Origin of the sequence: Streptomyces phaeofaciens (assembly GCF_014648915.1) — a bacterium.
In the GTDB taxonomy this organism is placed as follows: Bacteria; Actinomycetota; Actinomycetes; order Streptomycetales; family Streptomycetaceae; genus Streptomyces; species Streptomyces phaeofaciens.
Genome location: NZ_BMSA01000005.1, coordinates 171797 through 227750 on the forward strand (window position 1 = coordinate 171797; position 55954 = coordinate 227750).

Sequence of the window (55954 nt, forward strand, 5' to 3'; positions counted from 1 at the left end):
GCCGCTGGCTGGTGAACCCGGGCGTGCCGGTGCCCGCCGAGGCGACGGCGGTGCACGGGCTGACGGAGGAGCATCTTCAGCGCAACGGCCGCTGGCCGTCGCCGGTGATGTTCGAGATAGCCGAGCTGCTGGCCGAACAGGCGGCGGCGGGACGGCCGTTGGTGGTGATGAACGCGCCGTTCGACCTGACGCTGCTCGACCGGGAGCTGCGTCGGCACCGGGCCTCGTCGCTGGACCACTGGCTGGAGCCGGCCCCGCTGCGGGTGCTGGATCCGCGGGTCCTGGACAAGCACCTGGACCGCTACCGCAAGGGCCGCCGTACGCTCACCGACCTGTGTGCGCACTACGAGGTGTCCCTGTCCGACGCGCACGACGCGGCGGCGGACGCGCTGGCGGCGCTGGAGGTCGTGCGCGCGGTGGGCCGGCGCTTCGCGGCCCGTCTGGAGCGCCTGTCCCCCGCCGATCTGCACGCCCTCCAGACGGCGTGGCACGCGGCGCAGGCCCGGGGTCTCCAGGCGTGGTTCGCGCGCAGCGGCAATCCGGAGACGGTGGACATCTCGTGGCCGCTGCGCCCGGAGCTGCCGGCCGCGGCCTGACCGGAGCGGCGCTAGGACGTGCGGAGACGTGCCGAGGCGTACGGAGACGCACGGAGGACGCACGGAGGACGCACGGACATGTGCCGGTGGAACGCAGAAGAACCGGCCCGCGTGACGCGGACCGGTTCTCTCCCGGTGGGCGATACTGGGTTCGAACCAGTGACCTCTTCGGTGTGAACGAAGCGCTCTCCCACTGAGCTAATCGCCCGGGAACGCACTGAACAATACAGGTCCCCGGACGCTTCCTTCAAACCGCTTGCAGGTAGCCGGCCAGTCCGCGCCGTCCGGCGCGCATCATCAGCCGGTGGTTCGCGCGGAACACCGGCCGCCCGGCCACGGCGAACCGCCTGAGCAGCGGCTTGTTCACGTCGACGACCTGCTCGTAGCGGGCGAGCGTGCCGGGGCCGCCGGCGGTGAGCGTCCAGCGGGCCCAGCCGTCGATGTCGCCGGACATCCGGATCTCCAGCACGCCGGCCACCGGATCGCGCCGCACCTCGTGCGCGGTGAACGTCATGTCGTAGGGCAGGAGGGAGCGGATGCGGATGACGCCGGTCGTGTCGTCGATCCGTTTCACCTCCCGCACCTGGCGCCACCAGCGCGGATAGTCCTCGGCCCGCTCCAGGGCCGTGTACACGGCGGCGGGCGGCGCGGGCAGGGCCCACAGGCTGAGGAAGCGGTAATGGGTCCAGTCCATGGGCCGAGTGTGCCCGTACGGAGGCCCGCCGAGCGGCATTTGAGTACGCCCCTGAGTACCCGTACCCATGGCATTCGGCGTGACGCGGACCACACTCCAGGCATGACGCACTTTCCGCCCCCGGCCGAGGAGCTCCGGCTCCTCGACGCCGAGCTGCGCCGACTGGACGCCCGCCGGGGCCAGTTGCTGGCCCGCCGCGCCTGGCTGGTCACCACGCTCCACCCGGTACGGCCGTCGGCCGCGACCGCTCCGCCGCCGCCCGTACCGCCCCGGCCCGAGGCGACCGCCCCCGGCGTGCAGAACGTCCTGCTGCTCCTCGGCGGCATCCTGCTCACGGTCGCGGCGATGGTGTTCACCCTGGTCAGCTGGGGTCAGCTGGGTATCGCGGGCCGTTCCCTGGTGCTGGGCGCGGTCACCCTGGCCGTGCTCGGCGCCCCCGCGGTGCTGCTGCGGCGGACGCTGCGCTCGACCGCCGAGACCGTCGCGGGCCTCGGCCTCGCACTGACCGTGCTGGACACGTTCGCGCTGCACGAGGTGGCGTTCCGCACGGCGGACGGCACGACGTACGCGGCGGTCTGCGCGACCCTGCTGGCGGCACTCTGGACGGGCTACGGCACGGCGCTCGGCGCCCTGCGGCTGCCGCTCCCGGCCGCCCTGCTGGTCGCCCAACTCCCTTTGCCTCTCTGGGTGGTGGCGGCCGGTGGAGAGCTGTACGCGGCCGCTGTCGCCGTGCTGCTGACGGCCGCGTTCGACGTGGCGGTCGCGCTGCGGGTGTCCGGGCGGGCCGTCCGGCTCGTCGCCGTGGTGTGCGCGTTCGGCGCGGGCGGCTGGGGTGTCCTGGCGGCCGGTGTGCTCGCCCTGGACGCCTCCGGCCCGGGTGCCGCCGCCCGTGCGGCGGGGCTCTTCGCCCTCGCGGCGGCGATCGCCGTGGCCGCCGCCCGGTATGCCCCGCGCCCCGGGCTCGCCCTGGGCACGGCGGCGGCGGGCGGCCTCCTCCTGGTCGCCGGCGCCGCGGGCGTCCTGCGGGTGACGGTGCCCGGTGACTGGCTCGTGCCGGCGTGTCTGGCGTGCGGGATCGCGCTGCTCGCCGTGGCGCGCGGCCCGGAGCCGGTGCGCCGGGGCCTGACCGCGGCCTCCGCCGCCGTACAGGCGGGCGCGGTGCTGTGGACGCTGCCCGTCGTGGGCGTCACCCTGCTCGGGCCCGCGGCCTGGCTGGGCCGGGTGTGGACGGGAGCCCCGGCCGACGCCCGCGCCGCCGCGACGCCCGACGCCTTCTGGCCGCCGTACGCGGTCACCGCTCCCCTGGTGCTCGTGGCGGTCGCCGCCGTCCTGGCGGTCCGGGCCGGCGCGTGGCGGCGGCACGCGCTCCCCCTGGTGTGGGCCGCGGCGGTCGTGCTGCCGGCCGCGCTGGAACTGCCGTACGCGGTCGGCCTGCCGGTGCACGGGCTGGCCGTGCTGGGGCTGCTGGCGACCCTGACGCGGCCGGCCCTCGGACCGTCCGTGACCCGGACGGCCCTCGGGTCGGCCCTGGCGACCTCCCTGAGTGTCGCCCTCGCCTCCCTGGCCGCCGAGCCCGCGACCCTCACCGTCCTCGCCTCGCTCACCGCGCTGTTCGCGGCGGCGGCACTGCGCGGGTGCCACGCCCCGGTGACGGCGGCCGCCTCCGTCGGGTACGCCACGGCCCTGGCCTGTGCCGTGGGCGCCTCGGCCGGCTGGCGGCCGGAGCACATCGCGCTGCTGGTCCTGGTGGTCCCGGCGGCCGCGGCCCTGGTGGCGCCCCGGATCACCGGCCCCCGCGCCACGCTCGCGGTGGAGACGGCGGGAGCCGTCGCCGGCCTCGTCGCCGTCGCTCTGGCGGTCTTCGACCCGCCGCTGCTGGCGCTGGTGCTGTCCCTGTGCGGGGTGATCGCGGCGGCCACGGCCGTACGACCGGACCGCCGCGCCGTCGGGTACGCGGCCGCCGCCCTCTTCGTCCTGGCCGCCTGGGTACGGCTCGCGGCCTGGCGGGTGGGCCTCCCGGAGGCGTACACGCTGCCGGTCACCGTCCCGGCGCTGCTCGTCGGGGCCCTGCGCCGGCACCGCGACCCGCGGACGTCGTCCTGGACGGCGTACGGCCCCGGGCTCGCCGCCACGCTGCTGCCGAGCCTGGCGGCCGCCCAGTACGACCCGGAGTTCACCCGGCCCCTGCTGCTGGGCGCGGGGGCGCTGCTGGTCACCCTGCTGGGCGCCCGGCACCGGCTCCGGGCGCCGCTGGTGCTGGGCGGCTCGGTGCTGGTCCTGGACGCGCTGCACGCCCTCGCCCCGTATCTCGCCCAGGTGGCCGAGCTGCTGCCCCGCTGGGTACCGCCCGCCCTCGCCGGACTGCTGCTGCTCGCACTCGGGGCGACGTACGAGCAGCGGCTGCGGGACGTCCGGAAGGTGCGGGAGGTCCTGGGGCGGATGAACTGACCTTCGGTTACGGCATCTTGTCGCCGAGCAGCGCCAGGTTCTCGATGGCGGCGAGGCCGTACAGCGCGGTGTCGTTGGTGGACACCCAGGCGGCCTCGCTGCCCGGCACCAGGGTGGCGGGGCCGCTCAGTTGCTCCGTCTTCCAGGGCGAGGACTCGGTGTAGCCGTCGGAGCCGTAGAACTTCGTCCACGCCCGCTTGGCGAGCGCCTGGTCGCCGGTCTGTACGGCGGCGTAGGCGTCGAGGCGGGAGTGGCCCTGGAAGAGCAGCAGGGTGCCGAAGTTGCTGCCGTAGCGGGCCGCCTGCTCGGCCTTGGTGGCGTTGAAGTAGCGGCAGTAGTCGTAGTACGCCTCGTTGAACGCCGGTATGTCGACCAGGTGGATGAGTTCGGCGCACAGTTCGTTGAGGCCGAACACGGCGGACAGGTGCGAGACGCCGACGACCGGGGTGGCGGCGACGGCGAACTTCCCGGTGTCGAGGTCGTACAGGCCACTGCCCTGGACGAAGCCGTTGGGCTGGGCGGCGATGGTCTCCATGGTGGACAGGACGCGCGCCCTGGCCTTCTCCCACTTGGGGCCCTTGCGCTCCCACTCGGTGAGCCAGGCCGAGACCAGACCGCTCCAGTCGGTGCCGAAGCCGATCGACAGGGCGTGCCGGTCGGGGGTGTACGGCTCGGTGCGGATCTTCCGCAGCGGGTCCAGGGCGAGGAACGTCTCGTCGGAGTCGACGTTGGCGTGCATGAGGTCGCCGACGCGTTCGTCGGCGGTGAGGAAGTAGTAGTAGCGGCGGTAGGTCGTGTTGGCGATGCGCTGCTGCTTGGCACTGTCCGCGTAGTGCTGGACGCCGTGCCGGGTGCCCAGGCCCGCCCACTGGCCGAGGTGGTAGACATCCACCTCCCCGGTGTGCCGGGTCATCGCCTCGGCGAAGCGGAAGATGTCGGCGCGGCCGCTGCGCAGGTACGCGAACCAGAGCCAGAGGTCCGGGGACAGCTCGGAGTTGTCCCAGGCGTAGCCGCCGATGTCGTACCGCCACTGGTGCCGGACGGTGTCGTAGGTGTGCATGATGTCGCCGTAGTCCCAGAAGCCGTACCAGCGGCGCTGCTCCACCTGGTCCTTGTAGTAGGTGAAGAGGAAGTCGAGGTGGTCCTCGATCTTCGCCTTGGCGGGGGTGGAGCGGTCCGGCTCGGAGTACAGGCCGGGGCCGAAGACCTTCGCCTTGATGAGCTGCTTCGGCGGGGCGGCGAGCTGCGGCAGCACCCGGACGGCCTCGACCTGCTCGGCGAGCTTCTCGGGGGCGGGCGTCGACTCGTTGGCCCAGAAGAGGAGTTCGGAGGTCCGGGCGATGCCGTAGGGGGTGCCGAAGCCGGGCTCGTAGTCCTCGTAGGTGATGTTGAGGCCTTCGAGCTGCTCGGGGAAGGTGTCCTGGCCCATGCCGTCGTGGTAGAAGCGCAGGTCCATGGGCTGCGCCTCGGGCGACCAGAGCCAGAGGGTGACCTCGGCGGCATCGGTGTGGGCGTCCCGGATGTCGAGCTGGGCGGGGTGCTTCTCCCAGAAGTCGCGCAGGCCGAAGGAGAAGCCGCCGCTCGCCCCGCCGACGTACCCGAAGCCGGACGCGCGCTTGCCGCCGCCGGCGCCGACCCAGCCGTAGCCCTTCTTGGTGCGCTTGCGCAGGGTGAAGCCGTCGGCGGAGAGCTGGGAGAGGGTGTAGTCGCCCCACTCGGGGATGTACTGGAGGCGGGTGGTGACCCGCTGGTCCCAGGTGGACGGGTCGGGCAGCTTCTGGCCCGCGTACTGGGCGGCCTGGACGGCCGCGCCCGGGTCGCGGCGCAGTCCGGTGATGCCCTTGACGGCCTCGCGCAGCAGACCGGTTCCCTCGCCGCCGATGCGGATGTGCCGGTCGTAGGACTCGTCGCGCATCGGGACGGTGAAGCGCACGCCGAGGCCGCGAATGAAGTCGCCGCTCGCCCTGCCGGGCTCCTGGGTTCCGTCGTAGGTGATCGTGTGGACCATGCGGAAGGAGTCGGCGCCCGCGTAGAAGTAGAGGCGCAGGGAGAAGGGGAGCCAGCTGCGGCTGCCCTTGCGGTGCTTGCCGTCGATCCGGACGACCGCGCGGACGGGGCCTTCCTGTTCCACGGTCACCTCGCCGATGGCGCCCTCGAAGCGCTCGGTCTTGACGGTTCCCTGGTCCTCGTCCTCGATCTCGGGCTGGCGGATCAGGACCAGCCGGCCGTTCTTGGCGATCTCCGTCGAGCCGCGCCTGACCGACTTGATGAGCGAGGCGCCGTCCTTGCCGATCTTCACCGTGATCACGCCGGTGGAGACGTCGACCGTGCCGCCGCTCCTGTCGACGGTGACCTTCTCGGCGGGGGCCGCGGGGGTTCCGGCGGAGAGGGTGAGCTTCCCGGATCCCTGGCCGACCGCGTGGGCCGTCCACTTCAGCGATCCGTCCGGCCAGTAGCCGATCGGCCAGGACTGCACCGGGACGTCCTTGCCGTCGGCGTCCGTCAGCGCGAAGGTCTGGTCCTCCTGGAAGGTGCCCATCGGCCAGGGCACCCCGAGGGTGGAGCCGGGGGCGGCGCCGAGACCGCCGTCCTCCAGCCAGTCGAGGGTCACCGGATCGGCGTCCGCCGCCGCGGCTCTCGGCGCGGCTTCGGCGCCCTTCGCCCCCAGCGCCCAGCTGAACTGGGCGGCGGCGCCGGCGACGGCCGCCGCCTTGAGAAGGGACCTACGGGGGATGGGAGACATGAGAGGCAGCCTTCCTTTCCGTGCGGATGCAGGGATGGTCAGGAGCGGGGGTGGTCAGGGGCCTGGGTGGTCAAGGGCCTGGATGGCCAGGAGCCTGGAAGGTCAGGGGCCGTGGGTGGTCAGGGGCCGTGGGTGGCCAGGGGCGGGTGGTCAGGGGCGGATGGTCAGGGGCATGACAGATGGAGGCGCGGCGCCCGGGGGCGCCGGCCCGATACGAAGGCCGGCCGTCAGCGGTGCCGGTACCGCCGCTCGACGGCGACGGCCGCCCCCGCGACGGCCCCGAGAACGGGGACCGCCAACGGCGCGACGAACCAAGCGGACAGGGAGACGACGGCCAGCCCGCACACGACCAGGAAGGACCCGGCGGGATCGAGCACGGTCCGCCGCCCGGCGTCCGCGAGCAGCGCCCGCCAGGCGCGGCCAGGACTCCAGTCGGCCGCCGCCCGCAGCAGGGCCACGGCGAGCCCGATCAGCGCGAGGACACCGACGGCCCCGACGAACGGCCCACCGGGAAGCCCCGCCCGCGCGGCCAGGACGTCCACCCGGACAGCGGCGGCCACCGCCCACCCGGCGAGCCCGACGACCCACCCGCCGCGCACGGCCGCCCTGAAGTCCTCGACGAACTCCCGCAGGCCACCGTCCTCATGGGTGGTACGACGGCGCAGATGCCGTGCGCCGGCGGCGAAGGCCGCGGGGTAGGTGACGACCCCGAGACAGGCCACGGCGATCCACACCCCGGTGAGCAGACATTCGGCGAAGAGCGCGAACCGCTCACCGAACACGGACTCCCTGCGCGCGGAGCGGGCCTTCACGCGTGCTTGCGCCATGGTGACCTCCTCAGCCCTTCAGACCGGAGGTCGCCATGCCGTCGATGAGATAGCGCTGGAAGGCCATGAAGAAGGCGATGACCGGCACCAGCGCCACCAGCGACATCGCGATCATGCTGCCGTAGTTGGAGATGCCCTCCTGGTCGCGGAACATCATCAGGCCGAGCGACACGGTGTACTTGGACGGGGTGTTGAGGTAGATCAACGGCCCCATGAAGTCGTTCCACGCGTTGATGAACGTGAAGATGGCGCTGGTGATGATGGCGGGGCGGCTCAGCGGCAGCACGATGGACCAGTAGGTCCGCAGGTGCCCGCAGCCGTCGAGCTTGGCTGCCTCGTCCAGCTCGCGCGGCAGCCCGCGCATGAACTGCACCATCAGGAAGACGAAGAACGCCTCCGTGGCCAGGAACTTGCCCGCGACGAGCGGCACGAGCGTATCGATGTAACCGAGGTTGCGGAACAGCACGTACTGCGGGATGAGCAGCACGTGGTACGGCAGCAGCAGGGTGCCGATCATCAGCGTGAACAGCAGGTTCCGCCCGGCGAACCGGATCTTGGCGAAGGCGTACGCCGTCAGCGAGCTGGAGAGCACCACCCCGACCACGGCCAGGCCGGCGTACATCAGCGAGTTGCTGAAGAAGCTGGTGATGGAGATGCCGGAGATACCGTCGGCGAGCCCGGAGAAGTTCGCCCAGACCGGCTCGGTGGGCAGCAGGTCGAGACTGGCGATGATGTCTTTGCTCGGCTTGAACGAGGCGCCGAGCACCCAGATCACCGGGTAGAGGACGACCGCGAGCACAAGGATCGCGCCCACGTGCCAGACGAGGGATCCGATGCGCCGCCGCTCGTTCGCGGGGCGCACGGCGGGGCTGGTGGCACTGGTCACTTGGCGGCCTCCTCGTAGTGCACCCACTTCTTCTGCGACCAGAACAGGACCGCCGTGACGAGCGCGACCGCTACGACCAGCGTCCAGGCCATCGCGGAGGCGAAGCCCATCTGGGCCTCCTTGAAGCCCTTCTGGTACAGGTAACAGGTGTAGACGAGGGTGGCGTCGGCCGGTCCGCACCGGGTGTCGGAGACCACGTACGCGGAGCCGAACACCTGGAACGCGTGGATGGACTCCAGCAGCACGTTGAAGAAGAGCACCGGGGAGATCATCGGCAGTGTGACGTTCCAGAACCGGCGGAAGGGGCCGGCCCCGTCCATCTCGGCGGCCTCGTACAGCTCCTGCGGCACCTGCTTGAGCCCCGCCAGGAAGATGACCATCGGCGCACCGAACTGCCAGATGCTCAGCGCCACCAGGGCGTACAGGACATAGTCCGGGTTGCCGATCCAGCCGCCGACGTCCAGCCCGAAGATCTTCTGCGTACGGTCCACGACGGCGTCGTCGGAGAACAGCGCCCGCCACACGAAGCCCACGGAGACGCTGGCGCCGATGAGCGACGGCATGTAGAACGCGGCCCGGTACAGGGCCTGTCCGCGCCGCTTCTGCGCGAGCAGCAGCGCCACGCCGAGCGCGAGGAGCAGCTTCAGCGGGGTCGCCACGACGACGTACTTCAGCGTGACCTGCACCGACTTCTGCCAGCGCGGGTCCTGGAACATCGTCGTGAAGTTGTCGAGCCCCACCCACTGGGGCGGCGTGAACAGGTTGTAGCTGGTGAACGCGTAGTAGAGCGACGCGATCATCGGCCCCGCCGTGAGCAGCAGGAAACCCGCGATCCACGGCGACATGAAGAGATAGCCGGCGAGGTTCTCGCGGCGCCGCCCGCGCCGCCCGGCGGCAGGAGCGGCGGACCGCTTCTTCGCCGGGCGCACGGGCGCTTCCTTGACGAGCGTCATGGTGGTACGTCCCCTCAGCCCGCGAACGCGGCCTTGGCCTCGCTGAACAGCGCCTTCGCGGCGTCGGCCGGCTTGGTCGTGCCCTGGGCGACCTCACCGCCGATCCGCAGGAAGGCCGCCTCGATGACGTCCGCGCCGGACGGGTGCGGGGTGATCTTCCCGAGAGCGCCGGCCTCGGCGACCTCGTCCTCGTACGCCGCGACGCCCTTGTTGTTGTCGTCGGCCGGCTTGAAGGCGTCGTACTGCTCGGTGGTGGAGAGGATGCCGCGGTCGTAGCCCATGATCTTGCCGACCTCGGGGTCGTGGACCATGAAGTCGATGAACTGGGCGACTTCCTTGGGGTGCTTGGTCCCGGAGAAGGCGCTCAGCATCAGCGAACCGAGGTACTGGCCGGTGTCCTTGCCGTCCGTGGTGGGGATCGGCGCGAGCCCGTAGTCCGACTCGCCCTCGCCCTCGTAGCGGATGGAGAAGTTGTCCCAGGTGAACTCGGACGCGGCCAGGCCCGCCGAGAGGCCGGACTTCGGCTTGACCTGCTCGATCTTCTTCGGGTCGGCGACCAGCCCGGACTTCACGCGCTTGTAGCCGTCCTCCCACCACTGCGTCACATCGTCCTCGGTGAAGCCGAGATCGCTGTCGGTGAAGAACGCCTTGCCGTTCTGGCGCAGATACAGGTCGTAGAGGTACATGATGCTGAAGTAGCCGGTGTCGCCGGCGATCTTCAGCTTGTCCTGGATCGTCTGGAGCGCGGCGAAGTACTCGTCCCAGGTCCAGCCGAACTTCGCCTCCACGCCTGCCTTCTGAAAGGCCTTGAGGTCGATGACGAGCGCCATGGTGTTGGCGCCGACGGGTATGCCGATCTGCTTGCCGTCGACCTGACCGTTCGCCAGCACGCCGTTGCGGAAGTTCTCCAGGCTCAGGTTCCCGGCGTCCGCCTGCGACTTGAGATCCATCAGAACTCCGCGCTTGTCGTACTTGCGCAGAAAGCCGACCGCATTCTGGAAAACGTCCGGCGGATTCCCGCCGGAGGCCTGGGTCTGGAACTTCTCCCAGAACGCCTCGTAGTCGGTGAATTCGGGCTTGATCTTGATCTTCGGGTACTTCTTCTCGAAGAGCGCGATCGTCTTCTTGATGGCGATGGTGCGCGGCTCGCCACCCCACCATGCGTAACGGATCGTGACCGTCCCGTCCGCCGACGTTCCGCTGTCTCCCCCGCACCCCGTGGTCGCGGCCAGGCCCAGCGTGGCCGCCGTCGCCCCCGCGGCCTTCAGGATCGTTCGCCTCTCAACATTCCTGCTCGTTCCCACAGTCGGGCCCTCCCCGCAGCGTCATTGCTGGTTGCATGAATCGTTTCAAGAAAGCGCTTGCTGGCACAAGGTACGAGGGGGTTGGGGGAGCGTCAATGATTCGGACAGGAATTTCTTGCGGGGCGGGTCGGGGGGACGGTGGGCGGGGGGAGGTGATCTGACGGGACGAAAGGTGTGAAGTCGCTGGTGGGGGCGGTGCGTTCGGGGGGGGCGGACGGGGGGAGGGGTGGATGGAGGGGTGGGGAGGGGGGTGGGAATCTGGCTGGGTGGAGGGGGAATTCGGCTGGGGGGAAGGTGCGGAGGGAGGTGGTGGGGGCGGGGGTTGGGGGGTGGGGGTGGCGGGAGTTGCGGGGTTGGGGCTTGGTTTGCGCGTCGAGAGGTGGGCAGGGGTGGGGGCTTCGCGCGGCCGTCATGGGGTGGGCGGGTGGATCGCAAGCGGGTGGGGAGGGCTTGGCTGCGAGGGCGCGGGTGGAGGGGTGGGGTGGGGTGGGGTGGAGGGGCGTGGGATGGAGCGGGGTGCGCTGGGCGGAACGCTTGGCGGCTCGGGGCGCCCCGGGGGCGGGGCTGGGCAGGACGGGCCGGGCTGCGACACCGAGAGCGACCAGCTCGGGGCGAGGGCAGCACCGAGGGCGACCAGCTCGGGGCGAGGGCAGCACCGAGGGCGACCGGCTCGGGGCGACGGCAGCACCGCGGGCGACCGGCTCGGGGCGACGGCAGCACCGCGGGCGACCGGCTCGGGGCGACGGCAGCACCGCGGGCGACCGGCTCGGGGCGAGGTGCGAGGTGCGAGGTGCGACACCGAGAGCGACCGAGGTGAGGGCAGCACCGACCGCGGGCGATCGGCTCGGTGCGCGGAGCGACACCGAGAGCGACCGAGGCGGGGCCGGGCCAGCCCGGGCATGGCTGCGGCGCCGAGGCGACCGGGGGCGAGGCCGAGGTGCCGAGGGCGACCGGCACGGGGGCGAGGCGGCAGCGCCGAGGACGACCAGGAGCGACGGTGTCAGTGCCGGCGTCCGGTCGGCGCCAAGCTGGACAGGACCACAGGACCGGCACAGGAACAGCCGCCGGCACCGGCACCGGCACAAGCACCGCAATCTGCGCCGCCACCGACACGAACGCCAACGCAAGCGTCACCAGCGATACGAGCGGCGGCAGCAGCGGCAGCGGCAGCGTCGGCCGCGCAAAACGACGATGGCCCGTCTGCACTGTCGCAGACGGGCCATCATCCCGGGGTGGGCGATACTGGGTTCGAACCAGTGACCTCTTCGGTGTGAACGAAGCGCTCTCCCACTGAGCTAATCGCCCGGGCGCACGGAGAACATTACCCCATGTCAGGGGGTGCCTGTGACCACCGCCGGACGGCCCCCGCGCCCCCGCCGTGGATCACTGGTCCTTGATCTTCCAGGGCATCTCCAGGCCGAACTTCCACAGGTAGACACCCAGCAGCGCGCCGATGATCACGAGACCGATCGCGGTCAGGATGATGTTGCGCCAGCGGACCTTGGGGTCGAGGGCCCGCTGGGCCGCCTCGGTGACCTTGCGCTTGGTCCAGCGCAGCACGAGCTGGGCCCAGACGAACTCGGTCGCCCAGATCGCCATGCCACCGAAGATCACGACCCAGCCGGGTCCCGGCAGCGGCAGCATGATGATCCCGGCGCCGACGACGGCGAGACCGATCACGAAGACGCCGACCTGCCAGCTCAGGTGCAGCATGCGGCGCGCCTTGATGAACTCCGGCGCCTTGGAGCCGAGACCTTGCTCGGACTGATCCTCCGCCGATCCGCCCATGTTCGTCCTGTCCGCCGCCATGGCAACCTCGCCAGGCTCGTCACTCCCCGTATTCATACACCCAGACCCTACCCGAGAGATTCCGGTCACCGGAATGGTGGTACTTCGCGAACGCACCCTCGGCCGGAAGAGTTACGTAAAGGCACGCAAAACACTCAGAGGGGTTTACAACGGCACCGTAGGTGGCATGTCGATTTCGCCGACGTGCGAATCCCCGAGCGCACACTGAGCGAAAGGCCCTGGCGCTTATGAACACCACGGTCAGCTGCGAGCTGCACCTGCGCCTCGTTGTGTCGAGCGAGTCCTCCCTGCCTGTCCCCGCAGGCCTGCGGTACGACACGGCCGACCCCTACGCCGTGCACGCCACCTTCCACACCGGAGCCGAGGAAACCGTCGAGTGGGTGTTCGCCCGTGACCTCCTCGCGGAGGGCCTGCACCGGCCCACGGGAACCGGCGACGTCCGCGTCTGGCCGTCGCGCAGCCACGGTCAGGGGGTCGTCTGCATCGCCCTGAGTTCTCCCGAGGGCGAGGCACTGCTCGAGGCCCCGGCGCGGGCCCTGGAGTCCTTCCTGAAGCGGACGGACGCTGCCGTGCCTCCCGGCACGGAACACCGACACTTCGATCTCGATCAAGAGCTCTCGCACATCCTGGCGGAAAGCTAGAGCGAGGCTCACCACGAGTCGCCCGGCGCCGTCCACTCGGGGAGACGGCTCGGGTCTGGACAACTGCATACGGTATGCGCCGACGCCGCACCACGGACTCCCGTGGGGCGGCGTCGGCGTGCGTGGGCCCGACCCGTGGCCCGCGACTCGTGGACCACGACCCGTGCAGCGCAGGCCGTGGAGCGCGGCCCGTGCAGCGCAGGCCAGGAGCCCAAAAACAGGGGGTTCGTCCCGCCCTGGGAGTCCGTCGGTGTGCGGTGATGTTGGTTGAAGGGCGATCGCGGGCGGGTCGGTTGGCTCGGTGCGCAGGTCGGGGTCGGCTTGGCATGCTGGAGTTACGGGGTCTCCCCCGGCGGCCGGCCACGAGGGCGGCGGCGCCGTGCGGGCCCCGGACACGACTGCCCCGTGGCTTATGCCTTCGGGGCGGCTACCATCGGCCAGCATCGGCGGGCGCCCGCCCGACCCCCAGGCCAGGGAGCGAAACGTGCTGATCACCCACGACACCCGGTGTGCGCTCGATGCCGTGGTGGATCTGGTGAACACCGCCCCGGAGGGCGAGGCGACCCCGGACACGCTGCCGGACGTCCCCGCCCTCGCGGAGTTCGTCCACAGGCACGACATCAGTGACGTCGGCGTGCTCTCCGAGTTCGACCTGTCCGCGGTGCGCAAGATCCGGGGGCGGTTCGCCGGGATCTTCGCGGCGTCGGACCCCCGGATCGCCGCCGGGCTGATCAACGAGCTGGTCGCCGCCGCGGGCACCACCCCCCGGCTCACCGATCACGACGGCTACGACTGGCATGTGCACTACTTCGCGCCCGGCGCCTCCGTCGCGGACCACCTGGCGGCCGACTGCGGGATGGCGCTGGCCTTCTTCGTGGTGGCCGGCGAGCAGGAGCGACTGCGGCGCTGCGAGGCCCCGGACTGCCGGCGGGCCTTCGTCGACCTCTCCCGCAACCGGTCGCGCCGGTACTGCGACAGCCGCACCTGCGGCAACCGCCTCCACGTGGCCGCCTATCGGGCGCGCCGCAAGGAGGCCGCGGGCTGAGGCTCACCTCTCGCCTTCGTCGCCGTCCCCCGCCACCCCCCTCCCCCTCCCTCCCCTCCCCCGTCCTTCGCTTTTCTCGTTCGTCCTTCGTTTCTCGATGCCGACGCGGCCCCGGCGGGTGACGCCGGGGACCGCGGGTACGGCTCAGAGCAGCAGCAGATCGTGCAGCGCAGCCATGAGCAGCAGACACCCGATCACCGCAAGGAAGATCATCAGCGGTGGCTGGGAAAGGGCGAAGAGGCATCCACGCGGCTCGTCCTGCGGCGGCGCGGTATCGCTCTGTGTCGTGTCCAGCATCTCGCGGGCGATGATGACGCAGGCCAGGCACTCCGCGCGATCAACACGCCCGGAATGAGCGGGAGTTCGCTGAATTCCGTGATGTCGGTTTCAGGCTGTGATCACTTCCGCGCGCCCAGGGGCCGACTGTGTCGTTTCAACCGGCGGGCCGCCGAGATCCCTCACCCACAGTCACGTCCCGGCGTCGCCGGGCTTCATATGCCGTGCTTCTTGAGGATGGCCTCGATGTCGCTGAAGTCGTCGGCGCCGCCCTGGGCGCGGGGCGCGGCGGCGGGACGGGCCGCCGGGCGGGAGCCCTGGCTCAGGGAGGGTGCCGAGGCGGTCGGGGCCACGGCGCCGGTTCGCTCGGCGCGGGCCGCCGCCTTGCGGTCCTTGCGGGTGTCGCCGCGGCGGCGCTCCACGGCGCGTGTGGTCGCGAAGAGGGCCCAGGCAGCGCCGAGCACGCCGAAGCCGGCCCACGCGGTGGGGCTGAAGGCCGTGTCGGCGAGCCATTCGACGACCCCGGTCATCACCAGGCCGAGGGGTACCAGGGAGTACGCCGTGAGCCGGGCGGCTGCGAGGTAACGCTTGCGGTAGGCCGTGACCGCCGCGATGCCCAGGCCGGCCACGGCGGCGGCGGAACAGACGGTCTCGGCAATCATCCGGTCCTCCTGGCGGGCACGTGCGGGCGGTGACAAGGTGGCTCGGCGCTCCGGCGGACGGGCGCTGTGTCTCTTCCATCCTGCACCTCCACCCCGCTCTCGGGCCATGCTCCGGCCGGACATCAGGGACATCTCCGGGTCGGCTCCTCCGCAGGTGCCGGTCTCCGTGGGCCGGCGCGGCCGGGGTCGGGGTCGCCTCGGGGTCCGGGCCGGCGCCCGGTGGACGCGGGTGCGGGCCGGGCCGGGGCCGGTGCGGTCCGGATTGGGACGGGTGCGGGCGGGCTGGGAGACTGGGGGCATGAGTGAGTCCTCCCCGGTGTCCGCCGCCGCGTCCGATCCGGCATCCGCCCAGTCCGCCGTCGTCCTGGACGTCTGGTGCGAGCTGCAGTGCCCGGACTGCCGCCATGCCCTCGACGATCTGCGCGCCCTGCGCGAGCGCTACGGCGACCGGCTCGAGCTGCGGCTGCGGCACTTCCCGCTGGAGAAGCACAAGCACTCCTTCGCGGCCGCCCAGGCCGCCGAGGAGGCTCTGGAGCAGGGTGGGGGATGGCCGTACGTCGAGGCCGTGCTGGGCCGGGTCGAGGAGCTGGACCGTAGGGGCGAACCCTTCCTGGTCGAGGTCGCAGGGGAACTCGGGCTCGACGCGGAGGAGTTCGACACCGCGCTGATCGACGGCCGGCACATCCTGATCGTGGACGCCGACCAGGCCGAGGGCAAGGCGATCGGGGTCACCGGCACACCGACGTACGTCATCGGCGGCGAGCGCCTCGACGGCGGCAAGAGCCAGGAGGGGCTGCGCGAGCGCGTCGAGGAGATCGCCGACCGGCTGCTGGCCGAGCAGGGCTGAGCCGAGCCGAACCGGCCAAAGTCAGGCTGAGCCGAGCCGGGCAGAGCCAGGCGGAGCCCAGCCGAACCGGGCAGAGCCTGACCGAGCCGGGTTCAGAGCAGGTTCTTGTACATCGTGTAGCCCACCGGCACGTACCCCAGGGCGTCGTAGAGCCGCTCGGCCGGGGTGTTGTCCGCGAAGACGTTCAGGCCGATCGCCCGCGCGCCGGCGGCCACGGCCTGGGCCTCGGCCAGCAGCATGAGGGAGCGGCCGTGGCCCCGGCCCCGGTGGGTGGCGTCGGTCTCCACGTCGTAGACGTAGGCCCGGTCCCCGTCGATGCCCAGCCAGAGCGTGCCGACCTGGGTTCCCTCGTGTTCCAGGGTGCTGATCAGCATGTTCTCGGTGGCGAGGCCGTGCGGCAGGATCCCTTCGGTGTCCTGTTCGGCCTTGACGCGGGCCTCGGCCTCGGCGACACCGCGGGCGATCCAGCTCTGGGCGTACTCTTTGATGCCGTGCTGCCGCCACGGCCCGTACTCGGCCTCGGTCATGGGTCTGGCCCGGCTGCCCGGGGGCAGTGCGGGCGCCACCGGGCCCAGGGGCTTCTCCATGCCGCGGTTGCGGTGGAGGTAGCCGAGAGCCGTGGCGAGGCGCAGGGCGTGGGCCGCGTCGGCGGGCACCCGGATCTCGATCCTGCGGCAGCCCCAGCCCCGCGCCACCTCCTCGGCGGCGAGCGCGGCGACCGCGCCCCGGCCCCGGCCCCGGTCCGGTTCCTCGATGCGCAGGTCGCCGATCCGGGCGACGGAGGGCCCGAAGTCGGGGTGGGTGGAGAGGTGTATCGCCCCGACGGGACGGCTGTTCACGCACACCTGGTAGTGGCGCGACAGCGCCCCGCCGGCGGCACGCTGAAGCGGCTCGGTGGGCCGCAGGGTCGTGGTCATCAGGGGGTTTCTACCCGCCGTGGGCACCGAAGTCAGCCCGATTTTCCACGTCCCTGCTCCCCAGGGCCCGGCGGCCTACGGGTCGAGGTCGTCGCCGGCGCGTTCGTCGAAGATCCGCATCGCCTTGGCGGTGACCGGGCCCGGGGTGCCGGGCAGTTCGCGGGCGTCGACGCGGTGGACGGCCTGGACGTCCCGCAGGGTGGAGGTGAGGAAGACCTCGTCGGCCCGCTCCAGCACGTCCAGCGGCAGGTCGGTCTCCTTGGCGCCGGTCCACTCGACGGTCAGCTCGCGGGTGATGCCCGCGAGGCAGCCGGAGGCGATCGGCGGGGTGTGGATCTCGCCGTCCAGGACGACGAAGACGTTCGACCCGGTGCCCTCGCAGAGCCGCCCGGTCGTGTTGGCGAACAGCGCCTCCGTGGCGCCGTGTTGGTGGGCGCGGGCCAGGGCGACGACGTTCTCGGCGTACGAGGTGGTCTTCAGGCCGGTGAGGGCGCCGCGTTCGTTGCGGGTCCAGGGGACCGTGACGACGGCGGTGGAGTCGGGGCGGCGGGTGGTCTCGCCGAGGGCGACGACGAGGGTCGGTCCCTGGTCGCCGCGGTCGGAGCCGAGGGGGCCGTGGCCGCCGGTGTAGGTGATGCGCAGCCGGCCGAGCGGGACCGGATGGGCCTCGACGACGGCGGCGCAGGCGCGGCGGACCTCGTCGAGATCGGGCTCGGGCAGGCCGAGGCCGCGCGCGGAGCGGGCCAGCCGGGCGAGGTGGCGGGTGAGCGCGAACGTCCTGCCGTCCACGGCCTTCACCGTCTCGAAGACGCCGTCGCCCACGGTCAGTCCGTGGTCGAAGACGGAGACGCGGGCGGACTCGATGTCCTGAAGTCCTCCGTCGAGCCAAAGCTTCACTGGTCTCTCCCTCACCTGTCCGTACCGGGGGCCGCAGGTCGGCCGGGGGTGCGGCCCGTACCGGAGGCGTTCCCGGACACGGCGTCCCCCGGGCCGGCACCGCACCCGAGGGGCTGTTCACTCACCTCGTACGTCCCCGACGCTATCGCGAGCAGCCGGGAGGCCTTCAGCTCGGTCTCCGCCCACTCCGCCTCGGGGTCGGAGCCCCAGGTGATGCCGGCGCCGGTGCCGAAGCGGAGGAGGGCCGTGCCCCCGGGGGCGCGGTCGATCCAGAAGGTGCGGATGCCGACGGCCAGCTCGCCCGTGCCCCGGTCGGCGTCGACCCAGCCGATGCCGCCGCAGTACGGGCCGCGGGGCGCGGTCTCCAGGGCGTCGATGATCCTGAGGGCGCTGGACTTGGGGGCGCCGGTGACCGAGCCGGGCGGGAAGGCCGCGTCGAGCAACACGGGCCAGCCGGCGTCGTCGCGCAGTTCGCCGCGCACGGTCGAGACGAGGTGGACCAGGCCCGGGTGCTTCTCGACGGCGCACAGGTCGGGGACGGTGACGCTGCCGGTGGCGCAGACGCGCCCGATGTCGTTGCGGACCAGGTCCACGATCATCACGTTCTCGGCGTAGTCCTTGTCGAGGAGGTCCGCCTCGGTGCGCCCGGTCCCCTTGATCGGCCCGGATTCGACGACCCGCCCGGCCCGGCGCAGGAACAGCTCGGGGGACGCGGTGGCGATCTCGACGCCGTGCCCGGGGAGGCGGATCGTTCCTGCGTACGGTGCGGGGTTGCCGCGTGTGAGCAGGGCGGTCAGGGCGTCCACGTCGGCGTCGGCGTCGACGGGCGCGGTGAGGACGCGGCAGAGGTTGGCCTGGTAGACCTCGCCTGCGGCGATGTGCTCGCGGATCCGGCGCACGCCGGCCGTGTACGCGGCACGGTCGAGGGACGACGTCCAGTCACCGGCGGCGGGCCCCCGCCATGCGCCCGGCACGGGCGCGGGCACCGGCTCCTCGCGGACGTCGGCGAAGCGGGCGCAGACCAGAGCGCCCTCGAAGTCGGCGGCGACGGCCCAGAAACCGGTGGACTCCAGGGCCGCGGGATCACTGGTGACGTCGAGGAGACCGGTGGCCGCGCGGCTGCCGAAACGGGCGAGAGGAGGGAGGTCGAGCACGGTGTCGAGTCTATGGCGGGTGTCGGCGGGGCGGCCCGGGCGTGTCCTTCGTGGGGCCCTGAGCAGGTCCGCAGTGGCCGCGTGACGGCCGGGGGCGGGGGCGCAGGGCAGCACGCTGCACAAACGCGTTTTTGTGCTGGCCCAGGTATCCGCTAGAGTTCAACACGTCGCCGGGACGCGAGAGCGCACCGAAACGACATGCGGACGTAGCTCAGTTGGTAGAGCGCAACCTTGCCAAGGTTGAGGTCGCGAGTTCGAGCCTCGTCGTCCGCTCGAAGGAACAAGGGGATCTTCCCGAACCCCTGCACTCCTGGTGGAGTGGCCGAGAGGCGAGGCAACGGCCTGCAAAGCCGTCTACACGGGTTCAAATCCCGTCTCCACCTCCAAGGACGATTAGCTCAGCGGGAGAGCGCTTCCCTGACACGGAAGAGGTCACTGGTTCAATCCCAGTATCGTCCACTGAAGCCCGACGGCTTCGAACCCGCGCGATTAGCTCAGCGGGAGAGCGCTTCCCTGACACGGAAGAGGTCACTGGTTCAATCCCAGTATCGCGCACGCAGTGCCCATGGCCCTCGGGCCGTGGTCCCGAGGACGATTAGCTCAGCGGGAGAGCGCTTCCCTGACACGGAAGAGGTCACTGGTTCAATCCCAGTATCGTCCACACACCGGAGCCCCCGGCCGTCTCGTACGGCCGGGGGCTTCGTCGTGGTTCCGTCAGCCGGGGTTCGGTTCCGGTCAGCTGGAGAACAGCATGCGGCCGAAGCTCTTCTGGCGGTGGTGGCCGCCGTAGTGCTGCCCACCGTGGTGACCGCCGTGCGGGGCGCCCCAGGCGGGTGCGGCGGGGGCCGCGGGTGCGGCGGGGTACGCCTGCGGGGCGGGCGGTGCCGGGGGTGCGGGCTGGGACCACTGGGACTCCAGGCGGGTCAGCGCCTCCAGCTCGCCGTAGTCGAGGAAGATCCCACGGCAGTTGCTGCACTGTTCTATCTGGACGCCGTTGCGGTTGTACGTGTGCATCTGAGCGTGACACTTCGGGCACTGCATGGTTCGGCTCAACTCCTCGCCGGTCGGTCCTGTTTCGCGTACCGCCAGGACAGACTCTGTCCGGCCGCGGTCGGTTGCACCCTACGTCGTGGAGGTTCGTGCCAACTGCGGGGGGACCGAACCCATTCGGGCACAGGCGTCCACCAGGGCCTGCTCGACCTCGTCGAGGGGGCGGTCCTCGGCGAGGGCCTTGGCCGTGGCCCGGGCGGCGCTCTGGACGGTGAGGGCGCGGGCGGGGACGTCGAGGGCGGGCCAGGGGTCGCCGTCCGGGGGGACCGCCGGGCCGGCGGCGGCACGGTAGGCGTCGAGGAAGCGGGTCCACTCGTCGGGCGGGAGCAGGCCGCAGGCGTACCAGGCGGCGGGGCGGGCGAGGTCCCAGGCCGGGACACCGACGCCGAGGTCGTCGACGTCTATGAGACGCCAGGGGCCGTGGGGGGCGGGGTGGCGGACGAGCTGGCCGAGGTGGAGGTCGCCGTGGCACAGGGTGGTGGTGTCGGGCATCGGGGCCTCGGCACGGGCCCAGGCCGGGAGGGTGCGCCAGGCGCCGAGGACGGCAGGGGTGGCGGGGTGGTGCGGGGCGGTCGCCCGGAGGCGGGCCACGGCCAGGGCGGCCTTGGCGGGACCGCGCATCGGGGGCAGGGCCGGCGGAACCGGGGTGGTGCGGTGGAGGAGGGCGAGGAGCGTGGCGGCCTCCTCCCAGGGAGCCGCGTCCGGCCTCTCCGGGTCCACCGGGGTGCCGTACGGCCAGCAGGTGACCAGGCGGCCGTGCAGGGGTGTCGGTGTCGGACCGAGCGGCGGAAGGAGGACCTCGGGGAGGCGGGTGGCGGCGGTGAGCCGCAGGGTGAGGTCGTCCAGGGCCGTGTCCGGGGCGTGGGCCTTCGCGACGGTGTCCGCGTGGCGTACGACGGTGGCGTCGGCGCGGTCGGCGAGGGTGGCGGCGCCGCAGGAGCAGGGGGTGGGGCCGGGTGTTCCGCCGGTGTGGGCCTGGGCGCGGGCTCGGGCGGTGAGTCCGGCGAGCAGGGGGGTGGCGGTCACGGGGCTCCCTGGGCGGTGCGGGTGGTCTCCGGGTGAGGGTACGTAGGCCGGGCCGCCTCGGTCATGTGGTGCCCGGGGCCCCGGAGTGCCCGGGGTGGGGTGGCGGGCTGTGCGCGGGCCCGTGGGGGAGATCGGCGGCCGACTGTTTTCGGGCAGAGCAATGCCGGCGCAGCTCCCCAGCTGCGCCGGCATTTTTGCCGTCCGCCGCACCCCCGTCCCCACGGGGTTTCATGGGTGGATGTCCCCGCCCGGACCGCTCTTCCGGGCCTGGGGTCGCCGCTCAGCGCCCCAGCATCTCGCCCACGGACGACGCCTGTATGGCCACTGTCTCCCAGCCGTCGAAGACGACGAGGAGCAGGACCGCCAGGGGAAGGGCCATGATCGTCGCCACCAGGGGGTGGCGGCGGCCCGTGCGGCGGGGGCGGAGTGCTCTGCTCTCCTGGGTGCGGACGACCGTCCGCGGTGCCGTGTGGGCCATGGTCCCTCTCCTGACCGTTCAGTTGTCGTTGGCAGCGGCGGGTACCTGACCTCGGGGGACGAGTGCTGCACCCGCCGCTTGACCTCAAATCTAGGCGCGTGGCGGGCGCCGGGCGTCATGCCCTCGTACCGATTGCCGGGCCTCCCGGAGGATGAGCCATGACCTGCGGTGTACTCCCCTGGGTGGAGACGGGGTCCTAGGTCTCGGGGTCATCCCGGAAGGGGTGCCCGGTGCGGGCCGGTTTTTCCGAACCGTCCACGCGCGGGACCGGATGTGCGACCGGGGCGAGCACCCGGTTCGCCGTGAAGCGTGCGGTGCCCGGACCACGGCGCGCGGGGGACCTCCAGCGTGACTTCACTCACTTCCACCCCACCCCGGCGGACCGCCGTCTCCGCTCTGCGGCCCGCTCTGCCTGCCACCAGCTCGTATGTCCGTGTCGTGTCGCCGGCGTCCACGCCCCTCTCCACCCGGTCACCCTTCGCCGCTTCAATCCCCCTTCCGTGACAGGTGGTTGAGGTCACGGTGTCCCGAAAGTGCGCCTGTTCTCAGGCCCTCTGACCACTCTTCACTTCTCCCGCCCGGCGCTGACAATCGATCGGGACGAGAGGGCGCGGCCTCTGCGCGCGAACGGCCGCGGAAACGTAAGCTGTGGCACGTCACACGGACCGGGCAGCGGGGATGAACATGGCGATGATGCGCCTGAGGCGCGAGGACCCGCGCGTCGTCGGCTCGTTCAGGCTTCACCGGCGGCTCGGCGCGGGCGGAATGGGCGTCGTCTACCTGGGCTCCGACAAGAAGGGGCAGCGGGTCGCGCTGAAGGTGATCCGGCCCGATCTGGCGGAGGACCAGGAGTTCCGGTCGCGGTTCGCGCGCGAGGTGTCGGCCGCCCGGCGGATCCGCGGCGGGTGCACGGCGCGCCTGGTGGCGGCCGACCTGGACGCCGACCGGCCGTGGTTCGCCACCCAGTACGTTCCCGGGCCCTCCCTGCACGACAAGGTCAACGACGAGGGGCCGCTCGGTGCCGCCGAGCTGGCCGCGATCGGGGCCGCGCTGTCGGAGGGGCTCGTCGCCGTCCATGAGGCCGGGGTCGTGCACCGGGACCTGAAGCCGTCCAACATCCTGCTGTCCCCGAAAGGGCCGCGGATCATCGACTTCGGCATCGCCTGGGCGACCGGTGCCTCGACGCTGACGCACGTGGGTACCGCGGTCGGCTCCCCCGGGTTCCTCGCGCCGGAGCAGGTACGGGGTGCTCTGGTCACCCCGGCCACGGACGTGTTCTCGCTCGGCGCCACTCTGGCGTACGCCTCGACGGCCGACTCGCCCTTCGGGCACGGCAGTTCCGAGGTGATGCTGTACCGGGTGGTGCACGAGGAGCCCCATCTGCACGGCGTCCCCGACGCGCTCGCCCCGCTGATCCGGGCGTGCCTGGCCAAGGATCCCGAGGAGCGCCCGAGCACCCTCGATCTCTCGCTGCGGCTGAAGGAGATCGCCGCCCGCGAGGCCCAGGGGATGGCCGACGCGCGGCCGCCGGTGCCGCGGGCGAGCGAGGCGGACCGGCCCACCGGGCGACTCGCCGATTCCAGCTACCCGGAGCGCACGCTGCGCCAGCCGGGCGGGCCGGGCACTCCCCCGCCCCGCAGCGGCGTCCCGTCCTCGCGTGGCCCGGCTCCCTCGCGGGGCGGGGTTCCCTCCCGGGGCGGCAGCGTCTCGCGAGGTGGCGGTGGCAATCCGTCGTCCCGGGGCGGCGGCAATCCGTCCTCTCGGGGTGGCAGCGGCAATCCGTCCTCGCGGTCCGGGAGCCGGCCGACCCCCGCCGGCCGCAACACCCGTCCGGGCGGTGGCGGCCGTCCCGCGCCGCGCAGCGGGGCCGGGCGGCAGGGGCCGCGGACCACGGGCACCGGGCGGCGGCCCGCCAACCCGCGGCTGCTGCGGCAGCGGCTGTTCGTCTTCGTCGTCGTGACCCTGCTCGTGGCGCTCGGCATCGCCGTCGTCCAGGGCTGCCAGGGCCCGGCCCGGGGGCTCGGCGGCGACAACGACGTCGTACGGGAGCAGCACCGGCAGACGCAGGAGCATCTGCGGCCGGAGGCGGTCGGCCCGCTGGGCGACTAGGGCCCGTCCGGCGCGGCCGGGCTGGGCGTGCCGAGCCTGACAGCCAGGGCTTGCCCGGCGTTCGCCGGAGACGGTCAGCCTGCCCGGCGACCAAAGCCTCTCCGGCGTCGGCCTGGGCGGTCGGCCCACCTGGCCACCAGAGCCTGCCCGGCTTCGGCCGAGGCGGTCGGCCCCCTCCGCCACCAGAGCCTGACCGGCCGGGGGCGGTCTGCCCGCTGAGCGGCCAAGGCCTGCACGGTCGGCCCGCTCCGCGACCAGAACCCGCCCGGCCTCGGCCGGAGGCGGTCGCCGTTGGTGGTGGAGTGTCAGGCGTGGGGGCGGCCTGTTGCCACCGCGTAGAAGGCGACCGCGGCCGCCGCGCCCACGTTGAGGGAGTCGACGCCGTGGGACATGGGGATGCGGACCCATTCGTCGGCGGCGACCAGGGCCTGCGTGGAAAGGCCGTCGCCCTCCGCGCCGAGCATCAGGGCGACCCGGTCCATGGTGTGCGGGGCCGCCTCGTCGAGGGAGCGGGCCTTCTCGTCGGGGGTGAGGGCGAGGAGGGTGAAGCCGGCCTCGCGGACCGAGTCGAGGCCCTTGGGCCAGGTGTCGAGGCGGGCGTACGGGACCGAGAAGACCGCGCCCATCGACACCTTCACGCTGCGGCGGTAGAGGGGGTCGGCGCAGTCCGGGGAGAGCAGGACGGCGTCCATGCCGAGGGCCGCCGCCGAGCGGAAGATCGCGCCGATGTTGGTGTGGTCGTTGACCGACTCCATGATCACGACCCGGCGTGCGGTCTGCAGGAGTTCGGCGGCGGTCGGCAGTGGCTTGCGCTGCATCGACGCGAGCGCGCCGCGGTGCACGTGGTACCCGGTGACGCGCTCGGCCAGGTCCGGGCTGACGGCGTACACCGGGGCCGGGAGTTCGTCGATGACGTCCCGCATGACGTCGACCCACTTCGCGGACAGCAGCATGGAACGCATCTCGTACCCGGCGTCCTTGGCCCGTCGGATGACCTTCTCGCCCTCCGCGATGAACAGGCCCTCGGCCGGCTCGCGCCTGCGGCGCAGTTCGACGTCGGTCAGGCCCGTGTAGTCGCGCAGACGGGGGTCATCGGGATTCTCCACACTGATGAGATCGGCCACAGGGTGATACTGCCTTGTCCTGGGTTCGGTGCCAACGGCTGGGAACGGGTTGGGTTACCCGCGGTTACTTCGAGGGGTGCGGGCCCACGTTCACGACGTCGCCGATGATGATGACCGCGGGAGGCCTGACGTCCTCGGTGCGAACGGTGTCGGCGACCGTCGCAAGGGTCGCGTCGACGCGGCGCTGGGCGGCCGTGGTGCCTTCCTGGACCAGGGCGACCGGGGTGTCGGCCGGCTTGCCGTGGGCGACCAGCGTCTCGGCGATCTTCCCGATCTTGTCGACGCCCATGAGGATCACGAGCGTGCCGGTGAGCTTCGCGAGGGAGGGCCAGTCGACCAGCGAGCGCTCGTCGTCGGGGGCCACATGGCCGCTGACCACCGTGAACTCATGGGCGACACCGCGGTGGGTGACCGGGATGCCGGCCGCGCCGGGCACCGAGATCGAGCTGGAGATGCCCGGGACGACCGTGCACGGGATGCCGGCCTCGGCGAGGGCCTGGAGTTCCTCCATGCCGCGCCCGAAGACGTACGGGTCGCCGCCCTTCAGCCGGACGACCGACCTGCCCTGCCTGGCGTGCTCGATCAGCGCGTTGTTGATGGCCTCCTGGGCCATGTACCTGCCGTACGGGATCTTCGCCGCGTCGATCACCTCGACGTGGGGCGGGAGTTCGGCGAGGAGGTCGCGCGGGCCGAGGCGGTCGGCGACGACCACGTCCGCCTCCGCGAGGAGGCGCCGGCCGCGGACCGTGATCAGGTCGGGGTCGCCGGGGCCGCCGCCGACCAGCGCGACGCCGGGCGTCCGGGTGCGGTGGTGGGGGGCGACCAGGGTGCCGTCGCGCAGACCCTCGACGACCGCGTCACGGATGGCGGCGGTGTGCCGGGGGTCGCGGCCCTTGGCGTCCGTGGTCAGTACGGCGATCGTGACGCCCTCGCTGTGGCCGGTCGCCGGGGTCCAGGCGGTCGCGCGGTCGGCGTCGTCGGAGCGGACGCACCAGACGCGGTGCCGCTCGGCCTCCGCCGAGGCCCGGCTGTTCGCCTCCTGGTCACCGGTGGCGATGAGGGCGTACCAGGCCTCCGCGAGGTCGCCTTCGGCGTAGGGGCGCCTGGTCCAGGTGATCTCGCCCGTGTCCGCCATCGCCTCGACCGAGGGGGTCGCCTCGGGGGAGACGAGATGGATGTCGGCGCCCGCCGCGATCAGCGCGGGGAGGCGGCGCTGGGCGACCTGGCCGCCGCCGAGAACGACGACCCGGCGGCCGGTGAGGCGAAGGCCTACGGGGTAGGCGGGGTGTTCGGCCATGAGGGTGCGGCTCCCTTGTGCGGCGGCGGTGCGAGGCCCTGACGTGCGGATTTTAAGGGGCGGGGGGCTGTGGCGGTTCAGGTGTCCGATGGCTGGGCGGTGGACACCGGAGCGGGGCGGCCGATGCGGGTGGAGGGGTGCGGGGTGGGGGGGGTGGAGGGGTGGGGGGTGGAGGGGTGGGCGTGGAGGTGGGCGGTCGTGCCCGCCACCTCCACCGTGTCCGCCGTGTCCGCCATGTCCACCGTGTCCGCCGTCCGCTCGTGCGGGACGACGCCCGCCCGGCATCGCGGCGCGCGGCCGGGGACCCGGTGCTGGTGCTCCCCGGGTCCCCGGCCGTCCGCCTACTTCTCGGTCACCCCGGCCGAATCGAACGTCGCCACCTCGTGCATGGCCCGGGCCGTGCTCTGGACCAGGGGGAGGGCCAGGAGGGCGCCGGTGCCCTCGCCGAGGCGGAGGTCGAGGTCGACCAGGGGGCGCAGGCCGAGCTTGTTGAGGGCGGCCACATGGCCGGGCTCGGCGCTGCGGTGGCCCGCGATGCAGGCCGCGAGGACCTCGGGGGCGATCGCCCGGGCGACCAGGGCGGCGGCGCCGGCGCTGACGCCGTCCAGGATCACGGGCGTCCGCAGGGAGGCGCCGCCCAGCAGCAGGCCGACCATCGCCGCGTGCTCGAAACCGCCGACGGCCGCCAGGACGCCGATGGGGTCGGCGGGGTCCGGCTGGTGGAGTTCGAGGGCGCGGCGGACGACCTCGGTCTTGCGGGCGAGGGTCTCGTCGTTGATGCCGGTGCCGCGGCCGGTGACCTCGGCCGGGTCGGCGCCGGTGAAGACGGAGATCAGCGCGGCGGACGCCGTCGTGTTGGCGATGCCCATCTCACCGGTGAGCAGCGCCTTGTTGCCCGCCGCCACCAGGTCGCGGGCCGTCTCGATGCCGACCTCGATGGCCTGCTTGGCCTCCTCGCGGGTCATCGCGGGGCCGGTCGTCATGTCGGACGTGCCCGCGCGGACCTTGCGGGGCAGCAACCCCGGGGTGGCGGGGAGGTCGGCGGCGACACCGACGTCCACGATGCAGACCTCGGCGCCCACCTGGGTGGCGAAGGCGTTGCAGACCGCTCCCCCGCCGAGGAAGTTGGCGACCATCTGGGCCGTCACCTCCTGCGGCCAGGGGGTGACGCCCTGGGCGTGCACACCGTGGTCGCCGGCGAAGATCGCGACGGCCGCGGGCTCCGGGATCGGCGGCGGGCACTGCCGGGACAGCCCGGAGAGCTGCGCCGAGATGATCTCCAGCATGCCGAGCGCACCGGCCGGCTTGGTCATGCGCTTCTGCCGCTCCCATGCCTCGCCGAGCGCCTTGGCGTCCAGCGGACGGACGCTGGCGACGGTCTCGGCGAGCAGGTCGTGCGGGTCCTCGCCGGGCAGCGCGCGACGGCCGTACGTCTCCTCGTGGACGACCCAGGACAGCGGGCGGCGCTTGGCCCAGCCGGCCTGCATCAGCTCGGGCTCGTCCGGGAACTCGTCGACATAGCCCACGCACAGGTAGGCGATGACCTCGAGGTGCTCGGGCAGGCCGAGGGCGCGGACCATCTCGCGCTCGTCGAAGAAGCTGACCCAGCCGACGCCGAGGCCTTCGGCGCGGGCGGCGAGCCAGAGGTTCTCCACGGCGAGCGCGGCGGAGTACGGCGCCATCTGCGGCTGGGTGTGCCGGCCCAGGGTGTGCCGGCCGCCACGGGTCGGGTCGGCGGTGACGACGATGTTCACCGGGGTCTCGAGGATGGCCTCGATCTTCAGTTCCTTGAACTGCTTGGCCCGGCCCTTGGGCAGCGACTTCGCGTACGCGTCGCGCTGGCGCGTCGCCAGTTCGTGCATCGCGTTCCGGGTCTCGGCGGAGCGGATGACGACGAAGTCCCAGGGCTGCGAGTGGCCGACGGAGGGCGCGGTGTGGGCGGCCTCCAGGACGCGCAGCAGCACCTCGTGCGGGATCGGGTCGCTGCGGAAGCCGTTGCGGATGTCGCGGCGCTCACGCATGACCTTCAGGACGGCCTCGCGCTCGGCGTCGTCGTAGGCGGGCGCGGCGGGACCGGTGGACTCGCGGACTTCCTCCACTGCGGCGGCCCTGCTCTCTTCCTGGTCGGCGGCCCTGGTGTCCAAGTCCTCCGGGCTCTGGGCGACCTCGGGGTCGGGGTCGCTCTCGGGCTCCGTGACCGGGGTCGCCGGGACGGGAGCGGGGTCGGCCGCGCGGGGGGCGGGGACCGTGACGCCGGGAACCGGGGCGGCGGGGGTGGTGACGGCTGCCGGTTCCGGGTGCTGGGGCTGTTCCTGCGGCTGCTCCGGCAGCGGTGCCTGCGGCTGTTCCAGGTGTGGTTCCCGCGTGTCCGGCGAGTCCTGCGACTCCGGGGCCTCGGCCGTCACCGTCGCGGCCGGGGTCGGGACCGGGGCCGGGGCCGGGGCCTTGGGGGTCTGCTGGTCGTCCGTGGGGAGCACCAGGGGGTGCGGCGGGGTCGGGGCGAGGTGCGGGGTGGTGGGCACCGTGCCCTCGACCGGCACGAACTGGCCCAGGAGCTGCGCCGACTGGACCGGCTGGAGCGGGGGCCGGACCGGCTGGGCCGGGGGCTCGTCCGCGACGGGGGCCGCAGGGGCGTCGGCGGCCACGGCGGGCGGGGCGGGCTCGTCGACGGGCTGCGGCGCGGGGGCGGCGGGTGCCGTCGGGGTCACCGGCGCGGGGACGGGCGCCTCCTCGGAGGCGGCCTCCTGCGGCTGGGCCTCCTGGGGCTGAGGCTCCTGGGGCTGTGCGTCCTGGGGCAGCTCCTGCACCGGCGCCTCCGCGGTCTGCGTGTCGACGGCCCCGGTCTCGACGGCCGGGGCGGCCTGCGATTCCTCGACGGGTGCGGCGGGAGCCGCGGCCCGGGCCTCCGGCTCCGCCTGCTGAGCCGCCGGCTCGGTGAGCGCCTCGGGTGCCTCGGGCACCTCCGGGGCGTGGGACGCGGAGTCCACGATGTGGGCGGCGACGGGGTCCTGCGCAGACTCCGCCTGCGCTTCCGGGCGGACCTCGGCGGGGGCCGCCTCGGCGACCTGCTCCGGTGCCGGCTGCTCCTGGGGGGCCGGTTCGACGGGGGCGGCCACGGCGGTCTCGGCGAGGGCCGGGAAGACCTCGGCCGCGAGGGACGCGGCCGGCTCGACGAGGGTCTCCGCGGGTACGACGGGTACGACGGGTGCGGCGGGCACGGCGACCGGCTCGGGGGCGAGGGCCTCCGGGGCCACGGCGGCCTCCGCAGCGGGCGCCTCCTGGACAGGGGCCGGGACCTCGGGGGTCGCCACCGGCGCTTCCTGCACCGGCGCCGCCGGTTCGGGAGCCTCCGCGGCCACGACCACCTCGGGCTCGGCGGCCGGCGCCACCTCGACGACCGGAGCCTCGACGACCGGAGCCTCGGGGGCGGGGGCCTCGGGGACGGCAGCCTCTTGGGCGGGCGCGGGCGTCGCGGCGACCGCCTCGGCCGGAACCGGCACGGGCTCCTGGGCCTGCTGCGCCGGAACCTCCGCCACGACGACCGGCTCCGGCTCCTGCTCCGGCTCCTGCTCCGGCTGCGGCTGCGGCTGCGTCTCGTGGACCTCGTGGACCTCCACGGCCTCCACGACCTCCTCGACCTCCTCGACGGGGCTCGCCACCGGAACGTCCACCGTCTCGGCCACGAGCGCCTGCTCGGCGACCGGCGCCCCCTCGGGAGCGGCAGCGGCAAGCACCTCGGGCGCGGACACGACGTCCACGCTCCGGACCGGACCCTGGGCGGCGGCGACAGGCTCGACGACCGCCTCCGCCTCGACCAACGCCTCCTCGGCTTCCGCGGCCTCGGCGAGCATGGCGGCGCCGAGCACCTGGCCGACGTCGAGCGTCACGGGCTCCACGGGAGCCGGCACCGGCCCGGTGACCTGCGCCTCCTCCGGGGCCGTGGCCGTGGCGGCGATCGCCTCCGTGGCGACCCGGGCGACGAGGGCCTGCGCCGCGCCCACGGGCTCGGCCTGCACCACGGCCACCTGCTCGGGCTCGGCCGCGGCCGTCGCCGGAGCAACCGTTTCCTCGGCCGTCGTCCCGAACGCGACCGGCCCCTGGGCCGGAGCGACGGCCGGGCCGGCCACGGGCGCGGCAGGGTAGGTGGTGGAGTGGGCGGCGGCAGCCGTCGCGGGGGCTCCCCAGGGCACCGCGCCCTGGGGCGGCGTCTCGCGCAGCGGCGGGACGTCGAGGTACTCGGGGCCGGAGCCGGGTGCGCCGGGGTGGCGTACGGGGGCGCCGGCCGGGCCCCGGTCGGCGAGGGAGCGCACCGGGCTGGCGGAGGCGTCCGGGATCGGCGGGCCCAGGTGCAGCGGGCGGCGCGGGGCCGCCTGCGGCGGGGTGGGGCCCGGCAGGCGGACGGCGCTGAGGTCGACGGACCCGCTGTCGCGGCCCGCGGTCTCGTGCGGGCCGGGCTCGTGCACCGTCTCGACGACCGGCTCGGGCGCGGGCGGGGCCACCTCGTTGCCCCAGGCGCTCTGGGCGCCCGGCAGGAGCAGCAGGTCTTCGTCCTCGGCTGTGGTCTCGGAGAGGTAGGTGTACGCGCCGTGCGCGGGGGCGCCCGGCTGCTCCACCATGCCTGCGTTCTCCGGCAGCCCCTCGCCCGGGATCTGGCCGGTGTCAGTCATGCGTACCCCTCGCCCATCGGTTAGTGCTCCTACGACCAGCTCGCCCGGAACGGCGCACCGACCGCCCCGTAGTGAAGAACGAGCGTCCGTGCCCAGCGGCACGAACGACCCGCCCGAAAAAGCGACAAAGCCATTCAGTGGCATTGTCCCGGCCGTCGCCGCGTCGCGACAGCTTGATCCGCGACGCTCCGCTGTGGACTGCGCCACGTTGCGCGTCCTCCGGTTCTGCCGTACCACACCCACCCCAAAACGGATGCGTTTTCCGGACATTGACCGACGAAGCGCCGGGCGACCGGAAGCGGTACGACGATCGGCCAGCCTACCGCGCGCGGTACGACAACCGGATCACGGGGAGCGTGATCGGGCTCATGGGCGACGGTCGGGCAGAACCCCGCTGAGCAGGAACGCGACACTCCGTTCGGTCTCCGTCCAGGCCCGTGTGTCGAGGGCGACGGACTGGAGGAGGGCGCACTCGACGTGGTAGCCGTGCTCGGTCAGGTCGCGGCCGACGAGTTCGGCGGCGTCGCGGGTCGCCGCGTGGGTGACGATGCGCTGCGGGCGGCGGTCGGCGACCGCGGAGACCACGGCCGCTCCCCCGCCGCCGACCCGGACGACGTCCGGTTCGGGCAGGTCCTCCAGGACGTGCGGGGCGGTGCCGCGGACGATCTGGAGCTGGACGCCGTAGCGGCGTGCGGCGGCGTCGGTGCGGGCGCACGCCTCCAGGTCGTGGTCGACGGCGAGGACGGCGGCCCCGGCCCGCGCGGCCTCGGTCGCGAACGCCCCGCTGCCGCAGCCGATGTCCCAGACGAGGTCGCCGACGCGCGGACCGAGCCGGGCGAGTTGGGCGGCGCGCAGCAGTTCCGTCTCGCCCTCACCGAGTCCGCCGCCGTACGCCTCGGCGGGCAGGGCCCAGCCGCGCGGGCCGGTGCCCGGGTCGCGCCCGGCGATCCAGCCGGCGTCGCCGCCGGTGCTCGCCGGGCCGCCGATGACGATGACGACGTTGGGGTCGCGCCAGATGTGGTCGACGGCCTTGTCGGAGGTGAGGACGCTGACCCGCTCGCGGTCGGTGCCCAGTTCCTCGCAGACGACGAAGGTGCGGTGCACGCCCTCCAGCAGCAGGCCCAGTTCGGCGGGGCCGGCGCCGGGCGAGGTGAGGACGGCCACCTTGGAGTGGGCGCGGCAGACGTTGACCGCGCGGCGCAGCGTGCGCGGGTGGGCGACGACGACCTCGGCGTCGTCCCAGGGCATCCCGGCGCGGGCGAAGGCGGCGGCGACGGCGGAGACGGCCGGGACGACCTCGACCTCCAGGCCGAACTCGGGTGCGCGCAGGGTCCGTACGACACCGAAGAAGCCGGGGTCGCCGTCGGCGAGCACGACCGCGGTGCCGCGGTGGCCGGCGATCCGGCGGGAGGCGAGGGCGACGCTGCCGAGGCGGATGCGCTCGGCGGCGGGCGGCACCTCGGGCAGCGCCAGGTGGTGGGCGGCGCCGGCCACGAGGGTGGCCGCGCCCAGAGCCGAGCGGGCCGCGGCGGTCAGCGGCGAGCCGTCCCAGCCGATCACCGTGACGCGGTCGGCCATCGTCGTCAGTCTCCCCGGGGGTTCACGCAGGCAGCGGGCTCCGTGAGAGTACCTGGTCGCGCGGGCCGTGGCAGGGGGCGGCCACCCGCCCGGGAGTCAGTTCCAGTCGGTGTACGAGGTGAATCCGCCGCTCTCCGCGAGCTGCTCCCCGGCGCCCTCCAGGTCCTCCGGGAGCAGGCTCCAGACGATGAAGTCGGTGCGCACCTCGCTCCAGCCGCCGTCCTCGGTGCGGGCGCGCGCTATGCAGGCGCCGCGCAGGACGCCCTCGCTGATGCAGCCGAGCTTCTGGGCGACCTGCTGGGAGGCGGTGTTGTCGGCGGCCGTGCGCAGTTCGATGCGCTCGAACTTCTGGTCCGTGAAGAGCCACTGCGCGGTGGCCAGCGCCGCCTCGGAGGCGTAGCCCTCGCCGCGCGCCCAGGGGGCGACGATGTACGACAGTTCCGTGGAGCGGACGTGCCAGTCGGTCCTGCCGAGCTGGATGACGCCGACCAGGCGCTGGGTGAGGAACTCGGTGACGGCGAGGTCGAGGCCGCGTCCGGCGGTGCGTTCGGCGGGCGCGTACTCGGTGATCCAGTGGCGCGCGGCGTCCTCGGTGAACGGCTGCGGGACGGATGTCCAGGCCGCGGTCTGCTCGTCGTTCATCATCTCGGCCAGGGCGGGCACGTCGTCCTCGTCGAGGGGACGCAGCACCAACCGCTCCGTGCTGATGGAGATGGTGGGGAAGGTGCTCGTCATGAAGCCGCTCCGTAGCCTTCGAAACCGTCAGGGCCCGATCTGCTGGACCGTCAGGCCCGTTGAACTGCCCAGCATGCAGCATGAAAGCACCGAACCGCACCACGGGGTCCACCCCGTGCGGAGTGAACCCCGTGGCTGCGGAGGTGTCCGGCCGGGCCGGGATCAGAACGCGGCGACGACCGCGCCGTCGTACTTGTCCTCGATGAACTTCTTGACGTCGGCCGAGGTCAGCAGCTTGGCGAGCTTCTCGATGCGCGGGTCGTCCTCGTTGCCCTTCTTCACGGCGAGGAAGTTGGCGTACGGGTTGTCCGTCGCGGACTCGGCGACGAGGGCGTTCTTCGCCGGGCTGAGGTCGGCCTCCAGGGCGTAGTTGCCGTTGATCACCGCGGCATCGACGTCGGCCAGGGCGCGCGGCAGCTGGGCCGCCTCCAGCTCCTTGAACTTCAGGTTCTTCGGGTTGCCGGTGACGTCCTTGGGGGTGGCCTCGAAGCCGACGCCGTCCTTCAGCTCGATCAGGCCGTTGGCCTCCAGCAGCTTCAGCGCGCGGGCCTCGTTGGTGGTGTCGTTCGGCAGGGCGACGGTGGCGCCCTTCTTCAGGTCGTCGAGCTTCTTGACGTCCTGGGAGTAGAGGCCGAGCGGCTCCAGGTGCACGGTCGCGTTCGGCACGGCGACGATGTCGGTGCCGTTCTTCTTGTTGAAGTCGGTGAGGTACGGCTGGTGCTGGAAGTAGTTGGCGTCCACCTCGCCCTGCTGGACGGCCGTGTTGGGGGTCACGTAGTCGGTGAACTCCTTGACCTCCAGCTCGAGGCCGGCCTTCGCCGCGAGGTTGTCCTTGATGTAGGTGAGGATCTCGCCCTGCGGGGTGGGGGTGGCCGCGACGGTCAGCGTGGCGTTCGCGTCGGTGCTGCCGGAGTCCTTGTCCGAGCCGCAGGCGCTGAGTCCGAGGGTGAGGGCTCCGGCGGCGAGGACGGCGGTGGTGATCTTGGCGGTGTTACGCACGAAAAGTGCCTTTCCTAGGGGTGGTGCGGCCCCGCTGTGGGTGTGCGGGGAGTTCTTGGGGGGGTGACTCAGACGGCCTTGCCGGTGGCCGTGGCGGCCTTCAGCAGCCGCAGCTTCGGCGCGGCGCCGGCGTTCCCGCCGCGGCGGTGCAGGGAGCGGGCCGCGTAGTCGCCGGCGAACTGGATGAGCGAGATGACGACGGCGAGGATCGCGACGGTGATCCACATCAGTTCGGTCTCGAAGCGCTGGTAGCCGTAGCGGATGGCGATGTCGCCGAGACCGCCGGCGCCGACCGTGCCGGCCATCGCGGAGTAGCCGATGAGGGCGACGATCGTGGTGGTCGTGCTGGCGATGAGCGAGGGCAGCGACTCGGGGACGAGGACCTTGCGCACGACGGTCCAGGTGTTGCCGCCCATCGCCTGGACGGCCTCGACGAGTCCGCCGTCCACCTCGCGGACGGCCGTCTCGACCAGCCGGGCGAAGAACGGGATGGCGCCGACGGCGAGCGGCACGATGGCGGCCTCACGGCCGATGGTCGTCCCGGTGATCGCGCGGGTGAAGCCCAGCAGCGCGACGATCAGGATGATGAACGGCATCGACCGGGCGATGTTCACGACCTGCCCGATCACCTTGTTGGCGAGGACGTTCTGGAGCAGGCCGCCGCGGTCGGTGAGGACCAGCAGGATGCCGAGCGGAAGACCGCCGGCGACGGCGATCACGGTGGACCAGCCGACCATGTAGAGGGTGTCCCAACACGCCTGCGACAGCAGGGGCTGCATCTCGGACCAGGTCACTTGGCACCTTCCTTCACCAGCACGGACGCGGGCTCCTGGCCCACGATGTCGATCTGGAGCCCCTGTTCGCGCAGGAAGCCGATGGGCACGACGTTGTCCTCGTAGCGGCCGGGCAGTTCGATGCGCATCCGGCCGATCTGGAGGCCGCCGACGGTGTCGATGGCGGCGCCGAGGATCGAGATGTCGATGTTGTAGGTGCGCGAGAGCTGGGAGATGACCGGCTGGGTGGCGGCCTCGCCGTGGAAGGTGACGTCGACGACGGTGCGGTCGGCGCCGGTGGCCTCGCCGCCGACCGGGAAGAGCGCGGCGGCCAGCTGGGAGCCGGGGGTGGCGAGCAGCTCGCTGACGGTGCCGGACTCGACGATCCGGCCGCGCTCCATGAGGGCGGCGGAGTCGCAGATCGACTTCACGACGTCCATCTCGTGGGTGATGAGCAGGACGGTGAGGCCCAGCTGCCGGTTCAGGTCGCGCAGCAGCTGGAGGATGGAGCGGGTGGTCTCGGGGTCGAGGGCGCTGGTGGCCTCGTCGGAGAGGAGCACCTTGGGGTCGCCGGCGAGGGCGCGGGCGATGCCGACGCGCTGCTTCTGGCCGCCGGAGAGCTGGGCCGGGTAGGAGGCCGCCTTGTCGGCGAGCCCGACCAGGTCGAGCAGCTCCAGCGCCTTGCGGGAACGTTCCTTCCCGCTGATGCCGAGGATCTCCAGGGGCAGTTCGACGTTGTCCTGCACGGTCCGCGAGGAGAGCAGGTTGAAGTGCTGGAAGACCATGCCGATCCGGCTGCGCGCCTCTCGCAGCGCCTTCCCGGCACGGGGGCCGCGCCCGGCGAGCGCGGTGAGGTCCTGTCCGGCGACGGTGACCGTGCCGGCGGTGGGGCGCTCCAGGAGGTTGACGCAGCGGATCAGCGAGGACTTGCCGGCGCCGGACTGGCCGATGACGCCGAACACTTCGCCTTCGCGGACGTGCAGGTCGACGCCGTCCAAGGCGGTGACCTCACGGCCTCGGGAGCGGTCGACCCGATAGATCTTGGTCAGGCCCGTGGTGGTGATCACGTGGGTTTCCGTCACTGTCGAGTGCGCGGGCGTGGGTGGGCCCGGGCGCACGGGTGCAGGCTGTCAGGGGGCGCGGCACAGTTCTCGCGGTGGCGGTGGAACCGGGGAGATCATGTGCGCGCTGGGCTTTCGTCCGGTACGGCTCTCGGGCGGCGTACGGACATGCCACGGCGTCTCGCTTCGGGGCGCGAGGCTCGGTCGGTGGTGCGGGGGCCCTCTAGAAGGCGCACATTCGACACAGACAACGAGCACCGGGCGTCATGGTCGCCTCGGTCGCAAGGGTGCGGCTGCTCGTCGTGGTCATGGGCATCAGTAAAGCAGACCTACGGTGCTGACAGAGCCCCGGTTGTCCGCATGCTGGACACGCGTGGACGGCCGGGGCGTTCGCTCAGGCGCGGACGGAGATCGTCACTCCCCCGTCGGTGACCAGCGCGGACAAGGCGGACAGGTCCGTCACCACATGGTCGGCGTGCAGCTCGTCGGCCCGGTGGGTTGTGGCCAACGCCACGGTGGTCATCCCGGCGGCGCGGCCGGCTTGGAGCCCGGCCGGGGCGTCCTCGAAGACGACGCAGGCGGCGGGGTCGACGCCGAGCGCGCGGGCGGCGAGCAGATAGGGCTCGGGGTCGGGCTTGCCGCGGGTGACGTCGTCGGCGGTGAGCAGGGTCTTCGGCCGTATGCCGACGGCCGCGAGCCGGGCCTCGGCCAGCCGCCGGGTGGCGGACGTCACGACGGCCCAGCGGTCGGCGGGCAGCGCGTCGAGGAAGCTCCGGGTGCCGGGGAGCAGCGCGACACCGCCGTTCGGCACGTCCTCCACCTCCAGTTGCTCGACCCGCGCGACGGCCTCCGCGACCCGGTCCGCGGGGAGCAGGTCGGCGACGATCTCGACGGCGGTGCGGCCGTGCAGCGGGACGCGGGCGAACTGCTCGGCGGTGATGCCGTACTCCCGCGCCCAGCGCGTCCAGCAGCGTTCCACGGAGGCCAGGGTGGAGACCAGGGTGCCGTCGTTGTCGAAGAGGAGGGCCTGCGCGTGGATCGTCGTCATGGTCTAGACCCTACGTCCCGGCGCGGGCCCGGCGGCGGGAGGCCGATTAGGGCGTAATAAGGTCACTGCATGCTTGATGCCCTGACGCTGGTGACCGGCGTCGCCGCGTTGCTGCTCGCCGCCTGGTGCGGCTGGGCGGCCTACCGCGACCAGCCGACCAAGGACTGGCACTTCATCGGGATGGCCGTGGTCTCCCTGCTGGCGGTGGTCCAGCTGGTGATCGGGATCGTGCAGCTGGCGCGGGGCGAGAAGCCGGAGCAGGGCACGACGATCTTCGTGGCGTATCTGCTGGGTGCCTTCGCCTGCATCCCGGCGGCGGGGTTCATGTCGCTGGCCGAGCGCACGCGCTGGGGCTCGGTGACGGTCGCGGCCGGCGCGGTCGTCCTCGCCGTGCTCGAGGTACGGCTCTATGACATCTGGGGAGGCTGAGATGACGGCGGTTCAGGAGAAGCCGGCCCGGCTGATCAGCGGGCCCGGCATCGTGCTGGTCTGGTTCTACGGCGTGATGGTGGTCGGGGCGGTGTCGCGCTCGGCGTACCAGATCGCCACGGACTTCGACCGGGCGCCGCTGTCGTACTCCCTGTCGGCGGTGGCGGGGGTCGTGTACGGGTTCATCACGTACTCGCTGGTGCGCGGGGGCGAGACGGCACGCCGGGCGGCGCAGGTCTGCTGCGCCGCCGAGCTCGCGGGCGTTCTGGTCGTGGGGACGTGGACCCTGATCGAGCCGTCGGCCTTCCACGACTCGACGGTCTGGTCCGACTACGGCATGGGGTACGTGTTCATCCCGGTGCTGCTGCCGCTGTCGGCCCTGTACTGGCTGCGGAAGTCCCGTACGCCTAGGCCGTAGCCGCGTACTCCCCGGCCACCTTCTCCAGCACGATCATCGGTACGCCGTCCGTGCCCTGGGAGGTGCCGACGGTCTGGTAGCCGACCCGGCGGTAGAGGCGGAGGTTGCCCTCGCTGCGGTGGCCGGTGAAGAGGCGGAACTTCGTGGCGCCGCGCTCCGCGGCCAGGGCCGACTCGGCCGCGCGCAGCAGCCGCGCGCCGATGCCGTGGCCCTGGAGGCGGGGGTGGACGCAGAGCTTGCCGATGGAGGCGGCGCCGTCCTCGGTGATGCTGCCGCGTACCGAGCCGACCACCTCGTCGCCCAGGCGGGCCACGAAGACGCAGTCGGCGGCGAGTTCCCGCTTGACCGAGTCGAGGGTCTGGACCAGCGGGGCGATGCGGTAGTTGCCGTACAGCGCGGCTTCGCTCTGGAAGCACAGGTACTGCAACCTGAAAATCTGCTCGGCATCCTGCTCGGTCGCCACCGAGATGGTCACGCTCATGCCCATGTGCGCACGCCTCCCGCTCACCTGATCGCCTATGGTCCTTCACTCCTATCCCCGCACTTGGCGGGCCGCAACCTCCGGCGTGAGCAAACGACGGAGACATCCCAGACATCTGGAACGTTCCGGTCCGAGACTGCCCTGTGAGATACCCAACTCACCGGCGATCTCCCGGTAGGTGAGGTCCTCGGGCGAGAGGAGCGCCTGGAGGAGCCGGGAGCACCGGGCGGGCAGGCGGTGGACGGCCTCGCGCAGGGCGCGGTGGCGGGCGGTGGTGAGCGCGGAAGGCTCGGGTCCGTGGTCGCGGTCGTCGGCGGGATCGGTCTCGAACGGCCGCTCGCGGCGGATCGTCCGGCGGATGCGGCGGACCTCGGCGCGCACGGCCCGGCGCAGCCAGCCCGGCGGGTCGTGCGGCGGGCCGTCGGTGGCGAGGCGCTCCAGGAGGCGGAGCCAGACCGCCTGTTCCAGGTCGCCGGGTTCGCACCCGGTGGCGTGCGCCTCGGCGGAGGCCTCCGCGGCGAGCAGCGGGCGCAGATCGGTGAGCAGGTCGTCCGTCATGTGCCCCACGATGCGGCCGCCCGGGCGGCTGGTTGCCCGGGCGGCCGACTGTCACTCCAACGGGGAATCAGCCGTTGACGAAGTCCGCGCGGGCGAGCAGACCGGTGTCCGGATTGTCGGTGAAGACACCGTCGATCCCGGTGGCGAAGTAGGCGCGGTAGGCGCCGAAGACGTCGCCGTACGCGTCCGCGTCCGTGCCCTTGCGGAAGTTCGCGGGAAGGAAGGGGTTCTCGTTGCGCAGGGTGTACGGATGCAGGATCAGCCCGACGGCGTGGGCGTCCCGCACCAGGGTGGTGGGGGTGGTGAGGTTGCCGTTCGCGTCCTTCGGGACGACCAGGTCGAGGGTGGGGCCGATGCCCTGGGCGTAGCCGGCGATCTCCCGCAGGCCGGCCCGGGTGACCAGGTCGGCGACGGTCCGCGGGTCGCCCGTCTCGACGAAGTCCCAGGGCCGGGAGCTCGCCGAGGACAGGAGCACCACCAGCGGGTTGGCGATCAGCTTGTTCAGGCGCTGGATGCTGGTCGGCTCGAAGGACTGGACGACGACCGGCGAGTTCTTCCGGTCCTTGCCGTGCTTGTGCAGCAGCTTGGCCACCCGCTCCTCCAGGCCGAGGCCGAGCTTGCGGAAGTAGGTGGGGTGCTTGGTCTCGGGGTAGATCCAGACCTGCTTGCCCCGCCTACGGGTCTGCTCGTCCTGCCACGCCAGGACCTCCTCGAAGGTGGGGATCTCCCAGCGGCCGTTGTAGAGGGTGTTGTGCGGGCGGTTGGCCGGGATGCGCTCGACGGCGCGCAGGGTCTTCAGCTCGGCGAGCGTGAAGTCCTCGGTGAACCAGCCGGTGGTCGCGACGCCGTCCAGCACCTTGGTGGTCCTGCGGCCGGCGAACTCGGGGTGGTCGGCGACGTCCGTCGTGCCGCCGATCTCCGGCTCGTGACGGCAGACGAGGTGACCGTCCTTGGTGGGGACCAGGTCGCCGGCCTCGACGATGTCGGCGCCGAGGTCGAGGGCGAGCTGGTAGGAGCCGAGGGTGTGCTCGGGGCGGTAACCGCTGGCGCCGCGGTGACCGATGATCGTCGGAACCGGGAGGCCCGCCAGGCCGCCGCGTCCGCCGTGCCGTGCCTCGTCGGCTCTCGCCGTGCCCGACAGGCCGAGGACACCTCCGGCGGCGCCGAGCACGGCCGCGCCGAGCAGCGCCCGTCGTCCGGTGCCGCTCGCGCTCGCCTGCTGGTTCGACTCCTGTGTGTCCTGCGTACCCATAGCGGGGCCTCCTGCCGTCGGCTCGTCCGTGCGGCCCGATCGTAGGGTCGTGGACATGACCGTCGGGAGACCTCGGTCCCAACACGGGGGTGACGGTGGATGGCGTGTCCCGTACGACTTCGTGACGGGTCGTCGGATTGGCCGCGGCGGAAACGGGAACGCGGACGGTACCGGCTGTGGCCGTCGCGGCCCGCGCGGGGTTCCGGGCTCCTGGAGCCCCGGGCACGGCAGGCGGGCGCGTCGCGCGGCCCTGCCCGCGGCGCGGCTCCCGCAGCGGCCGTCGGCCGCCGGAGCACGCGTTTCACGCTGTCGTTCCCACCGTTCCACCCAGGTGACGGGCGGGCCTCGATGCGGCCGTACAGGTAAACGTACGTCAATAGTGCGTAAGGCCTCGGTGAACCCGATGTGCGTCAGCCCGGGGGCCGCGAGTATCGTCCTCACCTGCACAGACTCATACCGTTTTCCCTTGGCATCGGAGGGCCCGTTGTCCCGCTTCGCGCTCATCAAGGCAGTGCTCGGACCGGTCATGCGCCTGATGTTCCGCCCCCGGGTCGAGGGCGCGGAGCACATCCCAGGCGACGGACCGGTCATTCTGGCCGGCAATCACCTCACGTTCATCGACTCGATGATCCTGCCGCTCGTCTGCGACCGGCAGGTCTTCTTCATCGGCAAGGACGAGTACGTCACCGGCAAGAGCCTCAAGGGCCGGCTGATGGCCTGGTTCTTCACCGGCGTCGGCATGATCCCGGTCGACCGCGACGGCGGTCGCGGCGGAGTGGCCGCGCTGATGACCGGGCGGCGGATCCTGGAGGACGGCAAGGTCTTCGGGATCTACCCCGAGGGGACCCGCTCGCCCGACGGCCGCCTGTACCGCGGGCGGACCGGTATCGCCCGGCTGACGCTGATGACCGGGGCGCCGGTCGTGCCGTTCGCGATGATCGGTACGGACAAGCTGCAGCCGGGCGGGGCGGGGATGCCCCGCCCGGGACGCGTCACCGTGCGGTTCGGTGAGGCGATGGAGTTCTCCCGGTACGAGGGGATGGACCGGGACCGGTACGTGCTGCGGGCCGTCACGGACTCCGTGATGACCGAGGTGATGCGGCTGTCCGGGCAGGAGTACGTGGACATGTACGCCACGAAGGCCAAGGCCGCGTAACCCCTGCGGCGGTCGACGGCCCTCCGGAGGGCGGGTCCCCCGGAGGGCAGGTCCCCCGGAGGGCAGGTCCTCCGGGGGGCGGGTCCCGGTCTGCCGGTGCGCGCGGTTCCCCGCGCCCCGGGCCGCCGCGGACCCTACCCGGCGTTCTCCAGGCGCTGGTCCCTGAGCAGGAACCACGCCGCCACCGCCGTCGCCAGCAGGACCGCCGCGCCCACTCCGGAGGCCACGCCCAGGCCGTCGACGAACGCCTCGCGCGCCGACGACAGCATGTCCTCGGCCGCGGCCGCCGGCATGTGACCCGCCGCCTCCACCGCGCCGCCCAGTGACTCGTGCGCCCCTTCCGGGGTGCCCGCAGGGGACGGGAAGTCCCGGTAGACGCCCGTCACGATCGAGCCGAGCACGGCGATACCGAGGGCCGCGCCGAGTTCGTACGCCGTCTCGGAGACCGCGGACGCCGCTCCCGCCTGATCCTTGGGGACGGACGAGAGGATGACGTCGGAGGTCACCGTGAAGGAGAAACCGGCGCCCACACCGACCGCCAGCAGGGCCACGCCCAGCACCGGGTAGCCGGTGGTCGGGCCGATCGTCGTCAGCAGGGCCAGCGCCAGGCCGATCGCGGCGAGGCCGCCGGAGACCACGGCCCGTACCGAGTGGCGGCGGGCCACCCGGCCGGCGATCAGTCCGGCCACCACCGCGCCGACGGCGGCGGGCAGTTCGGCCAGACCGGCCTCCAGGGGCCTCCTGCCCTGGACCAGTTGCAGGTACTGGGACAGGAAGAACACCAGTCCCGACATACCGAGGACGGTCAGCAGGTCGGCCAGCACCGCCCCGCCGAAGCCGCGCCTGCGGAACAGGCGCATGTCCAGCAGCGGCGTGGGGAGCGTGAGCTGCCGGCGGACGAAGCCGTACAGGGCGGCGCCGCCGAGCAGGCCCGCCGTCAGCGACTCCCAGGTCGGGCCGTGGCTCGCGGCTTCCTTGACCGCGTACACGACGGTGATCATGCCGACCAGCGACAGCGCCACGCTGGCGAGGTCCCAGGGGCCCGGGTTCGGGTTCCTGGACTCGGGCAGCGTCCTCACGCCGACGACGACGAGCACGATCATCACGGGCAGGTTGATGAGGAAGACCGAGCCCCACCAGAAGTGCTCCAGGAGGAAACCGCCGACGATGGGGCCCACGGCCGTGCCCGCGGAGGCCGTCGCGCCCCAGATGCCCACCGCGAGGCTGCGCTCGCGCGGGTCGTGGAACAGGTTGCGGATCAGGGCGAGGGTGGCGGGCATGAGGGTCGCCCCGGCCACGCCGAGCAGGGCCCGCGCCGCGATCATCATCTCCGGTGTCGTGGCGTAGGCGTTGAGGACCGATATGAGTCCGAAGGCCGCGGCGCCGACGAGCAGGATCCGCTTACGGCCGATGCGGTCGCCGAGGCTGCCCATCGAGACGAGCAGACCGGCGATCACGAAGGAGTAGACGTCGCCGATCCAGAGCAGCTGGGTACCGGAGGGCGCGAGGTCCTCGCTGATGTAGGGGGTAGCAAGGCCGAGGACGGTCGCGTCGACGGCCACCAGCAGCACGGCGAGCACGAGAACGGCGAGCGCGAGCCAGCGGTCGGGGCGCCTCACCGCCTCGGACGTGGTCGCCGGCAGGGTGCTGGTCATGATTCCTCTCTCCGTAGTGCGCCGCCGAGCAGCAGCTCGACGATCATGTGCGTGAAGTCCTTGCGGGCCACCCGGCCCTCGGAGACCGCCCAGGCGCCGGAGGCCAGCAGGCCGTAGAGCGCTTCGGTGAGCCAGGCCGGGGTGAGGTCGATACGGAACTCGCCGCTCGACTGACCGCGCCGGAACAGGGTGGCGATGCGGTCGTCGATGTGGGCCCAGCCCTCGTTCTGCGCCTCGCCCTCGAACAGCTGGTTCTCGGTGTAGAGGAAGGCGAGCAGTCCCGCGGCCGGTTCGATCTCCTCGACGAGCCGCCGTACGGCGTCCCGCGCCGGGCCCTCGTCCAGCCGGGCCGCGTCCAGCGCGCCCTCGCACTCCGCTATGCCGAGCGCCTCCAGCGCGCGGACCAGCGCGTCGCGGCCCGCGAAGTGCCGGTGCAGCGTCGCGCGGCTGATCCCGGCGGCCTTGGCGACCTCGTCCATGGTCGCGGTGGCTCTGCGGGTCAGCAGCGCGGCGGCGCTGCGCAGGACGTGGTCACGGTCGACAGCCATGAGACAAGGATACCCCACATGAGACACTCGTGTCTCATGTCAGGCATCGACGACTCACCGCTGGGGCGTGCGTATGTACGGGATGGCGTAACGGGGTGGCGTACGGGGTGCCGTCGTGCTCGGCCCGTCAGTGCCAGGGCAGGCTGCCGCGCCGGTCCCAGTACGCGTGCGGGTCCTCCACGAGGGCGGCCAGCCGGTCCAGCCGGTCCTCGTCCAGGTCGACGACCGCCGCGTGCAGGTTGGAGGCGAGCTGGGCGGTCGTCGCGGCACCCGAGAGGACCACCCCCGCCCACGGCTGCCGCAGGACCAGCGCGAGGGCGACGGCGTCACTGCCGAGCCCGGTGTCCGCCGCCATCGCCTTCAGGGCGTCCGGCGCGTGGGGGCCGGCGAGGCGTCCGTTGGCCATGCCCTCCTTCACGATCACCGTGAGACCGGCGTCGTGGGCCTCGGCGAGGGCGGGTCCGGCCGAGGTCTCCAGGACGTTGTACGTCGACTGGACGGTACGGAAGAGGGGTTCGCCGTCGACCGCGACGGCGAGGGCCGCCCGGATCGCGTCGGCCTGGGCCGGGCCGCTGGTGGAGAACCCGACGGTGAGGCCCTCGGCGGCGGCCTCCGCCAGCCTGGCGTGGAGTTCCTTGTCGGTGAGGGCCGGGCTGTCCGGGGTCACCGAGTGGATCTGGTAGAGGTCGAGCCGGTCGCCGAGCAGTTCGGCCGTCTCGGCGCGCTGCCGCTCGTAGGTCCGCAGGCTGTGGTCCTTGACCTCGTGCCGCTCGGCGTCGGTGGTCCAGTCGGCGGTGTAGGTGTAGCCCCACTTGCTGCCCACGACGATGTCGTCGACGTCGGACCGGGCCTTCAGCCAGCCCGCGAGGAACTCCTCGGAGCGGCCGTAGGAGCGGGCCACGTCGAAGTAGCGGACGCCCTGGGCGTAGGCGGCGTCGAGGAGTTCGTGGGTACGGGCGCGGAGGGCGTCGACACCCCGGTCGGTGCCGAGGTCCTGGTCGCGCCCGAGGTTGATGTAGCCGGGTCGGCCGACGGCGGCGAGGCCCAGGCCCAGGTGGCAGGTGGGGGTCGTCGCTGAGGCGAGGCGGGCGAAGGGCATCGCGAGCTCCGTTCGGTCGGCTCCTGACGGCTCATGACCAACGTAACCGCGATGGGGGTGGTTCACGCCTGCGGGGCTCGGGAGGCGACACGCGCGCGGGCCCGGCACGAGCGCGGGCCCGGCACGAGCGGCACGCGCGCGGGGAGCCGCCTCGGCCCTCCCGCGCGCGTGCCGGTGTCGCTTCTGCTTCCCGCCTACTTCTTGTGCTTCGCGGTGGCCCACGCGTGCTGCGCCGCGACGTCCGCCTTGACCTCGGTGAGCTGCACGGCGACCGCGCTGGGGGCGGTGCCGCCGCGGCCGTCGCGGGAGGCGAGGGCACCGGGGACGTTGAGGACCGAGCGGACCTCGGGGGTGAGGTGGGCGGAGATCTTCGCGAACTGCTCGTCGGTCAGCTCGTCCAGCTCCTTGCCCTCGGCCTCGGCGGCCTTCACGCACTCGCCGGCCACCTCGTGCGCCACCCGGAACGGCACGCCCTGCTTGACCAGCCACTCGGCGATGTCGGTGGCGAGGGAGAAGCCGGCCGGGGCCAGTTCCTCCATGCGCTCGCGGTGGACGGTGAGGGTGGCGACCATGCCGGTGAAGGCGGGGAGGAGGACTTCGAGCTGGTCGCAGGAGTCGAAGACCGGCTCCTTGTCCTCCTGGAGGTCACGGTTGTAGGCGAGGGGCAGCGCCTTGAGGGTGGCCATGAGACCGGTCAGGTTACCGATGAGACGGCCGCTCTTGCCGCGCGCCAGCTCGGCGATGTCGGGGTTCTTCTTCTGCGGCATGATCGACGAGCCCGTGGAGAAGGCGTCGTGCAGGGTCACGAAGGAGAACTCCTTCGTGTTCCAGATGATGATCTCCTCGGAGATCCGGGAGAGGTTCACCCCGATCATCGCGGTGATGAAGGCGAACTCGGCGACGAAGTCGCGGGAGGCCGTGCCGTCGATGGAGTTGCCGACGCTGCCGTGCTCGAAGCCGAGGTCCTCGGCGACCGCCTCCGGGTCCAGGCCGAGGCTGCTGCCGGCGAGCGCGCCGGAGCCGTAGGGGGAGACGGCCGTGCGCTCGTCCCACTGGCGCAGCCGCTCGGCGTCCCGGGAGAGGGACTGGACGTGCGCGAGGACGTGGTGGGCGAAGAGCACCGGCTGGGCGTGCTGGAGGTGGGTGCGGCCGGGCATCGCCACGTCCGGGTGGGCCTCCGCCAGGCCGATCAGGGCGTCCTGGAGCTCGGCGATCAGGCCGCCGACGATCCGGGCGTGGTCGCGCAGGTACATCCGGAAGAGGGTCGCGACCTGGTCGTTGCGCGAGCGGCCGGCCCGCAGCTTGCCGCCGAGGTCGGCGCCGAGGCGCTCCAGGAGGCCTCGCTCCAGGGCGGTGTGGACGTCCTCGTCGGCGATCGTGCCCACGAAGGAGCCGTCGGCGACGTCCGCCTCCAGCGCGTCGAGCCCGGCGATCATCCGGGTCAGCTCGTCCTCGGTGAGCAGTCCCGCCTTGTGCAGCACACGCGCGTGGGCACGTGAACCGGCGATGTCGTAGGGCGCGAGCCGCCAGTCGAAGTGGACGGACGCGGACAGCTTGGCCAGGGCCTCGGCGGGACCGTCGGCGAACCGGCCGCCCCAGAGCCGGACGTCACCGCTGTTGCTGCTCACTTGCGTTGCTCCTCACCGCTGCACTCACCGTTATGCATGAGTATGCAGACCTCTGCATGATTCGTCAATCCGACGGGCCTCCGGACGAGTTCCGAAGACATTTTGAAGATGCCTTGAACAACAGCAACCGCTTTCCCGTACTCACCGCTGAACGCTGGCGCCGCGTTGAGACACCCACTCCTGACCCAAGTGAGGCATCCCCATGTCCAGGGCTCTTCCGAAGTACAACAAGCGTCGTGTGGCGATCATCGGCGGCGCCGCCGCAGTGGCTCTGACCGGTGCGGTCGTCGTGAACACGGCCCTGGCCGGGGAGTCGTCCGACAGCGGCGCCACCAACGCCACCACGCTGGCCAGCCCCGGCACGATCACCTGCCCGGACGTCACCTCGCAGCTCCCCGCGATCCCGGCGTCCGCACAGGCCGAGGTCGACCGCAACCTCGCCCTGCTCCAGACCCAGATCGACGAGGCCAACCAGCGGCTGATCGACACCGTCGGCCAGGGCGGGCCGAACTTCGTGCAGAACGCGATCCTCGGCCCCCTGGAGGACAAGCGGATCGCCACCGTCAACCGTATCGCCACCGCCATCGGCCGGACCGCGGACAAGCCGCAGGGCCTGGAGGCCCTCGCGCCCTGCACGCTCGACGCGGGCGGCGTGGTGGACACCGGCGAGGAGGCCGAGGCGGGCGCCGATGCCGGCGCCGGGGCCGAGGCCACGCCCGGTGCGGAGGAGACCGCCGCCGAGGGCGCCGGCGAGGGCGCGGCGGACACGGGCGAGGACACCGGCGCCGAGGCGGGCGCCGCCGGCACGATCACCTGCCCGGACGTCGCCTCGCAGCTCCCGGCGATCCCCGCGACCGCGCAGGCCGAGGTCGACCGCAACCTCGCCCTGCTCCAGACCCAGATCGGCGAGGCCAACACGCGTCTGCAGAACACGGTCGGCCAGGGCGGTCCGAACTTCGTCCAGAACGCGATCCTCGGCCCGCTGAAGGACAAGCGTGTGTCCACGATCGACCGCATCGCCATCTCCATCGGCCGGGCCGGCACCAAGCCGCAGGGCCTGGAGGCCCTGGCCGCCTGCACGTTGAACCAGTGACGTGACAGGTGCGGCGGCCGCCCCGAGGAAACGCCGGCCGGGGCGGCCGCCGCGGCGTGCGCACACGCGCACGCCTTTTCCGTGCTTCCGGGCTTCCGTGTTTCCGGGCTTCCGTGTATCCGGTTTTCCGGGGCTTCCCTGTTTCAGGGATTCCGGATTTCCGGAATTCCACGCTTTCGTACGCACTTGCCCCTCGCCGCCACCGCCGTCCGCGGCCTGAACATCCGTCAGCGGGCCCATGACCGGGGCCGGTCGAGTGGTCGGCCTGCCTGGGGTTACCGGCGGTCACGCACCTCCGCAGAGGACTCTGCGGGAAACTGAACACTCGGCGGTCGGGCCACGTATCTGAGGGCCAAGGGTCAAGTCCCCGGAGGAACCGTGACCACCACGATCGCAGGCGGACGTGCCGCCCGCCGCCAGACGTTGCGCCGCATCCGCCCGCGCCGGTCACCGGCCGTCCCGTTGTTGCTTGCTGTATGGGCGGGCGCGGCGGGCGTGCTGTGGCTGTGGTGGGCGAACACCCCGGCCATCTCGGACAACAACGGAAGGATTCTCCAGGCGGGACGCATCACCGGCCTGCTCGCCGGCTATCTGATGGCGCTCGTGGTCCTCCAGATGGCGCGCGTGCCGGCGCTGGAGCGGCGGGTCGGTTCCGACCGGGTCGCCCGCTGGCACGCGATGTCCGGACGCTACACGCTCAGCCTGACCCTCGCGCATGTCTTCCTCATCATGTGGGGATACGCGCTCCAGGCCGGCAAGTCGCTCGGCGACATCGTCCAGCAGACGATCGACTCCGTGAACCAGCTGCCCGACATGGGCAAGGCGGCGATCGGCACCGGTCTGCTGGTGGTCATCGGGCTGGTGTCGATCGGCCCGGTCCGGCGCCTGATGCCGTACGACACCTGGTACCACGTGCACCTGATGACGTACGCGGCGGTGTACCTGACGTTCTGGCACCAGATCACCACCGGCAACGAGTTCGCCGTCGAGCCGACCGCCAAGACGTTCTGGTACGCGCTCTACGGCTCGGTCACCGCGGTCGTGATCTGGTACCGCATCCTCACCCCGATCCGGCTCAACCTCCGTCACCGCATGTACGTCGAGGCGGTCATCGAGGAGACGCCCGGCATCGTGTCGGTGCTGATCGGCGGCCGCAAGCTGCACCGGATCGGCGCGGAGGCCGGACAGTTCTTCCGGTGGCGGTTCCTCGCGCCGGGGATGCGCTTCAGCTCCCACCCGTACTCGCTGTCCGCGAACCCCCGCCCCGAGCTGCTGCGGATCACGGTCAAGGCGATCGGCGACCACACCGCCGCGCTGCGCGAGCTGCGGCCCGGCACCAAGGTGTGGGCCGAGGGTCCCTACGGCGCGATGACCGCGTCCCGGCGCAGCCGCGGCAAGGTGCTGCTGGTGGCCGGTGGCGTGGGCATCACCCCGATGCGGACGCTGTTCGAGACGCTGCCGGGCGCGCCCGGTGACATCACCCTGCTCTACCGGGCCAACAGCACCCAGGACCTGGCCCTCTGGGACGAGCTGGCGAAGATCGCCGACGAGCGCGGGGCGCGGCTGATGTACGCGGTCAACAGCCCCGAGGGGGAGCGCCCCGACATCTCGGCGGAGTCCCTCCAGCGGAAGATCCCCGACATCGACGATCACGACGTCTTCATGTGCGGGCCGAACGGCTTCGCCCAAGGCGTGTACGAGGCACTCCGCGACGCCGGGGTACCGGCCCGCCGCATCCATCACGAGTCGTTCGAGATGTGAGCGACGGGACGACCACGACCACGGCAACCCCAGCCATCAGCGCGAATCAGGAGTTCTGGAAAAGATGAGGAAGAGTCACCCCCTGCGGCGTGTCATGCTCGCCACCGCCGCGACCGTGTCCGGAATCGTGCTGCTGCTGACCCTGAAGCCGGGCTCCGACCCGGACTCGCAGGCGACGGGCGCGGCACAGCAGGGCGCCGCCCAGGCCGGGGCCGCGGCGGCCGCGACCGGCACCTACACCGGTGAGGCCGTGGACACCCAGTACGGGACCGTCCAGGTGCGGGTCACCCTCGCCGCCGGCAAGATCACCAAGGCGGAGACGGTGCAGGCGCCCAAGGGCGGCCAGAGCGACCAGATCACCGCGAACGCCGTCCCCAAGCTCAACCAGGCCGCGGTCACCGCGAACGGCTCCAACATCGACACGGTGTCCGGGGCGACGTACACCACCGAGGGCTACAAGAAGTCCCTCCAGTCCGCCATCGACCAGGCGAACGCCGGCGCGGGTGCCTCCCAGGGCGGCGCCGCCGCCCCGGTCACCGGGGTGTTCACCGGGGACGCGACCGACACCCAGTACGGGGCGATCCAGGTCCGGATCACCGTCAAGGAAAACCGGATCACCAAGTCGGAGACGGTCCAGCAGCCCAAGGGCGGGCAGAGCGACAAGATCACCGGCGACGCCGTCCCCAAGCTGAACCAGGACGTCGTCACCAAGCAGAGCCCGGACATCGACACGGTGTCCGGCGCCACCTACACCAGCGAGGGCTACAAGAAGTCCCTCCAGTCCGCCATCGACAAGGCGAACGCCAGCGCCGGTTCCGCCCAGGAGTCCGGGGCGCAGGCCTCCCAGTCCCCGGAGGCCGGGGCCGAGGACGCCGGCTCGCAGGACGCCGGTTCGCAGGACTCCGGGAGCGGGAGCGCCCAGGCGTCCGGCACCTTCACGGGGGACGCGGTCCAGACGGACTACGGCCCCGTCCAGGTCCGGATCACCGTCGCCGGCGGCAAGATCACCAAGGCGGAGGCGGTCCAGCAGCCCAAGGGCGGGCAGAGCGACCAGATCAGCGGGAACGCCGTACCGAAGCTGAACCAGGCGGCCGTGGCGGCCGGCAGCGCGGACATCGACGCGGTGTCCGGCGCCACCTACACGAGCGGCGGCTACAAGGAATCCCTCCAGTCGGCGCTGGACCAGGCCGGTGTCTGACACGGTGGCCGAGTCGGCAGCAGCTCCCGCCGCGGTGCGTCACGCGGAGGAGGTCATGGGGACCGTGTTCTCCTTCGACGTCCGCGGCGGGGATCCGGCGGCGGTGCGCGCGGCACTGGACGAGGCGGTCGCCTCCCTGCACCGCGTCAACGAGGTGTTCAGCACCTACCGCGAGGACAGCCAGGTCTCCCGGATGCAGCGGGGCGAGCTGACCGTCGAGGAGTGCGATCCCGAGGTGGCACAGGTGCTGGCTCTGGGCGCCGAGGCGGAGCGGACGAGCGACGGCTGGTTCAGCATGCGCTACGAGGGCCGGCTCGACCCGACCGGGATCGTCAAGGGCTGGGCCGCGGAGCGCGCGGCGCGGCTGATCGGCGGCGTGGCCGGGGTGAGCGGGGTCAGCGTCAACGGCGGCGGCGATGTGCAGCTGCTGGGCGTCCCCGGTCCGGCCCGGCCCTGGCGCGTCGGGGTGTCGGACCCGCTGCGGCCCGGTGGGCTGGCGGCGGTGGTGTCGGCGGCGGGCGCGGACGAGCTGGCGGTGGCGACCTCCGGCACGGCGGAGCGGGGCTCGCACATCGTCGACCCCCGCACGGGCCGCTCCGCGGTCACCGACCTGGTCGCCGTGACCGTGGTGACGCCCCGGCTGACCTGGGCGGACTGCTGGGCCACGGCCGCGTTCGCGATGGGGTCGCGTCAGGCGCTGGCGTGGCTGGAGTCGCTGCCGGACGTCGAGGCGCTGCTGATCACCGCCGGGGACGAGGTGCGGTGCACCGGCGGGCTGGCCCGTCGGCTGGGCTGAGCCGAAACCGAAGGCGCGCGGGGAGCCGCACCCGGCCCCCGCGCTCCGGCGTTCCCCCGGCGCCCCGCGACCGGCGGACCCCCCGGCCCTCTCGTCTCAGTGCCCGTTCTGGGCCAGCCGCAGCAGATGGTCGGCCAGCGCCTGCCCACCCGTGGGATCCCGGCTGATCAGCAGCAAGGTGTCGTCGCCGGCGATCGTCCCCAGGATGTCGTGCAGCTCGGCCTGGTCGATCGCCGAGGCCAGGAACTGGGCCGCGCCCGGCGGAGTGCGCAGGACCACGAGATTCGCCGAGGCCTCCGCGGAGATCAGCAGCTCCTGCGAGAGCCGCCGCATCCGCTCCTCCTTCGCCGACTCCCCCAGCGGAGCGCGGGGGGTACGGAAACCCCCCTCGCTCGGCACCGCGTAGATCAGGTCGCCGTCGGTGTTGCGGATCTTCACCGCGTTCAGCTCGTCCAGATCCCGCGACAGGGTCGCCTGGGTCACGCTCAGCCCGTCGTCGGCGAGCAGTTTCGCCAGCTGGCTCTGCGAACGCACCGGTTGCCGGTTGAGGATGTCCACGATCCTGCGGTGCCGGGCGGTGCGGGTCTGCGGCACGGCAGGCCCGTTCGCCCCCGACTGCTCATGGTCCTGCGCCTGGCTCATCGTCGTCTCATTCCCCGGATCGTCCGTCCCCGCCCACTGCCTGGAGGATGCCGGGCAGTGCCCCCAGGAACGCCTCCACCGCGTCGTCGCCGAGGTTCAGCGGCGGCATCAGCCGGACGACGTCGGGGGCGGGCGCGTTCACGAGGAAACCGGCCTCCTGAGCCACCCGCTGCACCTGGGGCGCGAGCGGCTCGGTGAGCACGATACCCAGGAGAAGACCCGCCCCCCGGACATAATCGATCAACGGATGGCCCAGACCGTCGATTCCGTCCCGCAACTTCTCGCTCTGCCGCTTGACGTTCTCCAGCAACCCCTCGTTCTCGATGGTGTCGAGAACGGCGAGGCCGGCGGCGCAGGCGACCGGGTTGCCGCCGAAGGTGGTGCCGTGGTGGCCGGGGCGGAGCAGGTCGGCGGCCCGCCCGAAGGCGACGGTGGCGCCGAGCGGCAGCCCGCCGCCGAGCCCCTTGGCCAGGGTCACGACGTCCGGCAGAACGCCCTCGTGGGCCTGGTACTCGAACCACTGGCCGGTCCGGCCGATGCCGGTCTGCACCTCGTCCAGGACCAGCAGCGACCCGGTGGCGGCGGTGATCGCCCGGGCGGCCTTGAGATAGCCGGCCGGGGGCACCACGACCCCGTTCTCGCCCTGGATCGGCTCGATGACGACGAGCGCGGTCTCCTCGGTCACCGCGGCCGCCAGCGCCTGCGCGTCGCCGTACGGGACGTGGGTGACGTCCCCGGGCAGCGGCAGGAAGGGCTCCTGCTTGGCCGGCTGGCCGGTCAGCGCCAGCGCGCCCATGGTGCGGCCGTGGAAGCCGCCCTGTGTGGCGACCATGTGGGTCCGCCCGGTGAGCCGGCCGATCTTGAAGGCGCCCTCGTTGGCCTCGGCGCCGGAGTTGCAGAAGTAGACCTTGCCGTCCCGGCCGAAGTGGTGCAGCAGCCGTTCGGCGAGAGCGACGGGCGGTTCGGCGATGAAGAGGTTGGAGACATGACCCAGGGCGGCGATCTGGGTGCTGACGGCGGCCACGATCGCCGGGTGGGCGTGGCCGAGGGCGTTGACCGCGATACCGCCGACGAAGTCGAGGTACTCCTTGCCGTCGGCGTCCCACAGCCGGGCGCCCTCGCCGCGGACGAGCGGGATCCTCGGGGTGCCGTAGTTGTTCATGAGCGCGCCCTGCCACCGCTCGGTCAGTTCCTGGTTGCTCATGACGGCTCCCCCTCGTTCTCGTCGGACGAGGCCTCGTCGGCCACGACCATCGTGCCGATGCCTTCGTCGGTGAAGATCTCCAGCAGGATCGAGTGCTGGACGCGCCCGTCGATGACCCGGGCGGTGGTCACGCCGCCGCGCACGGCGTGCAGGCAGCCCTGCATCTTCGGGACCATGCCGGCGCTCAGCTCCGGCAGCAGCTTCTCCAGCTGGGACGCGGTGAGGCGGCTGATCACCTCGTCGCTGTCGGGCCAGTCCTCGTAGAGGCCCTCGACGTCGGTGAGGACCATGAGGGTCTCGGCGCCCAGCGCGGCGGCGAGTGCCGCGGCCGCCGTGTCGGCGTTGACGTTGTAGACGTGCCCGTCGTCCTGGCTGCGGGCGATCGACGAGACGACCGGGATGCGGCCGTCGGCGAGCAGGGCCTCGATCGCGCCGGTGTCGATGGCGGTGATCTCGCCGACTCGTCCGATGTCGACCCGTTCGCCGTCGATCTCGGGCCGGTGCTTGGTGGCGGTGATGGTGTGCGCGTCCTCGCCGGTCAGTCCGACGGCGAGCGGCCCGTGCTGGTTGAGCAGTCCCACCAGCTCGCGCTGGACCTGTCCGGCGAGCACCATGCGGACGACGTCCATGGCGTCCTCGGTGGTGACGCGCAGGCCGGCCCTGAACTCGCTGACGATGCCGGCCTGGTCCAGCGCGGCACTGATCTGCGGGCCGCCGCCGTGCACGACGACGGGCTTGAGGCCGGCGTGGTGCAGGAAGACGACGTCCTGGGCGAAGGCGGCCTTCAGGTCCTCGTCGATCATGGCGTTGCCGCCGAACTTGATGACGACGGTCTTGCCGTTGTGCCGGGTCAGCCAGGGCAGGGCCTCGATGAGGATCTGCGCCTTGGGCAGGGCGGTGTGCTTGCGAGTAGTGCTCATGACGAGTACGCGCTGTTCTCGTGGACGTAGTCGGCGGTGAGGTCGTTGGTCCAGATGGTGGCCGTCTCGGCGCCGGCGGCCAAGTCGGCGACGATGTGCACCTCGCGGTAGCGCATGTCGACCTTGTCGCGGTCCTCGCCGACGCCGCCGTTCTTGCACACCCAGACGCCGTTGATGGCGACGTTCAGCAGGTCGGGCTCGAAGGCGGCCTTCGTCGTGCCGATCGCGGAGAGGACGCGGCCCCAGTTGGGGTCCTCGCCGTGGATGGCGCACTTGAGGAGGTTGTTGCGGGCGATGGAGCGGCCCACCTCGACGGCGTCGTCCTCGGTCGCCGCGTTCACGACCTCGATCCTGATGTCCTTGCCGGCGCCCTCGGCGTCGCGGATCAGCTGCTGGCCGAGGTCGTCGCAGACGGTCCGTACGGCCGCCGCGAACTCCTCGTACTCCGGGGTGACCGCTGAGGCGCCGGAGGCGAGCAGGAGCACGGTGTCGTTGGTGGACATGCAGCCGTCGGAGTCGACCCGGTCGAAGGTGACCTTGGTGGCGGCGCGCAGCGCCCGGTCCAGGGTCTCGGCGTCGAGGTCGGCGTCGGTGGTCAGGACGACCAGCATGGTGGCGAGGCCGGGGGCGAGCATGCCTGCGCCCTTGGCCATGCCGCCGACGGTCCAGCCGTCGCCCTGGACCACGGACGTCTTGTGGACGGTGTCGGTCGTCTTGATGGCGATGGCGGCCTTCTCGCCGCCGTGCTCGCTCAGGGCGGCCGCGGCGGTCTCGACACCCGAGAGCAGTCGGTCCATGGGCAGGAGCACGCCGATGAGGCCGGTGGAGCAGACGGCGACCTCGATGGCGCCCCGGCCGAGCACCTCGGCGACCTTCTCGGCGGTCGCGTGGGTGTCCTGGAAGCCCTTGGGGCCCGTACAGGCGTTGGCGCCGCCGGAGTTGAGGACGACGGCGGAGACCTGGCCGCTCCTGAGGACCTGCTCGGACCACTGGACCGGCGCGGCCTTCACACGGTTGGAGGTGAAGACGCCGGCGGCGGCGCGGCGCGGACCCGTGTTGACCACCAGGGCCAGGTCCGGGTTGCCGTTCTCCTTGATCCCGGCGGCGATGCCCGCCGCCGTGAATCCCTTGGCTGCCGTGACGCTCACGGTGCGACTCCGATCGTGGGAAGACCCAGCTCCTCGGGGAGTCCGAGGGCGATGTTCATGCTCTGGACGGCACCGCCCGCGGTGCCCTTGGTCAGATTGTCGATGGCGCTGATGACGATGATCCGGCCCACGGCCGCGTCGTACGCGACCTGCACCTGAACGGCGTTGGAACCGTGGACGGATCCGGTGGCGGGCCACTGGCCGTCGGGGAGCAGGTGGACGAACGGCTCGTCGGCGTAGGCCTTCTCGTAGGCGGCGCGCAGGGACTCGGCCGTCACGCCGTCCTTCGCGGCGGCGCTGCACGTGGCGAGGATGCCGCGGGGCATCGGCGCCAGGGTCGGCGTGAAGGAGACGGCGACCCGCTCGCCGGCGGCCGCGCTGAGGTTCTGGATCATCTCGGGCGTGTGCCGGTGACCGCCGCCGACGCCGTACGGCGACATGGAGCCCATGACCTCCGAGCCCAGCAGGTGGGCCTTGGGGGCCTTGCCCGCGCCGGAGGTGCCGGAGGCGGCGACGATCACGGCCTCGTTCTCGGCCAGTCCCGCCGCGTAGGCCGGGCAGAGTGCGAGGGAGACGGCCGTGGGGTAGCAGCCGGGGACCGCGATGCGCCTGGATCCGGTGAGCGCGGCGCGGGCGCCGGGGAGTTCGGGGAGTCCGTAGGGCCAGGTGCCGGCGTGCGGGGAGCCGTAGAAGCGCTCCCAGTCGGCCGGGTTCTCGAGCCGGAAGTCGGCGCCCATGTCGATGACGAGGACGTCCGGGCCGAGCTGTTCGGCGACGGCGGCGGACTGGCCGTGCGGGAGGGCGAGGAAGACGACGTCGTGTCCGGCGAGCGCCTCGGCGGTGGTCTCCACGAGGACGCGGTCGGCCAGCGGGAACAGGTGCGGCTGGAGCGCGCCGAGCTTCTGGCCCGCGTTCGAATGTCCGGTGAGGGTGCCGATCTCGACCTCGGGGTGCGCGAGGAGCAGGCGCAGCACCTCGCCGCCCGCGTATCCGCTCGCTCCGGCCACTGCCGCACGTACCGCCATGGTCTCCTCCTTCTGGACGGCATGACTATACGTTTCGCTGCACGTTTATGCAATCCATTCAGGGGCCCGGAGGGGCTCCGGAACCATCCGTACCCGAAAACTTAGGTCTGCCTAACCTCCAGCGTGCGGGCAAACGCCCGCGCGCGCACCGTGAGGAGCGGGCGCCCCCCGTGGAGGGCGCCCGCTCCGGTCCGGCGGCTACTTCTGCCTGATCCGCAGGAAGGTGATCGATTGGGCCGGGAAGGTGTACGTGAACCGGTCGGCGACCCCGGTGAAGGTGGAGGCCACCGGCGCGACCG

The 55954-nt window shown here is 72.4% G+C and carries 51 protein-coding genes, 7 tRNA genes and 1 pseudogene (2 of these 59 cut by a window edge); 18 read left to right on the forward strand and 41 right to left on the reverse strand.

Annotated elements, in window-relative coordinates:
* Positions 1-596: the 3' portion of an exonuclease domain-containing protein gene (locus IE275_RS12255; RefSeq protein ID WP_189710816.1), read on the forward strand. Its footprint begins 130 nt before the window's first position; the window shows 596 of its 726 coding nt (coding positions 131-726); its start codon lies off the left edge, out of view; its stop codon occupies positions 594-596.
* 136 nt (positions 597-732) lie between these two features.
* Here the strand turns inward: IE275_RS12255 and IE275_RS12260 are convergent.
* Both IE275_RS12260 and IE275_RS12265 read right to left on the reverse strand, forming a co-directional pair.
* Positions 733-804 (reverse strand) — tRNA-Val (locus tag IE275_RS12260).
* Positions 805-843: 39 nt separating this feature from the next.
* A complete protein-coding gene (locus tag IE275_RS12265; protein ID WP_189710818.1) occupies positions 844-1290 on the reverse strand; it encodes an SRPBCC family protein in 447 nt (148 codons plus the stop codon).
* Positions 1291-1392: 102 nt separating this feature from the next.
* On the opposite strand from IE275_RS12265, the gene IE275_RS12270 reads away from it, so the two are divergent.
* The gene (locus IE275_RS12270; protein WP_189710820.1) at positions 1393-3738 is read left to right on the forward strand and encodes an SCO7613 C-terminal domain-containing membrane protein; all 2346 of its coding nucleotides are present in this window, start codon (positions 1393-1395) and stop codon (positions 3736-3738) included.
* A gap of 7 nt (positions 3739-3745) precedes the next feature.
* Here IE275_RS12270 and IE275_RS12275 read toward each other — a convergent pair whose 3' ends face one another.
* From IE275_RS12275 to IE275_RS12305, 7 genes are all read right to left on the reverse strand, one after another.
* The gene (locus IE275_RS12275) at positions 3746-6481 is read right to left on the reverse strand and encodes an exo-rhamnogalacturonan lyase family protein (protein WP_189710822.1); all 2736 of its coding nucleotides are present in this window, start codon (positions 6479-6481) and stop codon (positions 3746-3748) included.
* A gap of 227 nt (positions 6482-6708) precedes the next feature.
* Complete coding sequence (locus IE275_RS12280) at positions 6709-7308, reverse strand: hypothetical protein (RefSeq protein ID WP_189710824.1); 600 nt, start codon at positions 7306-7308, stop codon at positions 6709-6711.
* 10 nt (positions 7309-7318) lie between these two features.
* Positions 7319-8194, reverse strand: coding sequence for a carbohydrate ABC transporter permease (locus IE275_RS12285; protein ID WP_189710826.1), 876 nt, complete (start codon positions 8192-8194; stop codon positions 7319-7321).
* Complete coding sequence (locus tag IE275_RS12290; RefSeq protein ID WP_189710828.1) at positions 8191-9147, reverse strand: carbohydrate ABC transporter permease; 957 nt, start codon at positions 9145-9147, stop codon at positions 8191-8193. The genes IE275_RS12285 and IE275_RS12290 overlap by 4 nt, the downstream gene beginning before the upstream one ends.
* Positions 9148-9161: 14 nt before the next feature.
* Positions 9162-10451, reverse strand: a complete 1290-nt coding sequence (locus tag IE275_RS12295) for an ABC transporter substrate-binding protein (RefSeq protein WP_189710830.1) — start codon at positions 10449-10451, stop codon at positions 9162-9164.
* Positions 10452-11684: 1233 nt separating this feature from the next.
* A tRNA-Val gene (locus IE275_RS12300) sits at positions 11685-11756 on the reverse strand.
* A gap of 78 nt (positions 11757-11834) precedes the next feature.
* A complete protein-coding gene (locus IE275_RS12305; protein WP_189710833.1) occupies positions 11835-12296 on the reverse strand; it encodes a TIGR02611 family protein in 462 nt (153 codons plus the stop codon).
* Positions 12297-12487: 191 nt separating this feature from the next.
* Between IE275_RS12305 and IE275_RS12310 the strand changes: the two genes are divergently transcribed.
* A complete protein-coding gene (locus IE275_RS12310) occupies positions 12488-12901 on the forward strand; it encodes an SsgA family sporulation/cell division regulator (RefSeq protein WP_004002642.1) in 414 nt (137 codons plus the stop codon).
* A gap of 484 nt (positions 12902-13385) precedes the next feature.
* Positions 13386-13946 (forward strand): CGNR zinc finger domain-containing protein, encoded by a 561-nt coding sequence (locus IE275_RS12315; RefSeq protein WP_189710835.1) that lies wholly within the window; start codon positions 13386-13388, stop codon positions 13944-13946.
* A 144-nt stretch (positions 13947-14090) separates the two neighbouring features.
* Here IE275_RS12315 and IE275_RS12320 read toward each other — a convergent pair whose 3' ends face one another.
* Both IE275_RS12320 and IE275_RS12325 read right to left on the reverse strand, forming a co-directional pair.
* A complete protein-coding gene (locus tag IE275_RS12320) occupies positions 14091-14243 on the reverse strand; it encodes a hypothetical protein (protein ID WP_170068264.1) in 153 nt (50 codons plus the stop codon).
* A gap of 194 nt (positions 14244-14437) precedes the next feature.
* Entirely contained in the window at positions 14438-14884 is a 447-nt protein-coding gene (locus IE275_RS12325; RefSeq protein WP_189710837.1) for a hypothetical protein, read from the reverse strand.
* 298 nt (positions 14885-15182) lie between these two features.
* On the opposite strand from IE275_RS12325, the gene IE275_RS12330 reads away from it, so the two are divergent.
* The gene (locus IE275_RS12330) at positions 15183-15731 is read left to right on the forward strand and encodes a DsbA family protein (RefSeq protein WP_189710839.1); all 549 of its coding nucleotides are present in this window, start codon (positions 15183-15185) and stop codon (positions 15729-15731) included.
* A gap of 92 nt (positions 15732-15823) precedes the next feature.
* Here the strand turns inward: IE275_RS12330 and IE275_RS12335 are convergent, their stop codons facing one another.
* From IE275_RS12335 to IE275_RS12345, 3 genes are all read right to left on the reverse strand, one after another.
* Entirely contained in the window at positions 15824-16648 is an 825-nt protein-coding gene (locus tag IE275_RS12335) for a GNAT family N-acetyltransferase (protein WP_189710841.1), read from the reverse strand.
* A 75-nt stretch (positions 16649-16723) separates the two neighbouring features.
* On the reverse strand, positions 16724-17545 hold the full coding sequence (locus IE275_RS12340; RefSeq protein WP_189710843.1) for an aminotransferase class IV: 822 nt from the start codon (positions 17543-17545) through the stop codon (positions 16724-16726).
* Positions 17546-17556: 11 nt separating this feature from the next.
* A complete protein-coding gene (locus tag IE275_RS12345) occupies positions 17557-18699 on the reverse strand; it encodes a chorismate-binding protein (RefSeq protein ID WP_189710845.1) in 1143 nt (380 codons plus the stop codon).
* A 200-nt stretch (positions 18700-18899) separates the two neighbouring features.
* Between IE275_RS12345 and IE275_RS12350 the strand changes: the two genes are divergently transcribed.
* The 5 genes from IE275_RS12350 to IE275_RS12370 all read left to right on the forward strand — a co-directional run bounded on the left by IE275_RS12350 (position 18900) and on the right by IE275_RS12370 (position 19360).
* A tRNA-Gly gene (locus tag IE275_RS12350) sits at positions 18900-18972 on the forward strand.
* A 39-nt stretch (positions 18973-19011) separates the two neighbouring features.
* Positions 19012-19085 (forward strand) — tRNA-Cys (locus IE275_RS12355).
* 1 nt (position 19086) lies between these two features.
* Positions 19087-19158 (forward strand) — tRNA-Val (locus IE275_RS12360).
* A 24-nt stretch (positions 19159-19182) separates the two neighbouring features.
* Positions 19183-19254, forward strand: a tRNA-Val gene (locus IE275_RS12365).
* Between the two features lie 34 nt (positions 19255-19288).
* Positions 19289-19360 (forward strand) — tRNA-Val (locus IE275_RS12370).
* A gap of 74 nt (positions 19361-19434) precedes the next feature.
* Here IE275_RS12370 and IE275_RS12375 read toward each other — a convergent pair.
* The 4 genes and pseudogenes from IE275_RS12375 to IE275_RS45885 form a co-directional block, all read right to left on the reverse strand.
* Positions 19435-19740, reverse strand: coding sequence for a TFIIB-type zinc ribbon-containing protein (locus tag IE275_RS12375; RefSeq protein ID WP_189710848.1), 306 nt, complete (start codon positions 19738-19740; stop codon positions 19435-19437).
* An 81-nt stretch (positions 19741-19821) separates the two neighbouring features.
* A complete protein-coding gene (locus IE275_RS12380; protein WP_189710849.1) occupies positions 19822-20775 on the reverse strand; it encodes a phosphotransferase family protein in 954 nt (317 codons plus the stop codon).
* Positions 20776-21055: 280 nt separating this feature from the next.
* On the reverse strand, positions 21056-21253 hold the full coding sequence (locus IE275_RS12385) for a hypothetical protein (protein ID WP_189710851.1): 198 nt from the start codon (positions 21251-21253) through the stop codon (positions 21056-21058).
* Positions 21254-21449: 196 nt separating this feature from the next.
* Positions 21450-21744: pseudogene (locus IE275_RS45885) on the reverse strand (DUF8836 family protein).
* 187 nt (positions 21745-21931) lie between these two features.
* On the opposite strand from IE275_RS45885, the gene IE275_RS12390 reads away from it, so the two are divergent.
* The gene (locus IE275_RS12390; RefSeq protein ID WP_189711116.1) at positions 21932-23362 is read left to right on the forward strand and encodes a serine/threonine-protein kinase; all 1431 of its coding nucleotides are present in this window, start codon (positions 21932-21934) and stop codon (positions 23360-23362) included.
* Positions 23363-23667: 305 nt separating this feature from the next.
* Here IE275_RS12390 and IE275_RS12395 read toward each other — a convergent pair whose 3' ends face one another.
* From IE275_RS12395 to IE275_RS12440, 10 genes are all read right to left on the reverse strand, one after another.
* Positions 23668-24486 carry a TrmH family RNA methyltransferase gene (locus IE275_RS12395; RefSeq protein WP_189710853.1) on the reverse strand — a complete coding sequence of 273 codons (819 nt, stop codon included), beginning with the start codon at positions 24484-24486 and terminating at the stop codon, positions 23668-23670.
* A gap of 64 nt (positions 24487-24550) precedes the next feature.
* Positions 24551-25783 carry a uroporphyrinogen-III C-methyltransferase gene (cobA, locus tag IE275_RS12400; protein ID WP_189710855.1) on the reverse strand — a complete coding sequence of 411 codons (1233 nt, stop codon included), beginning with the start codon at positions 25781-25783 and terminating at the stop codon, positions 24551-24553.
* A gap of 77 nt (positions 25784-25860) precedes the next feature.
* The gene (locus IE275_RS12405) at positions 25861-26019 is read right to left on the reverse strand and encodes a hypothetical protein (RefSeq protein ID WP_189710857.1); all 159 of its coding nucleotides are present in this window, start codon (positions 26017-26019) and stop codon (positions 25861-25863) included.
* Positions 26020-26124: 105 nt separating this feature from the next.
* Positions 26125-30450 (reverse strand): nicotinate-nucleotide--dimethylbenzimidazole phosphoribosyltransferase, encoded by a 4326-nt coding sequence (gene cobT / locus IE275_RS12410; protein ID WP_189710859.1) that lies wholly within the window; start codon positions 30448-30450, stop codon positions 26125-26127.
* 366 nt (positions 30451-30816) lie between these two features.
* Positions 30817-32028, reverse strand: a complete 1212-nt coding sequence (gene cbiE / locus IE275_RS12415; protein ID WP_189710861.1) for a precorrin-6y C5,15-methyltransferase (decarboxylating) subunit CbiE — start codon at positions 32026-32028, stop codon at positions 30817-30819.
* A 96-nt stretch (positions 32029-32124) separates the two neighbouring features.
* Positions 32125-32763, reverse strand: a complete 639-nt coding sequence (locus IE275_RS12420) for a GNAT family N-acetyltransferase (RefSeq protein WP_189710863.1) — start codon at positions 32761-32763, stop codon at positions 32125-32127.
* Between the two features lie 162 nt (positions 32764-32925).
* The gene (locus tag IE275_RS12425; RefSeq protein WP_189710865.1) at positions 32926-33762 is read right to left on the reverse strand and encodes a MetQ/NlpA family ABC transporter substrate-binding protein; all 837 of its coding nucleotides are present in this window, start codon (positions 33760-33762) and stop codon (positions 32926-32928) included.
* Between the two features lie 68 nt (positions 33763-33830).
* Positions 33831-34556, reverse strand: coding sequence for a methionine ABC transporter permease (locus IE275_RS12430; RefSeq protein ID WP_189710867.1), 726 nt, complete (start codon positions 34554-34556; stop codon positions 33831-33833).
* Positions 34553-35602: a methionine ABC transporter ATP-binding protein gene (locus tag IE275_RS12435; RefSeq protein WP_189710869.1), complete on the reverse strand. Its 1050-nt coding sequence runs from the start codon at positions 35600-35602 to the stop codon at positions 34553-34555. The genes IE275_RS12430 and IE275_RS12435 overlap by 4 nt, the downstream gene beginning before the upstream one ends.
* Before the next feature lie 388 nt (positions 35603-35990).
* Complete coding sequence (locus IE275_RS12440) at positions 35991-36644, reverse strand: HAD family hydrolase (RefSeq protein WP_189710871.1); 654 nt, start codon at positions 36642-36644, stop codon at positions 35991-35993.
* Between the two features lie 69 nt (positions 36645-36713).
* Between IE275_RS12440 and IE275_RS12445 the strand changes: the two genes are divergently transcribed.
* On the forward strand, positions 36714-37073 hold the full coding sequence (locus tag IE275_RS12445) for a hypothetical protein (protein WP_189710873.1): 360 nt from the start codon (positions 36714-36716) through the stop codon (positions 37071-37073).
* Between the two features lies 1 nt (position 37074).
* Positions 37075-37491 carry a hypothetical protein gene (locus tag IE275_RS12450; protein ID WP_189710875.1) on the forward strand — a complete coding sequence of 139 codons (417 nt, stop codon included), beginning with the start codon at positions 37075-37077 and terminating at the stop codon, positions 37489-37491.
* On the opposite strand, the gene IE275_RS12455 is transcribed toward IE275_RS12450, so the two are convergent.
* The 3 genes from IE275_RS12455 to IE275_RS12465 form a co-directional block, all read right to left on the reverse strand.
* The gene (locus IE275_RS12455; RefSeq protein WP_189710877.1) at positions 37481-37978 is read right to left on the reverse strand and encodes a GNAT family N-acetyltransferase; all 498 of its coding nucleotides are present in this window, start codon (positions 37976-37978) and stop codon (positions 37481-37483) included. The two genes, IE275_RS12450 and IE275_RS12455, sit on opposite strands and share 11 nt — an antisense overlap.
* Before the next feature lie 45 nt (positions 37979-38023).
* Positions 38024-38530 carry a sigma-70 family RNA polymerase sigma factor gene (locus IE275_RS12460; protein WP_189710879.1) on the reverse strand — a complete coding sequence of 169 codons (507 nt, stop codon included), beginning with the start codon at positions 38528-38530 and terminating at the stop codon, positions 38024-38026.
* A gap of 67 nt (positions 38531-38597) precedes the next feature.
* Positions 38598-39782: a glycerophosphodiester phosphodiesterase gene (locus IE275_RS12465; RefSeq protein WP_189710881.1), complete on the reverse strand. Its 1185-nt coding sequence runs from the start codon at positions 39780-39782 to the stop codon at positions 38598-38600.
* Between the two features lie 484 nt (positions 39783-40266).
* Here IE275_RS12465 and IE275_RS12470 point away from each other — a divergent pair, with 484 nt between their 5' ends.
* On the forward strand, positions 40267-40938 hold the full coding sequence (locus tag IE275_RS12470) for a lysophospholipid acyltransferase family protein (RefSeq protein ID WP_189711118.1): 672 nt from the start codon (positions 40267-40269) through the stop codon (positions 40936-40938).
* Between the two features lie 134 nt (positions 40939-41072).
* On the opposite strand, the gene IE275_RS12475 is transcribed toward IE275_RS12470, so the two are convergent.
* The 4 genes from IE275_RS12475 to argH form a co-directional block, all read right to left on the reverse strand.
* Positions 41073-42593, reverse strand: coding sequence for an MFS transporter (locus IE275_RS12475; protein ID WP_189710883.1), 1521 nt, complete (start codon positions 42591-42593; stop codon positions 41073-41075).
* A complete protein-coding gene (locus tag IE275_RS12480) occupies positions 42590-43141 on the reverse strand; it encodes a TetR/AcrR family transcriptional regulator (protein WP_189710885.1) in 552 nt (183 codons plus the stop codon). The genes IE275_RS12475 and IE275_RS12480 overlap by 4 nt, the downstream gene beginning before the upstream one ends.
* 127 nt (positions 43142-43268) lie before the next feature.
* Complete coding sequence (locus tag IE275_RS12485) at positions 43269-44240, reverse strand: aldo/keto reductase (RefSeq protein ID WP_189710887.1); 972 nt, start codon at positions 44238-44240, stop codon at positions 43269-43271.
* A 194-nt stretch (positions 44241-44434) separates the two neighbouring features.
* Positions 44435-45868, reverse strand: a complete 1434-nt coding sequence (gene argH, locus IE275_RS12490) for an argininosuccinate lyase (RefSeq protein ID WP_189710889.1) — start codon at positions 45866-45868, stop codon at positions 44435-44437.
* Between the two features lie 202 nt (positions 45869-46070).
* On the opposite strand from argH, the gene IE275_RS12495 reads away from it, so the two are divergent.
* The 4 genes from IE275_RS12495 to IE275_RS12510 all read left to right on the forward strand — a co-directional run bounded on the left by IE275_RS12495 (position 46071) and on the right by IE275_RS12510 (position 50716).
* Positions 46071-46961, forward strand: coding sequence for a hypothetical protein (locus IE275_RS12495; RefSeq protein WP_189710891.1), 891 nt, complete (start codon positions 46071-46073; stop codon positions 46959-46961).
* A 378-nt stretch (positions 46962-47339) separates the two neighbouring features.
* Positions 47340-48722 (forward strand): ferredoxin reductase family protein, encoded by a 1383-nt coding sequence (locus IE275_RS12500; RefSeq protein WP_189710893.1) that lies wholly within the window; start codon positions 47340-47342, stop codon positions 48720-48722.
* Positions 48723-48786: 64 nt separating this feature from the next.
* Positions 48787-49920 carry an FMN-binding protein gene (locus IE275_RS12505; RefSeq protein ID WP_189710895.1) on the forward strand — a complete coding sequence of 378 codons (1134 nt, stop codon included), beginning with the start codon at positions 48787-48789 and terminating at the stop codon, positions 49918-49920.
* Positions 49913-50716, forward strand: coding sequence for an FAD:protein FMN transferase (locus IE275_RS12510; protein ID WP_229870209.1), 804 nt, complete (start codon positions 49913-49915; stop codon positions 50714-50716). Before IE275_RS12505 ends, IE275_RS12510 begins: the two co-directional genes overlap by 8 nt.
* Before the next feature lie 96 nt (positions 50717-50812).
* Here the strand turns inward: IE275_RS12510 and IE275_RS12515 are convergent, their stop codons facing one another.
* The 6 genes from IE275_RS12515 to IE275_RS12540 form a co-directional block, all read right to left on the reverse strand.
* Complete coding sequence (locus IE275_RS12515; RefSeq protein ID WP_189710897.1) at positions 50813-51358, reverse strand: arginine repressor; 546 nt, start codon at positions 51356-51358, stop codon at positions 50813-50815.
* A 7-nt stretch (positions 51359-51365) separates the two neighbouring features.
* Positions 51366-52562: an acetylornithine transaminase gene (locus tag IE275_RS12520; protein ID WP_189710899.1), complete on the reverse strand. Its 1197-nt coding sequence runs from the start codon at positions 52560-52562 to the stop codon at positions 51366-51368.
* Complete coding sequence (gene argB / locus IE275_RS12525) at positions 52559-53482, reverse strand: acetylglutamate kinase (protein ID WP_189710901.1); 924 nt, start codon at positions 53480-53482, stop codon at positions 52559-52561. The genes IE275_RS12520 and argB overlap by 4 nt, the downstream gene beginning before the upstream one ends.
* The gene (argJ, locus tag IE275_RS12530; protein WP_189710903.1) at positions 53479-54630 is read right to left on the reverse strand and encodes a bifunctional glutamate N-acetyltransferase/amino-acid acetyltransferase ArgJ; all 1152 of its coding nucleotides are present in this window, start codon (positions 54628-54630) and stop codon (positions 53479-53481) included. The genes argB and argJ overlap by 4 nt, the downstream gene beginning before the upstream one ends.
* Positions 54627-55655, reverse strand: coding sequence for an N-acetyl-gamma-glutamyl-phosphate reductase (gene argC / locus IE275_RS12535; RefSeq protein ID WP_189710905.1), 1029 nt, complete (start codon positions 55653-55655; stop codon positions 54627-54629). The genes argJ and argC overlap by 4 nt, the downstream gene beginning before the upstream one ends.
* A 198-nt stretch (positions 55656-55853) precedes the next feature.
* On the reverse strand, positions 55854-55954 hold the end of the coding sequence (locus IE275_RS12540; RefSeq protein WP_189710907.1) for an alpha-L-arabinofuranosidase family protein. Its footprint extends 2395 nt past the window's final position; 101 of the gene's 2496 nt are visible here — the last part of the coding sequence; the start codon falls outside the window, past its right edge — the gene reads right to left on this strand; its stop codon occupies positions 55854-55856.

Coding starts and splice junctions, on each gene's coding strand:
- cbiE (WP_189710861.1), bottom strand. CDS start 32,028: ATGGCCGACCGCGTCACGGTGATCGGCTGGGACGGCTCGCCGCTGACC.
- IE275_RS12325 (WP_189710837.1), bottom strand. CDS start 14,884: ATGATTGCCGAGACCGTCTGTTCCGCCGCCGCCGTGGCCGGCCTGGGC.
- IE275_RS12420 (WP_189710863.1), bottom strand. CDS start 32,763: ATGACGAGCACCTTCCCCACCATCTCCATCAGCACGGAGCGGTTGGTG.
- IE275_RS12450 (WP_189710875.1), top strand. CDS start 37,075: ATGACGGCGGTTCAGGAGAAGCCGGCCCGGCTGATCAGCGGGCCCGGC.
- IE275_RS12310 (WP_004002642.1), top strand. CDS start 12,488: ATGAACACCACGGTCAGCTGCGAGCTGCACCTGCGCCTCGTTGTGTCG.
- IE275_RS12375 (WP_189710848.1), bottom strand. CDS start 19,740: ATGCAGTGCCCGAAGTGTCACGCTCAGATGCACACGTACAACCGCAAC.
- IE275_RS12440 (WP_189710871.1), bottom strand. CDS start 36,644: ATGACGACGATCCACGCGCAGGCCCTCCTCTTCGACAACGACGGCACC.
- IE275_RS12270 (WP_189710820.1), top strand. CDS start 1,393: ATGACGCACTTTCCGCCCCCGGCCGAGGAGCTCCGGCTCCTCGACGCC.
- IE275_RS12280 (WP_189710824.1), bottom strand. CDS start 7,308: ATGGCGCAAGCACGCGTGAAGGCCCGCTCCGCGCGCAGGGAGTCCGTG.
- IE275_RS12520 (WP_189710899.1), bottom strand. CDS start 52,562: ATGAGCAACCAGGAACTGACCGAGCGGTGGCAGGGCGCGCTCATGAAC.
- cobA (WP_189710855.1), bottom strand. CDS start 25,783: ATGGCCGAACACCCCGCCTACCCCGTAGGCCTTCGCCTCACCGGCCGC.
- IE275_RS12320 (WP_170068264.1), bottom strand. CDS start 14,243: ATGCTGGACACGACACAGAGCGATACCGCGCCGCCGCAGGACGAGCCG.
- IE275_RS12305 (WP_189710833.1), bottom strand. CDS start 12,296: ATGAATACGGGGAGTGACGAGCCTGGCGAGGTTGCCATGGCGGCGGAC.
- IE275_RS12460 (WP_189710879.1), bottom strand. CDS start 38,530: ATGACGGACGACCTGCTCACCGATCTGCGCCCGCTGCTCGCCGCGGAG.
- IE275_RS12465 (WP_189710881.1), bottom strand. CDS start 39,782: ATGGGTACGCAGGACACACAGGAGTCGAACCAGCAGGCGAGCGCGAGC.
- IE275_RS12390 (WP_189711116.1), top strand. CDS start 21,932: ATGAACATGGCGATGATGCGCCTGAGGCGCGAGGACCCGCGCGTCGTC.
- IE275_RS12495 (WP_189710891.1), top strand. CDS start 46,071: ATGTCCAGGGCTCTTCCGAAGTACAACAAGCGTCGTGTGGCGATCATC.
- IE275_RS12335 (WP_189710841.1), bottom strand. CDS start 16,648: ATGACCACGACCCTGCGGCCCACCGAGCCGCTTCAGCGTGCCGCCGGC.
- IE275_RS12290 (WP_189710828.1), bottom strand. CDS start 9,147: ATGACGCTCGTCAAGGAAGCGCCCGTGCGCCCGGCGAAGAAGCGGTCC.
- IE275_RS12265 (WP_189710818.1), bottom strand. CDS start 1,290: ATGGACTGGACCCATTACCGCTTCCTCAGCCTGTGGGCCCTGCCCGCG.
- IE275_RS12445 (WP_189710873.1), top strand. CDS start 36,714: ATGCTTGATGCCCTGACGCTGGTGACCGGCGTCGCCGCGTTGCTGCTC.
- IE275_RS12475 (WP_189710883.1), bottom strand. CDS start 42,593: ATGACCAGCACCCTGCCGGCGACCACGTCCGAGGCGGTGAGGCGCCCC.
- IE275_RS12330 (WP_189710839.1), top strand. CDS start 15,183: ATGAGTGAGTCCTCCCCGGTGTCCGCCGCCGCGTCCGATCCGGCATCC.
- IE275_RS12275 (WP_189710822.1), bottom strand. CDS start 6,481: ATGTCTCCCATCCCCCGTAGGTCCCTTCTCAAGGCGGCGGCCGTCGCC.
- cobT (WP_189710859.1), bottom strand. CDS start 30,450: ATGACTGACACCGGCCAGATCCCGGGCGAGGGGCTGCCGGAGAACGCA.
- IE275_RS12515 (WP_189710897.1), bottom strand. CDS start 51,358: ATGAGCCAGGCGCAGGACCATGAGCAGTCGGGGGCGAACGGGCCTGCC.
- IE275_RS12505 (WP_189710895.1), top strand. CDS start 48,787: ATGAGGAAGAGTCACCCCCTGCGGCGTGTCATGCTCGCCACCGCCGCG.
- IE275_RS12455 (WP_189710877.1), bottom strand. CDS start 37,978: ATGGGCATGAGCGTGACCATCTCGGTGGCGACCGAGCAGGATGCCGAG.
- IE275_RS12480 (WP_189710885.1), bottom strand. CDS start 43,141: ATGGCTGTCGACCGTGACCACGTCCTGCGCAGCGCCGCCGCGCTGCTG.
- IE275_RS12405 (WP_189710857.1), bottom strand. CDS start 26,019: ATGGCGGACACGGCGGACACGGTGGAGGTGGCGGGCACGACCGCCCAC.
- IE275_RS12385 (WP_189710851.1), bottom strand. CDS start 21,253: ATGGCCCACACGGCACCGCGGACGGTCGTCCGCACCCAGGAGAGCAGA.
- IE275_RS12485 (WP_189710887.1), bottom strand. CDS start 44,240: ATGCCCTTCGCCCGCCTCGCCTCAGCGACGACCCCCACCTGCCACCTG.
- argC (WP_189710905.1), bottom strand. CDS start 55,655: ATGGCGGTACGTGCGGCAGTGGCCGGAGCGAGCGGATACGCGGGCGGC.
- argB (WP_189710901.1), bottom strand. CDS start 53,482: ATGAGCACTACTCGCAAGCACACCGCCCTGCCCAAGGCGCAGATCCTC.